General features: G+C 64.0%; 56 protein-coding genes (2 of these 56 running past the window's edge). 36 read left to right on the top strand and 20 right to left on the bottom strand.

From position 1 onward, the window contains the following. From UP10_RS06820 to UP10_RS06795, 6 genes are all read right to left on the bottom strand, one after another. Positions 1-597, bottom strand: partial view of a 2-hydroxyacid dehydrogenase gene (locus UP10_RS06820; protein WP_044586600.1) — the 5' portion only. Its footprint begins 339 nt before the window's first position; the window shows 597 of its 936 coding nt (coding positions 1-597); its start codon is at positions 595-597; the stop codon falls past the left edge of the window. Positions 598-600: 3 nt separating this feature from the next. After that, positions 601-2,220, bottom strand: a complete 1,620-nt coding sequence (locus tag UP10_RS06815) for an ABC transporter ATP-binding protein (protein ID WP_044586599.1) — start codon at positions 2,218-2,220, stop codon at positions 601-603. Positions 2,221-2,223: 3 nt separating this feature from the next. Continuing rightward, on the bottom strand, positions 2,224-3,063 hold the full coding sequence (locus tag UP10_RS06810; RefSeq protein ID WP_044540594.1) for an ABC transporter permease: 840 nt from the start codon (positions 3,061-3,063) through the stop codon (positions 2,224-2,226). Beyond that, entirely contained in the window at positions 3,060-4,031 is a 972-nt protein-coding gene (locus tag UP10_RS06805) for an ABC transporter permease (RefSeq protein ID WP_044586598.1), read from the bottom strand. The genes UP10_RS06810 and UP10_RS06805 overlap by 4 nt, the downstream gene beginning before the upstream one ends. Positions 4,032-4,104: 73 nt before the next feature. Further along, the gene (locus UP10_RS06800) at positions 4,105-5,655 is read right to left on the bottom strand and encodes an ABC transporter substrate-binding protein (RefSeq protein WP_044586597.1); all 1,551 of its coding nucleotides are present in this window, start codon (positions 5,653-5,655) and stop codon (positions 4,105-4,107) included. A gap of 42 nt (positions 5,656-5,697) precedes the next feature. Beyond that, positions 5,698-6,471, bottom strand: a complete 774-nt coding sequence (locus tag UP10_RS06795) for a class II aldolase/adducin family protein (RefSeq protein ID WP_044586596.1) — start codon at positions 6,469-6,471, stop codon at positions 5,698-5,700. A 148-nt stretch (positions 6,472-6,619) separates the two neighbouring features. Here UP10_RS06795 and UP10_RS06790 point away from each other — a divergent pair, with 148 nt between their 5' ends. From UP10_RS06790 to UP10_RS06745, 10 genes are all read left to right on the top strand, one after another. Beyond that, entirely contained in the window at positions 6,620-7,324 is a 705-nt protein-coding gene (locus UP10_RS06790) for a GntR family transcriptional regulator (protein ID WP_044586595.1), read from the top strand. Positions 7,325-7,391: 67 nt separating this feature from the next. Next, positions 7,392-8,417, top strand: coding sequence for a histone deacetylase family protein (locus tag UP10_RS06785; protein WP_044586594.1), 1,026 nt, complete (start codon positions 7,392-7,394; stop codon positions 8,415-8,417). 172 nt (positions 8,418-8,589) lie between these two features. Next, a complete protein-coding gene (gene ytfQ, locus UP10_RS06780) occupies positions 8,590-9,555 on the top strand; it encodes a galactofuranose ABC transporter, galactofuranose-binding protein YtfQ (RefSeq protein WP_044586675.1) in 966 nt (321 codons plus the stop codon). A gap of 158 nt (positions 9,556-9,713) precedes the next feature. Continuing rightward, the gene (locus UP10_RS06775) at positions 9,714-11,252 is read left to right on the top strand and encodes a sugar ABC transporter ATP-binding protein (RefSeq protein WP_044586593.1); all 1,539 of its coding nucleotides are present in this window, start codon (positions 9,714-9,716) and stop codon (positions 11,250-11,252) included. A gap of 1 nt (position 11,253) precedes the next feature. Next, positions 11,254-12,237 (top strand): ABC transporter permease, encoded by a 984-nt coding sequence (locus UP10_RS06770; protein WP_044586592.1) that lies wholly within the window; start codon positions 11,254-11,256, stop codon positions 12,235-12,237. Continuing rightward, complete coding sequence (gene yjfF / locus UP10_RS06765; protein WP_044540585.1) at positions 12,234-13,217, top strand: galactofuranose ABC transporter, permease protein YjfF; 984 nt, start codon at positions 12,234-12,236, stop codon at positions 13,215-13,217. Before UP10_RS06770 ends, yjfF begins: the two co-directional genes overlap by 4 nt. Then, on the top strand, positions 13,214-13,993 hold the full coding sequence (locus tag UP10_RS06760) for a FadR/GntR family transcriptional regulator (RefSeq protein ID WP_044586591.1): 780 nt from the start codon (positions 13,214-13,216) through the stop codon (positions 13,991-13,993). Before yjfF ends, UP10_RS06760 begins: the two co-directional genes overlap by 4 nt. Positions 13,994-14,002: 9 nt before the next feature. Beyond that, positions 14,003-14,932 carry a Gfo/Idh/MocA family protein gene (locus UP10_RS06755; protein ID WP_044586590.1) on the top strand — a complete coding sequence of 310 codons (930 nt, stop codon included), beginning with the start codon at positions 14,003-14,005 and terminating at the stop codon, positions 14,930-14,932. A gap of 2 nt (positions 14,933-14,934) precedes the next feature. After that, positions 14,935-16,005, top strand: coding sequence for an aldose epimerase family protein (locus UP10_RS06750; protein ID WP_044586589.1), 1,071 nt, complete (start codon positions 14,935-14,937; stop codon positions 16,003-16,005). A 35-nt stretch (positions 16,006-16,040) separates the two neighbouring features. Then, complete coding sequence (locus UP10_RS06745) at positions 16,041-16,919, top strand: SMP-30/gluconolactonase/LRE family protein (protein WP_044586674.1); 879 nt, start codon at positions 16,041-16,043, stop codon at positions 16,917-16,919. 6 nt (positions 16,920-16,925) lie between these two features. Here the strand turns inward: UP10_RS06745 and UP10_RS06740 are convergent, their stop codons facing one another. Then, a complete protein-coding gene (locus UP10_RS06740) occupies positions 16,926-17,735 on the bottom strand; it encodes a transporter substrate-binding domain-containing protein (protein ID WP_245321680.1) in 810 nt (269 codons plus the stop codon). A gap of 66 nt (positions 17,736-17,801) precedes the next feature. Between UP10_RS06740 and UP10_RS06735 the strand changes: the two genes are divergently transcribed. The 8 genes from UP10_RS06735 (at position 17,802) to UP10_RS06700 (ending at position 25,148) form a co-directional block, all read left to right on the top strand. Then, a complete protein-coding gene (locus tag UP10_RS06735) occupies positions 17,802-18,506 on the top strand; it encodes a TetR/AcrR family transcriptional regulator (RefSeq protein ID WP_044586587.1) in 705 nt (234 codons plus the stop codon). Between the two features lie 38 nt (positions 18,507-18,544). Beyond that, positions 18,545-19,414, top strand: a complete 870-nt coding sequence (locus UP10_RS06730) for an ABC transporter substrate-binding protein (RefSeq protein WP_044586586.1) — start codon at positions 18,545-18,547, stop codon at positions 19,412-19,414. Beyond that, complete coding sequence (locus tag UP10_RS06725) at positions 19,414-20,358, top strand: NAD(P)-dependent oxidoreductase (RefSeq protein WP_082077003.1); 945 nt, start codon at positions 19,414-19,416, stop codon at positions 20,356-20,358. Before UP10_RS06730 ends, UP10_RS06725 begins: the two co-directional genes overlap by 1 nt. A gap of 134 nt (positions 20,359-20,492) precedes the next feature. Then, a complete protein-coding gene (plsY, locus tag UP10_RS06720; protein WP_044586585.1) occupies positions 20,493-21,179 on the top strand; it encodes a glycerol-3-phosphate 1-O-acyltransferase PlsY in 687 nt (228 codons plus the stop codon). Positions 21,180-21,379: 200 nt separating this feature from the next. Continuing rightward, positions 21,380-22,162: an SDR family NAD(P)-dependent oxidoreductase gene (locus tag UP10_RS06715; RefSeq protein WP_044586584.1), complete on the top strand. Its 783-nt coding sequence runs from the start codon at positions 21,380-21,382 to the stop codon at positions 22,160-22,162. A 228-nt stretch (positions 22,163-22,390) separates the two neighbouring features. Beyond that, positions 22,391-23,155 (top strand): type 2 periplasmic-binding domain-containing protein, encoded by a 765-nt coding sequence (locus UP10_RS06710; RefSeq protein WP_082077002.1) that lies wholly within the window; start codon positions 22,391-22,393, stop codon positions 23,153-23,155. Positions 23,156-23,579: 424 nt separating this feature from the next. Further along, on the top strand, positions 23,580-24,113 hold the full coding sequence (locus tag UP10_RS06705; RefSeq protein ID WP_044586582.1) for a VOC family protein: 534 nt from the start codon (positions 23,580-23,582) through the stop codon (positions 24,111-24,113). Positions 24,114-24,155: 42 nt separating this feature from the next. Continuing rightward, positions 24,156-25,148 (top strand): aldo/keto reductase, encoded by a 993-nt coding sequence (locus UP10_RS06700; RefSeq protein WP_044586581.1) that lies wholly within the window; start codon positions 24,156-24,158, stop codon positions 25,146-25,148. A 681-nt stretch (positions 25,149-25,829) separates the two neighbouring features. Here the strand turns inward: UP10_RS06700 and UP10_RS06695 are convergent. From UP10_RS06695 to UP10_RS06680, 4 genes are all read right to left on the bottom strand, one after another. Beyond that, a complete protein-coding gene (locus tag UP10_RS06695; RefSeq protein ID WP_044586580.1) occupies positions 25,830-26,642 on the bottom strand; it encodes an enoyl-CoA hydratase in 813 nt (270 codons plus the stop codon). A gap of 169 nt (positions 26,643-26,811) precedes the next feature. Then, on the bottom strand, positions 26,812-27,525 hold the full coding sequence (locus tag UP10_RS06690; RefSeq protein ID WP_044586579.1) for a hypothetical protein: 714 nt from the start codon (positions 27,523-27,525) through the stop codon (positions 26,812-26,814). A gap of 130 nt (positions 27,526-27,655) precedes the next feature. Next, positions 27,656-28,147, bottom strand: coding sequence for a DUF3237 domain-containing protein (locus UP10_RS06685; RefSeq protein WP_044586578.1), 492 nt, complete (start codon positions 28,145-28,147; stop codon positions 27,656-27,658). An 18-nt stretch (positions 28,148-28,165) separates the two neighbouring features. After that, positions 28,166-28,639 carry an ester cyclase gene (locus UP10_RS06680; RefSeq protein ID WP_245321679.1) on the bottom strand — a complete coding sequence of 158 codons (474 nt, stop codon included), beginning with the start codon at positions 28,637-28,639 and terminating at the stop codon, positions 28,166-28,168. 89 nt (positions 28,640-28,728) lie between these two features. On the opposite strand from UP10_RS06680, the gene UP10_RS06675 reads away from it, so the two are divergent. The 7 genes from UP10_RS06675 (at position 28,729) to UP10_RS06645 (ending at position 36,594) form a co-directional block, all read left to right on the top strand. Next, positions 28,729-29,340, top strand: coding sequence for a TetR/AcrR family transcriptional regulator (locus UP10_RS06675; protein ID WP_044586577.1), 612 nt, complete (start codon positions 28,729-28,731; stop codon positions 29,338-29,340). Between the two features lie 7 nt (positions 29,341-29,347). Further along, on the top strand, positions 29,348-29,758 hold the full coding sequence (locus tag UP10_RS06670; protein WP_044586576.1) for a DOPA 4,5-dioxygenase family protein: 411 nt from the start codon (positions 29,348-29,350) through the stop codon (positions 29,756-29,758). Between the two features lie 127 nt (positions 29,759-29,885). Further along, complete coding sequence (locus UP10_RS06665; RefSeq protein ID WP_044586575.1) at positions 29,886-32,267, top strand: EAL domain-containing protein; 2,382 nt, start codon at positions 29,886-29,888, stop codon at positions 32,265-32,267. A gap of 272 nt (positions 32,268-32,539) precedes the next feature. Beyond that, positions 32,540-33,490 carry a DUF2778 domain-containing protein gene (locus tag UP10_RS06660; RefSeq protein WP_245321678.1) on the top strand — a complete coding sequence of 317 codons (951 nt, stop codon included), beginning with the start codon at positions 32,540-32,542 and terminating at the stop codon, positions 33,488-33,490. A gap of 293 nt (positions 33,491-33,783) precedes the next feature. Then, entirely contained in the window at positions 33,784-34,845 is a 1,062-nt protein-coding gene (locus UP10_RS06655; RefSeq protein ID WP_044586670.1) for an aromatic ring-hydroxylating dioxygenase subunit alpha, read from the top strand. A gap of 3 nt (positions 34,846-34,848) precedes the next feature. Continuing rightward, complete coding sequence (locus UP10_RS06650; protein ID WP_044586574.1) at positions 34,849-35,601, top strand: GntR family transcriptional regulator; 753 nt, start codon at positions 34,849-34,851, stop codon at positions 35,599-35,601. Between the two features lie 12 nt (positions 35,602-35,613). Then, entirely contained in the window at positions 35,614-36,594 is a 981-nt protein-coding gene (locus tag UP10_RS06645; RefSeq protein ID WP_044586573.1) for a PDR/VanB family oxidoreductase, read from the top strand. 16 nt (positions 36,595-36,610) lie between these two features. Here the strand turns inward: UP10_RS06645 and UP10_RS06640 are convergent, their stop codons facing one another. Then, a complete protein-coding gene (locus UP10_RS06640; RefSeq protein ID WP_044586572.1) occupies positions 36,611-38,557 on the bottom strand; it encodes a putative bifunctional diguanylate cyclase/phosphodiesterase in 1,947 nt (648 codons plus the stop codon). Between the two features lie 262 nt (positions 38,558-38,819). Between UP10_RS06640 and UP10_RS06635 the strand changes: the two genes are divergently transcribed. The 3 genes from UP10_RS06635 to UP10_RS06625 are packed head-to-tail and all read left to right on the top strand — an operon-like array spanning position 38,820 to position 43,076. After that, positions 38,820-39,815, top strand: coding sequence for a VOC family protein (locus UP10_RS06635; protein WP_044586571.1), 996 nt, complete (start codon positions 38,820-38,822; stop codon positions 39,813-39,815). 1 nt (position 39,816) lies between these two features. Next, entirely contained in the window at positions 39,817-41,406 is a 1,590-nt protein-coding gene (gene mhpA / locus UP10_RS06630; protein ID WP_044586570.1) for a bifunctional 3-(3-hydroxy-phenyl)propionate/3-hydroxycinnamic acid hydroxylase MhpA, read from the top strand. A gap of 59 nt (positions 41,407-41,465) precedes the next feature. Continuing rightward, a complete protein-coding gene (locus tag UP10_RS06625; RefSeq protein ID WP_044586569.1) occupies positions 41,466-43,076 on the top strand; it encodes a GMC family oxidoreductase in 1,611 nt (536 codons plus the stop codon). Positions 43,077-43,182: 106 nt separating this feature from the next. On the opposite strand, the gene hemE is transcribed toward UP10_RS06625, so the two are convergent. Beyond that, positions 43,183-44,229: a uroporphyrinogen decarboxylase gene (gene hemE / locus UP10_RS06620; RefSeq protein WP_044586568.1), complete on the bottom strand. Its 1,047-nt coding sequence runs from the start codon at positions 44,227-44,229 to the stop codon at positions 43,183-43,185. A 120-nt stretch (positions 44,230-44,349) separates the two neighbouring features. Here hemE and UP10_RS46325 point away from each other — a divergent pair, with 120 nt between their 5' ends. After that, entirely contained in the window at positions 44,350-44,484 is a 135-nt protein-coding gene (locus UP10_RS46325) for a hypothetical protein (protein ID WP_283807627.1), read from the top strand. A gap of 54 nt (positions 44,485-44,538) precedes the next feature. Here the strand turns inward: UP10_RS46325 and UP10_RS06615 are convergent, their stop codons facing one another. The 3 genes from UP10_RS06615 to UP10_RS06605 are packed head-to-tail and all read right to left on the bottom strand — an operon-like array spanning position 44,539 to position 46,947. Continuing rightward, complete coding sequence (locus UP10_RS06615) at positions 44,539-44,829, bottom strand: PilZ domain-containing protein (protein WP_245321677.1); 291 nt, start codon at positions 44,827-44,829, stop codon at positions 44,539-44,541. Between the two features lie 32 nt (positions 44,830-44,861). After that, a complete protein-coding gene (locus tag UP10_RS06610; RefSeq protein WP_044586567.1) occupies positions 44,862-46,532 on the bottom strand; it encodes a pilus assembly protein TadG-related protein in 1,671 nt (556 codons plus the stop codon). Between the two features lies 1 nt (position 46,533). Continuing rightward, a complete protein-coding gene (locus tag UP10_RS06605) occupies positions 46,534-46,947 on the bottom strand; it encodes a TadE/TadG family type IV pilus assembly protein (protein ID WP_044586566.1) in 414 nt (137 codons plus the stop codon). 364 nt (positions 46,948-47,311) lie between these two features. Between UP10_RS06605 and UP10_RS06600 the strand changes: the two genes are divergently transcribed. Next, positions 47,312-48,199, top strand: coding sequence for a LysR family transcriptional regulator (locus UP10_RS06600; protein ID WP_245302151.1), 888 nt, complete (start codon positions 47,312-47,314; stop codon positions 48,197-48,199). A 29-nt stretch (positions 48,200-48,228) separates the two neighbouring features. Here the strand turns inward: UP10_RS06600 and UP10_RS06595 are convergent, their stop codons facing one another. Then, positions 48,229-48,444, bottom strand: a complete 216-nt coding sequence (locus tag UP10_RS06595) for a SlyX family protein (RefSeq protein WP_044586565.1) — start codon at positions 48,442-48,444, stop codon at positions 48,229-48,231. Further along, the gene (trhO, locus tag UP10_RS06590) at positions 48,437-49,195 is read right to left on the bottom strand and encodes an oxygen-dependent tRNA uridine(34) hydroxylase TrhO (RefSeq protein ID WP_044586564.1); all 759 of its coding nucleotides are present in this window, start codon (positions 49,193-49,195) and stop codon (positions 48,437-48,439) included. Before trhO ends, UP10_RS06595 begins: the two co-directional genes overlap by 8 nt. 167 nt (positions 49,196-49,362) lie before the next feature. Here trhO and ggt point away from each other — a divergent pair, with 167 nt between their 5' ends. From ggt to UP10_RS06570, 4 genes are all read left to right on the top strand, one after another. Then, positions 49,363-50,949, top strand: coding sequence for a gamma-glutamyltransferase (ggt, locus tag UP10_RS06585; protein ID WP_044586563.1), 1,587 nt, complete (start codon positions 49,363-49,365; stop codon positions 50,947-50,949). A gap of 129 nt (positions 50,950-51,078) precedes the next feature. Continuing rightward, positions 51,079-52,287: an NAD(P)/FAD-dependent oxidoreductase gene (locus UP10_RS06580; protein WP_502692171.1), complete on the top strand. Its 1,209-nt coding sequence runs from the start codon at positions 51,079-51,081 to the stop codon at positions 52,285-52,287. A gap of 63 nt (positions 52,288-52,350) precedes the next feature. Then, entirely contained in the window at positions 52,351-52,809 is a 459-nt protein-coding gene (locus UP10_RS06575; RefSeq protein ID WP_082077000.1) for an FKBP-type peptidyl-prolyl cis-trans isomerase, read from the top strand. A gap of 28 nt (positions 52,810-52,837) precedes the next feature. Then, positions 52,838-53,827, top strand: a complete 990-nt coding sequence (locus tag UP10_RS06570) for a D-2-hydroxyacid dehydrogenase family protein (RefSeq protein WP_044586560.1) — start codon at positions 52,838-52,840, stop codon at positions 53,825-53,827. A gap of 68 nt (positions 53,828-53,895) precedes the next feature. On the opposite strand, the gene UP10_RS06565 is transcribed toward UP10_RS06570, so the two are convergent. Next, positions 53,896-54,111 (bottom strand): CsbD family protein, encoded by a 216-nt coding sequence (locus UP10_RS06565; RefSeq protein WP_044586559.1) that lies wholly within the window; start codon positions 54,109-54,111, stop codon positions 53,896-53,898. Between the two features lie 142 nt (positions 54,112-54,253). On the opposite strand from UP10_RS06565, the gene UP10_RS06560 reads away from it, so the two are divergent. Then, the gene (locus UP10_RS06560; RefSeq protein ID WP_044586558.1) at positions 54,254-54,775 is read left to right on the top strand and encodes a cupin domain-containing protein; all 522 of its coding nucleotides are present in this window, start codon (positions 54,254-54,256) and stop codon (positions 54,773-54,775) included. 54 nt (positions 54,776-54,829) lie between these two features. Next, positions 54,830-55,567: an enoyl-CoA hydratase/isomerase family protein gene (locus UP10_RS06555; protein WP_044586557.1), complete on the top strand. Its 738-nt coding sequence runs from the start codon at positions 54,830-54,832 to the stop codon at positions 55,565-55,567. A gap of 143 nt (positions 55,568-55,710) precedes the next feature. On the opposite strand, the gene UP10_RS06550 is transcribed toward UP10_RS06555, so the two are convergent. Then, on the bottom strand, positions 55,711-56,805 hold the 3' portion of the coding sequence (locus tag UP10_RS06550) for an amidohydrolase family protein (protein WP_044586556.1). The gene runs 432 nt beyond the window's last position; the window shows 1,095 of its 1,527 coding nt (coding positions 433-1,527); its start codon lies off the right edge, out of view — the gene reads right to left on this strand; its stop codon occupies positions 55,711-55,713.

Here is a 56,805-nt window from a genome sequence, read left to right as displayed (position 1 = left end):
CAGCGGCAGCAGGTTCACCAGCACCTCGCCCTCGCCAACCATTGCGGCAAGACCGGCCGGGCCGTGGAAGCTGTGGCTCGCCGATGAATCTGGCTTGGCGGTCCGGCTCCAGCTCATCACGGGAAAACCGAGCTGGGCGAGATCCGCGGCGACCCGCTGGCCGATCCCGCCGCTGCCGAGAATGCCGACCGGGACATCCCTCGCGCGCCGTTGGTCGCCGCGTCGCCAGATCCGGTCACGTTGTTGGCCGCGGAACGCGGCAAAGCCGCGCTGATGGCCGATCACGTGCCATACGATGAAGCCGGACATCATCTGCGCCTGTCCGGGGTCGATCACGCGCACCACGTCGACATCAGGCGGCAGGCTCGGGCAGGCCATGATGTTGTCGACGCCGGCCGCGATCGAGCAGACCGCCTGCAAATTGGGATAGCGTTCAAACGCATCATCCGGAGGATGCCAGGCCAGTGCGAGCCGGACATCCTCGGCCGTCGCGTCGGCGGTATGATCCACCAACTCAATGCGAGGTGCGGAGCGCGCGAACTCCGCGCCGAAATAGCCGCGCAGATCGAGGTTCTTGCTGACAAGCACGCAACGCATCGCTCACGCCGCCCGCGAAGAGGAAATCTGGCCCGGAACGGCGGCGAGCAGCTCACTTGTATAGGCGTGCTCGGGGGCGGCGAACAGCGCGGCCGTCGGCTTCAGCTCGACGATCGCGCCACGCTGCATCACCGCGATCCGGTCGCAGATTTGCGCCGCGACGCGCAGATCGTGGGTGATGAACAGCATCGACAGGCCGAGCCGCGCCTTCAGATCTTCCAGCAGATTGAGCACCTGCGCCTGCACGGAGACGTCGAGCGCGGAAACGGCTTCGTCGGCGACGATGATTTCGGGCTCCATCGCAAGCGCGCGCGCAATCCCGATGCGCTGGCGCTGGCCGCCGGAGAATTCGTGCGGATAACGTTCCATCGCACTGGCATTGAGGCCGACCAGGCCGAGCAGCTCGCCGGCGCGCTGCCGCGCCAATTGCGGATCGGTGCCGTGGGCGATCGGCCCGTCGGCGATGATGTTGCCGACCTTGCGGCGCGGATTGAGCGAGGCGAACGGATCCTGGAAGATCATCTGGATCCGGCTGCGCTCCTTGCGCAGCGCGCGGCCGGCGATGCGGGTGAAATCAGTGTCGCCGAGGCGCACCGTGCCCCTATCAGGTTCGATCAGGCGCATCACGAGCCGCGCCACCGAGGATTTTCCTGAGCCGGATTCGCCGACCAGGCCGAGCGTCTCGCCCTTGAGGATGTCGAAATTGACTTCGTTGGCGGCGCGCACGCGACGCTCTGGCTGGAACCAGCCGCCGCCGGAAACATAGGTCTTGTCGAGTCCGACCACCTCGACCGCCTTGGCGCGGTCCACCAGCGGTGCGCGCGGCGGCGGCTGCATCGACGGCACGGCCGCGAGCAGCGCACGGGTGTAGGGATGTTGCGGACGGCGCAGCACGTCGTCGGCCGCGCCCTGTTCGACCACCTTGCCGTGCTGGAGCACGACGACGCGGTCGGCGATGTCGGAGACGACGCCGAAATCGTGGGTGATGAACATGACAGCCATGTTGCGGCGGCGTTGCAGGTCGCGGATCAGTTCGAGGATCTGCGCCTGCGTGGTGACGTCGAGCGCGGTGGTCGGCTCGTCCGCCACGAGCACGGCCGGCTCCAGCGCGAGGGCCATCGCGATCATTGCGCGCTGGCGCTGGCCGCCGGATAATTGATGCGGATAGGCGCGCATCGCACGTTCCGGATCGGGCAGGTTGACCTCGCGCAGCAGCTGGAGCGCCTTCTGCTTGCGTGCCTTTGGCGTCAAGAGATTGTGCGCCTCGAACATTTCGGCGATCTGCTCGCCGATCCGCATCAGCGGATTGAGCGCAGTCATCGGTTCCTGGAACACCATCGCGATATGGCGGCCGCGCAGCGCGAGCCAACCGGCGTTATCGAGGGTGAGCAGGTTCTGGTCGTTATAGGCGATCTCGCCGGCCTCGCGGATGATGGTGTCGGGCAACAACCCCATCAACGCATGCGCGCACATCGATTTGCCGGAGCCGGATTCACCGACCACGCAAAGGATCTTGCCAGGCACAAGCTCGAACGAGACGTCGTCGACGGCATAAGGGCGGTCGGCGCCCGGCGGCAGCGCGAGCTTGAGGTTCTTGATGGAAACGACTGGTGCGGCGGACATGCGTCAGCGCCCCTCCTTGTTGAGGCGCGGATTGAGCGCGTCGTTGAGGCCTTCGCCGATCAGGTTCAGCGCCAGCACCGAGAGCAGGATCGCGATGCCGGGGAAGACCGTGATCCACCAGGCCTGACGGATCACGGTGCGGCCGGCGCCGACCATGTAGCCCCAGGACATCAGGTTCGGATCGCCGAGGCCGAGAAACGACAGCGAGGATTCCAAGAGGATCGCGGTCGCGACCATCAGCGACGCCAGCACGATCACCGGCGAGAGTGCGTTCGGCAAAATCTCGCGCCAGATGATCCAGCTGTGGCTCTGTCCGGTGACGATGGCGGCCTGGACATATTCGCGGGTGCGCAGCGACAGCACCTCGCCGCGCACCAGACGCGCAACCGGCGGCCAGCTGACGATCGCGATCGCCAGCACGATCGAGACGATCGAGGGCTGCAGGATTGCGACCAGCACGATTGCGAGCGCGAAGCTCGGCACGGTCTGGAAGAACTCCGTGAAGCGCATGAGGGCGTCGCCGATCTTGCCGCCGAAATAGCCGGCGGCGGCGCCGACGGGAATGCCGACCGCGAGCGCGGCCATCGTCGAGACCAGGCCGACCAGCAGCGAGACACGGGCGCCATAGATGATGCCGGCGAGCACGTCACGGCCGAGCGCGTCGGTGCCGAGCGGCACCCGCGACAGCGTGAACGGCGGCAGGAACGGCCGCTGCACCATGCGCCAGGGCGAAGTCGGAAACAGCATCGGGCCGAACAGCGCAATCGCGACCGCGAGCAGCAGGATCACCAGCCCGATCACGCCGCCGGGATTGCGCAGCATGGTTCGCCAGAATTTGCTCATGCCGCGAACTCGATGCGTGGATCGACCGAGCGGTAGATCAGGTCGGTGATCAGGTTGAAGGCCAGCACCATCGCCGAGCAGACCACGAACACGCCGAGCAGCAGATTGTAGTCGCGCTGCAACAGCGCCTCATACATCAGCCGGCCGATGCCGGGCCAGGCAAACACAGTCTCGGTCAGCACGGCGCCGCCGACCAGCGTGCCGGCCTGGAGGCCTGCCAGCGTCACGACCGGCAGCAGCGCGTTGCGCAGCACATGGCGGCGCTGGATCACGGCGTTGCGCAGGCCCTTGGCGCGCGCGGTCTTGACGAAGTCGTGCCGCTGCACCTCGAGCATCGAGGCGCGGGTCATGCGGGCATAGGTTGCCATGAAGAACAGGCCGATCGTCGTCGCCGGCAGGATCAGATGGGCGCCGACGTCGAGCAGATGAGCGAAACCAGTGTAGTTGGCGCCGACGGTTTCGTAGCCGAAGCTCGGCAGCCAATCCATTTGGACCGAGAACAGGAGGATCGCCATCAGCGCCACCCAGAACAGCGGTGTGGCGTAGAAGATCAGCGCCAACACCGTGATCGCGGTATCGGCCCAGGTACCGGCGAAGCGCGCGGCGAGCGTCCCGAACAGGACGCCGAACAAGAGTGAAATGACGAAGGCCGTGCCGGTCAGCAGCAGCGTCGCCGGCAGCCGCTCAGCGATCAGCTTGCCGACCGGCATCTGCTGGCGGAACGAGAAGCCGAGATCGAGCGTCACGATGCCCTTGACGTAGCGATAGAGCTGCACCGGCAGTGGCTGGTCGAGCCCGAACTTTTCGCGCAACTGCTCGACGAAGATCTTGTCGCTGGCGCCGGCCTCGCCTGCCATCACCATCGCCGGATCGCCCGGCGCCATGCGGATCAGGAAGAAGTTGAGGACGACGATCGCGAGCAGAACAACAACGGCCTTTGCAAGTCTCTGGGCTATGAATGAGAGCATCGGTCACTTCGTTGCGTTCGAGAGGAAACAAAGAGGCCGCGGCGTTCCGGGACGCCGCGGCCTGGTGATATCTTTACTTGTCGAGCCAGGCGTCGCGGAAGCCGTCGTTGACGCCGATCGCGGTCGTGATCAGGTTCTTGACGTTGCAGCGGGTGATGGTCGGGAACTGCAGTTCGAGCTGCCAGGCCACCGGCACGTCGTCGGTCAGGATCTTCTGCGCCTTGACGTAGATCTCCTCGCGCTTGGAGTCGGGATAAGCGGTGGCGCCGTCGGCGAACAGCTGATCGATCTCGGGATTCGAATAGCCCTCGACATTGTTGAACGGCGAGCCCTTGGAAATCTGGCTCGAGATGTAGTTGCGGCCGACGCCGAGCGCGGGATCGCCGTACTGATAGAGATAGGTGAAGGCGATGTCGTAGTCCCAGTCGGCGACCTTCTGGTTCCAGCCGGGGACGTCGGTTGCGATCATCTCGACATTGACGCCGACGTCCTGCAGGTTCTGCTTCACGGCTTCCGCCCAGCGCTGCCAGGTCTCGCCGTAAGGCAGCGGCAGCATGCGGAGCTTCTCGCCGTTATAGCCGGCCTCCTTCAAGAGCGCCTTGGCCTTGATCGGATCGTAGTCGTAGGCGGTGACCTTGTCGGTGTAGTATTTGATCGTGGAGGCTGATGGGCCGGTCGCGACCTTGGCGAGGCCGTTCCAGATCACGTCCTTGGCGAAGTTGCGGTCGATCGCGTACATCAGCGCCTGACGGAATTTCTTGTTCGCGGTCGGACCGGAGCGGTTGTTGAGCCACAGCCAGGAATGCGGGCTGAAGAACTCCCAGCCGGCGCCGGTGACGCAGACATTCTTGAGTTTCGACAGACGCGGCACGTCGAAATTCTCGACCGAACCGCCCGGCAGCACGTCGACCTTGCCGGTCTCGAACGCCACCGCGCGCGCCGCGGCGTCGGGGATCACGTGCCAGTAGATCTCGTCGAGATGGGGCAAGCCCTTGATGTAGTAGTTCGGGTTCTTGACCAGGCGGATGAACGAGCCCTTCTGCCATTCCTTGAACATGAAGGGGCCGGTACCAACGGGCGTGTTGTTGGCCGGATTGGTCTTGAAGTCGGTGCCTTCGTAGATGTGCTTGGGGATCATCGGCAGCGAGCCGACCTCGAAAATACCGAGGAACGGACCGAACGGCTGCTTCAGCGTGAACACCACCGTGGAATCATCGGGCGTCTCGACCTTGTCGAGCATGGCGAGGTTGCCGCGGGCACGCGGATGGGTCTGCTTCAGGAATTCGATCGAGAACGCGACGTCGGCCGACGTGAACGGCTTGTTGTCGTGCCAGGTGACGCCCTTGCGCAGCTTGAACGTGTAGGTTTTGCCGTCCTCGCTGACGCTCCAGCTCTCAGCGAGGCCGGGCAGCGGCTCCAGCTTCGGCGAGTAGCGCAGCAGGCCTTCATAGATGTTGCCGGCCACCATCTGGGTCGGACCGTTCTGCACCAGGCCGACCATCAGGCTGGGCGGCTCGGGCTGGATCACCGCGTTGACGACGCCGCCGGATTTCGGCTCCTGCGCAAATGCGGCGGTGCTCAACGCAGTCGCCATCACAAGACCAAGCAATACTCGTTTCAACATATCCACTCTCTCTTGTTCGCTTCGCCCGGCCGCGGCCGATAGCTAATTCATGAAGTCGGGATCGGTGCGCTCCAGCTTGCGCTTGAAGGCCGCCCACTCGGTGTCGGGCACGCCGTTGGTCTCGATGCTGTCGTAGAAGGTGGCGTATTGGCCGGCGGTCTTGTGCGCGACGGCGTCGGACAGCGGCGCGATCTCGGCGCCGGCGGACTGGATCGCGAGCTGGGCGCGGCAGGAGCGCTCCAGATTGTGCATCAGCTTGAACGCCTCGGCGACCGAGCGGCCGCAGGTCAGCATGCCGTGATTGCGCAGCACCATCACGAATTTGTCGCCGAGATCGGCGACCAGGCGCTCACGTTCGTCGAGATCGAGCGCGATGCCCTCATAGTCGTGATAGGCGAGGCAGCCGGTGAACTGCATCGACCATTGATTGAGCGGCAGCAGGCCCTGCTTCTGGCAGGACACCGCGACGCCGGCCACCGTGTGGGTGTGCAGCACGCAGGCGACGTCGGGCCGCGCGGCGTGCACCGCGCTGTGGATGGTGAAGCCGGCCGGATTGATGCCGAGCCCGAGCCGATCTTCGATGACATTGCCGTCGAGATCGACGGTGACGAGGTTCGACGCCGTCACCTCCTCGAAGCGCATGCCGTAGGGATTGATCAGAAAGCGGTCATGGCTGCCCGGCAGCCGCACCGAGATGTGGGTGTAGATGCTGTCATCGAGGCCAAGCCGGTGGATCAGCCGATAGGCCGCGGCGAGATCGATGCGGAATTGTTCGTTCTGGTCCTTCACGGCCTCGGGCCGCACATGCGTCGTCATCGTTGCTGCTAGTCCCTGTCCACGGGCTGTTCCCGTTGCGTTGCAATACCCGCGCCACTAAACTGTCGACAATCTAACAATTGATCAAGTCTAAACTGTCGACAATCGGCGATTAAATAATGTACATGGGTCGAAACGGACCCTTTTGATGCGCACAATGTCCCCTCCGGTCGGCTTGCCGGCCCTCAATGAGACCGACCTGGTCGGGCAGGTCGCCCGCCGTCTGACCGAAGCGATCGTGCAGGGGCGGCTGCCGCCGGGATCGAAGGTCGTCGAAGCAGGGATCGCGCGCGAGCTCGGCGTCAGCCGGGCGCCGGTGCGCGAGGCGGCGCGGCTGCTGGAACAACAGGGGCTGCTCGTCGCCCATCCGCGCCGTGGCTTCTTCGTCCGCGAGTTTGCCGCCGACGATATCGACGAGATCTACGATCTTCGTTTGTGCGTCGAGCGGCACGCCGCGGTGCTCGCCGCGCGCAACCTCACGCCGGAGACGCGCGACACGCTGCGCCGGCAGATCGAGGTGCTGCACGAGATGGCCGACCTCGACGATCCGGCGCGGCAGGTCGAGGAGGACTACCGCTTTCACCGCCTGATCTGCGAGATCGCGGGCAACAAGCGCATGCTGCGGCTGTTCGACGATCTCGCCTCCGAGCTGCGGATGCTGATCGGCCTGATCGGCCGCCTCTACGACGATCCGCACGAGATCGCGCGCACCCATGAGCCGGTGCTCGCAGCGATCGAAGCCGGCCATCCCGAACGCATCGTCGCGCATGTCGACTATCACATCGGCCATGCAAGGCGCGAGGTCGGCCGGCTGGTGCGGGACATTGCGCCATGGCCGGCGGCCGCGAAATAGGCGCGCGAGGTCGCGCAGCCGCGGTGCCGGCAATCAATCCCTTCATTCCATCGATAGGAGCACTCCAGTGAAAGCCGTCTACAGCGAAAAGCACCGCAGCCATGATCCGCAATTCTTCCTGGTGCGCGGCGTGGTCCAGCGCACCACCGAACAGCCCGAGCGCGCCGATCGTCTGCTGGCGGGATTGCAGGCCGGCAAGCACACGCTGGTTGAGCCGACCGCATTCGGGCAGGGGCCGCGCGCCCGCGTGCACAGCCCGGAATATCTGAGCTTTTTGGCTGACGCTTGGGATGAATGGTCCGCGCTCGGCAATGCCGGTCCGGAGATGATCGCGAACATGCATCCGGTGCGTAACGCGGGCACCTATCCGACCCACATCGTCGGCAAGCTCGGCTGGCACACCATCGACACCTCATGCCCGATCGGGCCGGGTACCTGGGCGGCCGCGTGCTCTGCGACCGATGTCGCGACGACTGCGGCGCAGATGGTCATGGATGGCGAGGACGCGGTCTATGCGCTGTGCCGTCCGCCCGGCCATCACGCCTATCGCGATCTCGCCAGCGGCTTCTGTTTCCTCAACAACAGCGCAATCGCCACCGCGCATTTGCGCTTGAAGCACGAGCGCGTCGCGATCCTCGACGTCGACGTGCATCACGGCAACGGCACGCAAGGCATCTTTTACGAGCGGCCCGACGTGCTGACGGTCTCGATCCACGCCGACCCGACCTTCTTCAACCCGTTTGTCTGGGGCTATGCGCATGAGCGCGGCGCGGGCCAGGGGCTCGGCGCCAACCTCAATATTCCCTTGGCCAAGGGCACCGGCGACGACGGCTACATCGAGGCGCTCGCGAAGGCTGCGAAGACCATTCGTGCGTTCGCGCCGGGTGCGCTCGTCGTCGCCCTCGGCCTCGACGCCTCCGAGCACGATCCGCTTGCGGGCCTTGCGGTCACCACCGACGGCTTCCGCCGCATCGGCGAGGCGATTGCGCGGATCGGCTTGCCGACCGTGCTGGTGCAGGAGGGCGGCTACCTCTCCGACATCCTTGGCGCCAATCTGACGGCCGTGCTCGGCGGGTTCGAGGCCAAGCGGTAGTGCGTCAGGTCTCCAACCAGTCGTCGTTGAAAAGTAAGATTATATGACTAGAAAAGGCCGCTGAGTTATGAAACGGTACCGGTGCCGCCGGCATCAATGCACGGCAGCGGTGCCCAAACACCGATAGATTGTGATTTGGGCGCCTCCTGACATAACAGAGGGGATGCGTCTGATGGTTTTGAAACGAATCCTGGCGGGTCTCGCCTTGGCGAGTGCGCCGTTCATCGCGCCGGCTACGGCGGCCCAGCTCACGGTCGGCTTTTCGCAGATCGGTTCGGAATCCGGATGGCGGGCGGCGGAGACCACCGTCTCCAAGGGCGAAGCCGCCAAGCGCTCGGTCAATCTGAAGATCGCCGATGCGCAGCAGAAGCAGGAGAACCAGATCAAGGCGATCCGCTCCTTTGTCGCCCAGGGCGTCGACGCGATCTTCCTCGCACCGGTTGTCTCGACCGGCTGGGACGCCGTGCTGAAGGAGGCCAAGGAGGCCAAGATCCCGGTCATCCTGCTCGATCGCGACATCGATCCGTCGGGCAAGGACCTCTATCTGACTGCGGTCACCTCGGACAGCGTGCATGAGGGCGAGGTCGCAGGCGACTGGCTCGCCAAGACGGTCGGCGACAAGCAGTGCAGCATCGTCGAATTGCAGGGCACCGTCGGCGCCAGCGTCGCGGCCAACCGCAAGAAGGGTTTTGACACCGCGATCGCCAAGCACGCCAATCTGAAGATCGTGCGCAGCCAGACCGGCGACTTCACCCGCGCCAAGGGCAAGGAAGTGATGGAGAGCTTCATCAAGGCCGAAGGCGGCGGCAAGACGATCTGCGCCGTCTACGCGCATAATGACGACATGATGGTCGGTGCGATCCAGGCGATGAAGGAAGCCGGCCTGAAGCCGGGCAAGGACATCCTCACCGTCTCGATCGACGCCGTGCCCGACATCTTCAAGGCGATGGTCGCCGGCGAAGCCAACGCCACCGTCGAGCTGACGCCGAACATGGCCGGCCCCGCGCTCGACGCGCTGACTGCCTACAAGGACAAGGGCACCACGCCGCCGAAATGGATCCAGACCGAGTCCAAGCTCTATACGGCGGCCGACGATCCGCAGAAGGCCTATGACGGTAAGAAGGGCCTCGGTTATTGAGCGCGAGACCTTATCCGCTGCTTCTCCTGCCTTCCGTCATCGGCCATTGCGCCGGATGGCGGAAGGTAGCCGCGGGCCTGAAAATCTGATCCGATCTGCAAACCGCAATCACGCGTTCGTCGCTATCAGCGGCGGACGCGTCGGGACGTAGTGCGTCGATGCAACAAGCTGGCGAAGGTAGGCAACCGCTTCTGGAGGTGCGTGGGCTCAGCAAGAGCTTTGGCGTACTGCGCGCGCTCGACCAGGTGGACTTCACGCTGCATGCCGGTGAGATCCATGCGCTGCTCGGCGAGAACGGCGCCGGCAAGTCGACCCTGATCAAGGTGATCACGGGCGTGCTGTCGCGCGACGCCGGTACGATCAGGCTCGACGGCGGCGAGATCGCGCCACGCTCAGTCAAGGAAGCGCTCGCGGAGGGGATCGCCACCGTCTATCAGGAGGTCAATTTGCTGCCGAACCTGTCGGTGGCGCAGAACCTCTATCTCGGACGGCAGCCGACCCGGTTTGGCATCGTGCGCGACGGCGAGATGCGGCGCCGCGCCGCTGCGCTGCTCGCCGGCTACGATCTGCATATCGACGTCGGCGCGCCGCTCGGACATTACTCGGTCGCCATCCAGCATGTCGTCGCGATCGCGCGCGCGGTCGACCTGTCGGCGCGGGTGCTGATCCTTGACGAGCCGACCGCAAGCCTCGATCGCCACGAGGTCGATATGCTGTTCCGCACCATGCGCGCGCTCGCCGCGCGCGGCATCGGCATCCTGTTCGTCACCCACTTCCTCGACCAGGTCTATGACATTTCCGACCGCATCACCGTGCTGCGCAATGGCCGGCTGATCGGCGAACGCATGACCGCGTCGCTGCCGCGGCTCGAACTGATCCAGATGATGCTGGGTCGCGAATTGAGCGAAACGACCGGCGAGCGCGTCGCGCACGATCGTTCGGCCAGCACGCCCTGTGCGACCTTCACGAATTACGGCAAGCGCGGCAGCATCGCGCCGTTCGATCTCGACCTGCGCCATGGCGAGGTGGTCGGGCTCGCCGGCCTGCTCGGTTCCGGCCGCACCGAAACCGCGCGGCTGGTGTTCGGCGCGGACCGCGCCGACAGCGGCAACGCTGCGGTCGAAGGCAAACCGGTGCGGCTGCATTCGCCGCGCGACGCGGTGCGCCACGGCTTCGGCTATTGCCCGGAAGAGCGCAAGACCGACGGCATCATCGCCGAACTCACCGTGCGCGAGAACATCGTGCTGGCGCTGCAGGCAAAGCGCGGCATCACGCGGCCATTGTCGCGCCGCGAGCAGGACGAGATCGCCGCCCGTTTCGTCAAGCTGCTCGACATCCGTCCGCCGGATCCGGAGAGGCCGATCGGGCTGTTGTCGGGCGGCAATCAGCAGAAGGTGCTGCTGGCGCGCTGGCTTGCCACCGAGCCGCGCCTGCTGGTGCTCGACGAACCCACGCGCGGCATCGACGTCGGCGCGCATGCGGAAATTATCCGTCTGATTCGCGAACTCTGCGACCGCGGCCTGGCATTGCTCGTGATCTCCTCGGAGCTCGACGAGATCGTCGCCTATTCCGATCGCGTCGTGGTGCTGCGCGACCGCGCCCATGTCGGTGCGTTGCAGGACGACGGGATCGACGTGTCGTCGATCCTCGCCGCGATCGCGGCCGACGGCTCCGCGCCCGCCGCGGCGGAGGCCTGAGATGGCATTTCAGCTGCCACGCCGGGGCCTCGCGCAAATTCTCGCACTTATCGTGATCCTGCTGATCGATCGCATGGTCTCGTCGCAGTTCTTCGACCTGCGGCTGCAGGACGGACGATTGTTCGGCAGCCTGATCGATGTGTTCAACCGCGGCGCACCGGTCGCGCTGCTTGCGCTCGGCATGGTGCTTGTCATCGCGACCCGCGGCATCGATCTCTCGGTCGGCGCGGTGATGGCGATATCAGGCGCGATCGCGGCGAGCCTCGCCGACAGTCATGCCTGGCCGGTCGCGGTCGCCGTTGCGCTCGGGGCGGGATTGCTGTGCGGCCTCTGGAACGGATTTCTGGTCGCGGTGCTCGGTATCCAGCCGATCGTCGCAACGCTGATCCTGATGGTGGCCGGCCGCGGTGTCGCGCAGCTCATCACCGAGGGGCGGATCGTGACGTTCACCTCGCCCGACCTCGCATGGTTCGGCACCGGCTCCGCGCTCGGCATTCCCGCGCCGGTTCTGATCGTCGCGGGCACGCTGCTCGTCACCGGCCTCGTCGTGCGCGGTTCGGCGCTCGGGCTCCTGATCGAGGCGGCCGGCGGCAATGCGCGGGCCAGCGAGCTTTCCGGCGTCGGCATCCGCCTGATGATCGTCGCCGTCTATGTCTGGTGCAGCCTTTGCGCGGCGCTGGCCGGCGTCATCGCGGCCGCCGACATCATGGGCGCCGATGCCAACAATGCCGGGCTCTGGCTCGAACTCGATGCCATCCTCGCGGTCGTGATCGGCGGCACCTCGCTGTTCGGCGGGCGCTTCAGCCTGGTCCTCGCCGTCTGCGGTGCGCTGATCATCCAGGCGATGAACACCGGCATTCTGCTGTCCGGCTATCCGCCGGAGTTCAACCTCGTGGTCAAGGCGGCCGTGGTGCTGGTCGTGCTGCTGCTGCAATCGCCGCGGCTGTCCGGCCTGGTTGCCAACTTCCGAAAGGCGCGCGCATGAGCCGGCTGTCGCCCGTCATGATCACGGCGCTGGTCTTCGTCGCCGGCTTTGCGATCTGCTCGCTGCAATTTCCGAATTTCGCGTCGACCCGTGTCGTCGCCAATCTCCTGACCGACAACGCCTTCCTCGGCATCGTTGCGATCGGCATGACTTTTGTCATTATTTCCGGCGGCATCGACCTGTCGGTCGGATCGGTGATCGGATTCACCACCGTGTTCGTCGCGCTGTCGATCGAGCGGCTCGGCCTGCCGCCGCTGCTCGCATTCGCGATCCTGCTCGTGCTATGCGCGGCCTTTGGAGCAGCGATGGGCGCGGTGATCCATTTCTTCGACATGCCGCCCTTCATCGTCACGCTGGCCGGGATGTTCGTCGCGCGCGGCACCAGCTTCCTGATGTCGACGGAATCGACGCCAATCACCGCGCCGCTCTATACGGCCGTGTCGGATTTCGGGATTGCGCTGCCCGGCGGCGGTCGGCTGACGGCGATCGCGCTGATCATGCTGGCCGTGGTCGCGGCCGGCAGCGTGCTGCTGCATTTCACCCGCTTCGGTGCCAATGTCTTTGCAATGGGCGGCAATCGCTCCGCGACCGCGCTGATGGGCGTCGCCATTGGTTCGATGACGGTGCGCATCTACATGCTGTCCAGTGTCCTCGCTGGAATCGCCGGAATCGTGTTCTCCTTTTACACGGCCGCCGGCTATTCGCTGTCGGCGGTCGGTGTCGAGCTCGACACCATTGCCGCGGTCGTCATCGGCGGGACGCTGCTGTCCGGCGGCCAGGGGTCGGCGATTGGCACCTTCCTCGGTGTGTTGATCCAGGGCCTGATTCAGAGCTACATCAATTTCGACGGGACTTTGTCGAGCTGGTGGACCAAGATCGCGACCGGCATCCTGCTGTTCGCGTTCATCGCCTTGCAGCAGGCCATGGTGCGGCTTGCCGGCCGGTCCCGCACCATCAGGGCAGGAGAGGTGAAGGCATGAGCACCGGCTTGGTGGTGATTCCGACCCGGCGTGCGCATTCCAACCACGCCGCGGTCGCGCGCGGCATCGGCATCGATATCATCGCAGGCCGTTACGCCGAGGGCACCCGGCTGCCAGGCGATGCCGAACTGACCGCGATATTCGGCGTCTCACGTCCTGTATTGCGGGAAAGCATCAAGACGCTGGTGGCGAAAGGATTGCTCACCACCAAGGCGAGGGTCGGGACCGTCGTGCGCGGTCGCAACGCCTGGAACATGTTCGATGCCGATGTGCTGGCCTGGCATCTCGACGTCGGCATCGACAAGCAGTTCCTCGGCGATCTCGCCGAGATCCGCCTTGCGATCGAACCGCGCACGGCGGCGTTGGCTGCCTTGCGCCGTACCGAGGCCGACATCGCCGAGCTACGCCGCTGCATCGAGATCATGCGGCGCGAGCCCTCCACCTCCGATGCCTTCACGGACGGCGATCTGGCGTTGCATATCGCGGTCGCCAATGCGTCCGGCAATCCGTTCATGCGCGCCGTCGACGGCGTGATCGAGGCCGCGCTGCGTGCATCCTTTGTCGTCAGCGCACCGGTCGATCCGGCCGACCGCGAGCTGGTGTTGAGCTGGCACCAGCGCATCGTCGATGCAATCGCCGACGGCAACGCCGAAGACGCCGCGGCGGCCATGACCGCGGCCATCTTCCATGGCATTCGCCGCCACGGCGCAGCGATCGTCGATCCCGCTTTGTACGAATCCACGACCGCTGCCGCCGCTGTCACCTCCGAAACCTGAGGAAACGCCATGAGCGAGGTGCTTCGCATCGCCATTGTCGGTTTCGGCGAGATCGCGCGCCGGCAGCACGTGCCGGCGATCGCGAACACGGCGGGCGCGGCCCTGGTCGCGGTGGTCGATCCCGCCAAATCGCCGGCGGACCTGCCGCATTTCCGCGATCTGGAGGAGCTGTTGCGCAACGGTCCCGAAATCGATGCCGTCGCGCTGTGCACACCGCCGCAGGTGCGTCGCGCGCAGGCGACGACGGCGCTTGCCGCGGGCAAGCATGTGCTGCTGGAAAAGCCGCCAGGCGCGACCGTCGCCGAGCTCACGCCGCTGATCGCAGCCGCGCAGCAGGCGGGCCGGACATTGTTTGCGACCTGGCATTCGCGTTATGCGCCCGCGGTCGAGCCTATCAAGCATTTGCTCGCCCTCCGCAAGATCCTCAAGGTGACGATCATCTGGAAGGAAGACGTCCGCGTCTGGCATCCCGGCCAGGCCTGGATCTTCGAAGCCGGCGGCTTCGGCGTGTTCGATCCCGGCATCAACGCGCTGTCGATCCTGACCCATATTTTGCCACGGCCGGTGTTTGTCCGGCGCGCGGAGCTGGCGTTTCCGTCCAATCGGGATGCGCCGATTGCCGCCGAGCTCGAATTCTCCGATTGTAACGGCCTGCCGGTTCATGCCGAGTTCGATTTCCGCCAGACCGGCCCGCAGAGCTGGGACATCCTGATCGAGACCGATGCGGGTCCTGTCGCTCTGTCGAAAGGCGGAGCGCAATTGCGCGATGGCGATAGGCTGATCGTCGACAGCGCCAAGGAGGAATACCCCGCACTCTATCGCCGGTTCCTCGCGCTGGCGTCGGAAGGCAAGTCCGACGTCGACCTGGCGCCCTTGCAGCTCGTGGCGGATAGTTTCATGCTGGGGCGACGGCGTGCCGTCGAGCCATTTGAGGACTGACCATGACATCGGCCACGATCGAACGCGCACCCTTTGGCAGATTGCCCGATGGTTCGGTGGTCGAGCGCGTGGCGCTGCGCAGCGGCAACGGCTTCGAAGCCGTCGTGATTCCGTTCGGCGCCGCGCTGCAATCGCTGATGACGCCCGATCGTGACGGGCACTGCGACGACATCGTGCTCGGCCATGACGATTTCGACGGCTATCTGGCGCAGCGCAAATTCTTCGGCGCGACCATCGGCCGCTATGCCAACCGGATCGCCGGCGGGCGCTTCGTGCTCGATGGCGCGGCAATTGCGCTCGAGGCCAACAACGGTCCCAACGCCTTGCATGGCGGCCCGCAGGGTTTCGATCGCCAGCTTTGGCGGATCGTCGACGTCAGCGACAGTCCGGGGCCGACGCTGGTGCTGGAGCGCGCAAGCCCGCATGGTGAAGAAGGCTATCCGGGCAATCTGGAGACGCGCGTAACCTATCGCGTCCGCAGCGCGACGGAGCTCTCGGTGACGTATGAGGCGACGACCGACCGCCCGACGATCCTCAATCTGACCAATCACAGCTTCTTCAATCTCGACGGCGCGCGCTCGGGCACGCAAATCCTCGACCACCGGCTGACGATCCCTTCGGATCGCTTTCTCGCCGTCGACGCCACGGCGATTCCACTGCCGGAGCCGCCGCGGCAGGTCGAGGGCACGCCGTTCGATTTCCGAAAACCCACGGCGATCGGTTCGCGTATCCGCATCAACGACGAGCAGCTGCGGCTCGGGCGCGGCTATGACCACAATTACTGTCTGGGGTCAGGGACCGGCCTTCGCCTCGCCGCGCGCCTCGAGGCGCCGCGTAGCGGCCGTGTGATGGAGCTGTTCACCGATCAGCCGGGATTGCAGTTCTATTCCGGCAACTTCCTCGACGGCTCCACATCAGGCAAAGGCGGCCTTCTTTATCGCCAGTCGGACGCGCTGTGTCTCGAGCCGCACGCCTGGCCGGATACGCCGAATCGCCCCGACTTTCCGTCGGCGCGGCTCGATCCCGGACAGATCTATCGGCGCACCATCGTCTATCGCTTCTCGACATTGTGAGGATCGCAATGACCGACCGTGTTGCCGATGAAGTGTTGGAAGAGGTGCCGACATCGGTGCTGTCGAGCGAGCGCTGCCATCTCGGCGAGGGGCCGACCTATGACGCCGCGACCGATACCGCGTGGTGGTTCGATATCCGCGAGCGTCGCCTGTTCGAGCATCGCTTTGCAGACGGACGCACCGTGATTCACGCGTTACCGAAAATGGCGAGTGCGCTGGCGCGGATCGACGGCGAGCGGCAACTCATCCTTATCGAGGATGGGTTCTATGTTCGGCATGTCGCCGATGGACGTCTCGAGCTGTTTGTTTCGCTGGAGTCCGACAATTCGGTGACGCGGTCCAACGACGCGCGGGTGCATCCGTCCGGCACGTTCTGGCTCGGTACCATGGGGCGACGCGCGGAGAAGGGCGCAGGCGCGATCTACGCACTGCACCGCGGCCGTATCACACGGCTCTATCCAGAGATCACCATCCCGAACGCGATCTGTTTCTCCCCCAACGGAGACATCGGCTACTTCGCCGACACCGGGAGGAACACGCTGTATCGCGTGCCGCTCGATCCATCGACCGGATTGCCGGTTGGAGACCCTGTTGTACTGATCAAACATCAAGGCGTCGGCGGCATCGACGGCGCGATCGTCGATGCGGATGGATTGATCTGGAACGCGCGCTGGGGCGGCGGCTGCATCGATATCTATGATCCCACCGGTCGCCGCCTGCGGTCGCTGCGCGTGCCGGCGAGCCAATCCAGTTGTCCGGCCTTTGTCGGCCGTGACTTCTCGCGCGTGCTGGTGACCTCGGCCTGGCAGGACATGGACGAGGCGCAGCGCGCCGCCGATCCCGAGCATGGCAAGACCTTCCTGCTCGACGCCGCGGCGCGCGGTCGCGCCGAGCCGGACGTCAGATTGTCCTAACAGATTCTACTGGTCGGCCTTCACCGCGCCGCGCAGTCCCGCCTCTTGCTGCGCCCTGGTCAGTAGTCCGTTGCTCTGCACGTCCTTCACGAAATCAGCGACTGACGGTAGCGCCTGCTCGCGGCCCTTCGGGATCGCGACCGCCATGTGCTCCAGTCCCCAACTGCCATTGAGGATGCGCGCACCCGGCAAGGCGTCCGACATCTCGAACAACGTTGGCTTGTTGGTCGCGTAGAGATCGATCTCGCCGAGGCCGAACATGGCGACGGCAGACGTGACGCTCTCGGCGGGAACGATTTTCGCGTTCGGAAACTTCGCGCCGAGCGTGCGTTCCGACGTGCCGCCCTTGGTGACGCCGATGCGGATGCCGGGCTGGTCGATCTCATCCGCGCTCATGATGGTGGAGTTGGGCGGCACCAGATAGCCGAGCTCGACCGCGACCAGGATGGGGCTGAAGCTGACATCATTGGCGCGGGCCGGCGTCGCGTTGGTGATGGTGAAATCGACCTCGGCATTCTTGATCGCGGCGATCACGTCGGCAATGCGCTGGAACGTGACATAGGCGACCGGCACGCCGAGCCGCTTCGCGAAGGCCTCGCCGAGGTCATGACTCAGGCCATGGGTTTGATGGGTGGCGGGGTCCGTCACCAGCGAGGTCGGGCTGCCCGGATAGACGCCGACACGCAGTTTTCCGGTCGGCGCCAGTAAGGTCGTCTCGTCACCGGCATGGGCCGAAGCCGCCGCGAGCGTCGCGATAATGCAGGCAAGGCCGAGCTTGCGAAGGCCCGTCGACATTATTTCAGAGAGCGCCATCATGTTGCTATCCGCCTCACGCCGCGCCGCTTGTTGACGTGACCTGATTTCTTGTACGATAGTACAAATATGGTTCGCAAGCCCGCCAACGTTGCCAGTGCACGCAAGCCGAACATGCGCGAGGCGATCCTCGCCGCGGCGGAGGAATTGTTCTCGACCCACGGGTTCACCGCCGTCTCGGTGCGCGACATCGCGCAGGCCGCCGGTGCCAATCCCGGCAGCGTGACCTATCATTTCGCGACCAAGGACGGCTTGCTGCTGGAAATCTATCGCCGCCATTGCGGTCCGATGAACCTGCGCCGCTCCGAGCTGCTGGCCGCCGCGAGACGGGTGCGCGACCTGCAGGACCGGTTGGAGGCGATCGTGCGCGCCTATGTGCTGCCGGCCTTTACGTCGGGCAGCGACCTCGCCGGCGGCGGGACGCGGTTCACGCGGCTGCGCGCGGTGATGTCGGCCGAGGGCAACGAGGTCGTGCGCCGGATCATCGCGCAGACCTTCGACGATACCAGCAACGCCTTCATCGATGCGATCTGCGAAAGCCTGCCGCACATCCCGCGCACCGATATCGTCTGGCGCGGTCATTTTTTGCTCGGTGCGCTCTACTACTCGCTGGTGACGCCGGAGCGCGTTTCGCGCCTGTCGCGCGGCAGCGCCGACGGCACCGATGCCGGCCACGCCATCGAACAGCTGGTGCGCGCAACCGTCGCCTCGATGCAGGCCGCGCCGCTCGATCAGGCGCCGCCCTCGCGGCGCAAGACGCCGGCCAAAACCTAAGGGCGAACGCTGACCTCTTGATTTTGGAGTTCGCTGATATGGACAAACTTCGGCTGCGTACCGTGCTCGGCAACCACCCGCATGTCGCGGCGGTGAAGACGGGTGCGCTGCGCTCGGACCTGTTCGATCTCGACTTCGTCGCGTTCGCGCCGACCAATGCCGCGTTCAAGCCGATGGTGCGTGAGCAGGCGTTCGATGTCTGCGAAATGGCCATCGTGACCTATCTGATGGCGAAAGCGCACGGCAAGCCGCTGGTGCTGTTGCCGGCGGTGATGATCGGCCGATTCCAGCATGGCTACGCGCTCCGGCGCGCCGACGGCGACGCGCTTGCCCCGACCGATCTCGAAGGCAAGCGGGTCGGCATCCGCTCGTTCACGACCACGACGGGCGCGTGGATGCGCGGCATCCTTGCCAACGACCACGGCGTCAATCTCGACAAGATCGATTGGGTCACCTTCGAGGACCCGCATGTCGCCGAATATGTCGATCGGACCGAACGCGCGCCTGTTGGCAAGACCATCATCCAGATGCTGAAGGACGGCGAGCTTGACGCGGTGTTGGGTGAGACCTCCAGCGATCCGGCGCTGCAGCCGCTATTCGCCGATCCGGCCGGCGAGGCGGCGCGCTGGTACAGCCGGCGTGGCGTTGTCCCCGTCAATCATCTGGTGGTGGTGACGGAGGCGCTCGCGGCATCGCGGCCGGACGTGGTGCGCGGCGTCTACGATCTCCTCAAACGCGGCAAGGCACACGCAGGTCCGCCCGGTACGCCGGACCTGCTGCCGTTCGGTGTCGAGGCGAACCGCAAGCAGCTCGCATTGGTCATCGACTATTGCGTCCAGCAGTCTCTGATTCCACGGCGCATCACAGTCGACGAGTTGTTCGACGACACAACACGGGATTTGAACTGATGACAATCTCCAACGATCCAATGCAATGGCAGGTCGGGCTGCTCGGCTATGGCGAGGTCGGCCGTATCCTCGCCGAAGATTTGCGCAAGCAGGGCATCAAGGTTGCCGCCTACGACATCAAGCTCGAGCGCGAGCAGGGAAGGCCGTTGCGTGAGCACGCCGATGGCATCGGGGTCGAGCTGATGCCATCGCATGCCGATCTCGCGGCGTGGGCGGATTTCATCGTCTCCGCGGTGACGGCGAGCCAGGCGGTGCCGGTGGCCGAAGCCTCTGCGTCCACCATCAAGAAGGAGACGTGGTTCCTCGACTTCAACTCGGCCTCACCCGGTGCCAAGCAGCGCGCCGCATCCATCATCGACGGCGCCGGTGGCCGCTACGTCGAGGGCGCCGTGATGACCTCGCTGCCGCCGTACCGGATCAAGGTGCCGCTATTGCTCGGTGGCCGCGGGGCACGCGAACTGGCGCCGCTTTTGGTTACGCTCGGCTTTGCGGCCAAGGTCGCGAGCGATGAGCTCGGTGTCTCGTCAGCTGTCAAGATGTGCCGCAGCATCATGATCAAGGGCCTGGAGGCCATGGTCATCGAGAGCTTCACCACCGCGCGGGCCTATGGCGTCGAGGATGCGGTGCTCGCCTCGCTCAAGGAGACCTTTCCGAGCATCGACTGGGAAAAGCAGGGCGCTTATTTTTTCCAGCGCGTCATCGCGCACGGACGGCGCCGCGCCGAGGAGGTGCGCGAGGTGGCGGAGACCGTGCGCGACACTGGGCTGGCGCCATGGTCCGCGTCGGGCACCGCCGAACGGCAGGCCTGGATCGCCGATCTCGCCGACGAGGGCGTGTTCGGCGTCAAGGGCACACCGGAGTTCGCCCGCAGCGCCGACTGGCGCACCGAAGCCGACCGTATCCTGGCGCGGCTCAACGCGGGATCATGCAAGGCGACAGCATGAGTGTCGTGTGACGGGCGTGGATTCATCAAGGAGCGACTCTGACTAGATTGGCGCAAGCGGGACGAAGGAGCCTGGTCAACGAAGCAGAGGACCAAATGATGATTGCCTGATATGAGAGCGTCGAGGAGAATTCCATGGTTTTCTGGATAGCGAGCGTGGTCGGGCTGGCAATCGCTTATCTCTTCGGTTCCACGCCCACGGGCTATCTGGCGGGGAAACTGCTCAAGGGCATTGATATCCGGGAGCATGGCTCCAAATCCACTGGGGCGACGAACGTGTTGCGCACCCTGGGCAAATGGCCTGCGTCGGTGGTGCTCCTGGTCGACATGTTGAAAGGTGTGGCGGCGATCGTCTTTGCCCGCTGGTTTTATCCTTGGCTCACCACGTTGCCGTCCGTCACGCCACCGACAGCGCTCGATCTTCAGACCTTGGCGCCGTGGGCGGTTTGCCTGGCCGGACTTGCCGTGTTGTTGGGGCATAGCCGTTCGATCTGGTTGAATTTTACGGGTGGGAAATCCGCTGCGACGGGGCTCGGCGTGTTGCTGGCGATATCCTGGCCAGCAGGTTTGGGCGCCGCAGCGGTCTTTGGCGTTGTGCTCGCCATTTTCCGCATTGTTTCCCTTGGCTCGATGCTGGCGGCGTTGACGGCGATCGTCGTGATCTGCTGCATGGAGCAGCCGTTGCCCTATCGGTTATTGGTGATTGCAGGAAGCGTTTACGTGATCGTGCGCCATCGTGCCAACGTTCAGAGGCTATTGGCCGGGACAGAGCCACGCCTCGGGCAAAGCAGCCTGGAATCGAAAACGGAATCGCAGATTTAGTTTTCTGGAACGCGGTTCAGAAGGGCAAGCGCAAGGAGCCATCGCGGGACGCCACCGCGAAGTGACGCCTTTCGCCGCAACACCTCACAGCGAATCCACTGCGTTCCCTGACGCCGCGTGATGGGCTATTGCTCGGTCCGTAATCTCGCGCCTGTCCTGCTCAGGCGATGGGCGCGAACTGAAATCCAGGAGGCACTTTCATGAAATTTTCCGGCAGGGTTATCGCCATCACGGGCGCAGCGCGCGGCATCGGCCGGGCCTGCGCCGAGCGCTTTCTCGCCGATGGTGCCAGGGTCGTGATCTCGGACGTCGACGGCGCGGCGCTGGCCAAGGCCGCGGGCGAACTCGGTCATCCCAATCATTTGCGCACCGTCGAAGCCGATGTCAGCAAGCGCGCCGATGTCGACCGGATCGTTGCCGTTGCGGTGAAGGAATTCGGCCGGCTCGACGTCATGGTCAACAATGCCGGCGTCGCGTGCAGCCGCGATTTCCTCGAGATATCGGAAGCCGAGTTCGACGACGTGATGGGGATCAACCTGAAGGGCGCGTTCTTCGGCGTCCAGGCCGCGGCCCGCCAGATGATCGCGCAAGGCGGTGGAGGCGTGATCGTCAACATGTCCTCGGTCAACGCGCTGCTCGCGATCCCCTCGCTTGCCACCTACGCGATGTCCAAGGGCGCGATGAAGCAACTCACCTCGGTGGCCGCGGTGGCGCTGGCGCCGCACGGCATCCGCGTCGTCGCGGTCGGGCCCGGCACGATCCTGACCGAGATGGTGGCAAATGCGATCTTCACGTCCGATGAGGCGCGGCGCAGCGTGCTGTCGCGGACGCCTGCCGGCCGCTGCGGCGAGCCGAGCGAGGTCGCCTCCGTCGTGGCGTTCCTCGCCGCCGATGATGCGTCCTACATCACCGGGCAGACGATCTATCCCGATGGCGGGCGGTTGATCCTCAACTACACCGTGCCGGTCAGCGAGAAGGGTTAGGGCGCGACAATTGCGAGATCGTGCCATGTCGGGATCGCTGCCGGACAAGGTAAAGTGCACTATCACCGTGTTGCCTCACACTGGCGAAAGTCCGGTGTTGAGGAAAGGCGGACGTCACCTACGCGTTCCGACTTCCGAGTTTGACCCAACTCGGATATCGGTACCTATGCAATCCTAATCGTCGGCTGATAGAGTTGTGCTGCTTGTTCCCTTCGGGAGAGTCGGCACATGGGACGGCTTTTTCTATTGATTGCTGCATTGCTGGCGGGGTTGCTGGGCACGGCGTTCGGGCAGACATCTCCCGCCTCGGAGATCGCTCCTGGCGGAAAGCTGCGCGTCGGCATGATTGCCATTGCAGTGCTCGGAGGTGTGGCCGAACCTGTCGCGGGATTCGTTGGACAGAAGCTGGGCGCGCACGTCGAACCGGTGATGTATGCGAACCCGGAAGCCTATCTCCAAAGTTTCGGCAAGGGTGAATGGGATATCGCCATCGGGCCACGCGTCCTTGCCCCCGCCGACAAGGCGGATTCAACGGGAAACCTTTGGGCCATCAGCCTCGTCTACGTCGCCGCGCCGGGAACAGACTTTCCCGATATCGCCTCCGTGGACAAGGCGGGCGTGAGGATTGGTACCATCCGCGGCGCTCCCTCCGACCGTGTGCTGACGCGGGAGATCAAGGCCGCCGAGATCGTCCGCATCCCTCTGAACCCGACCATTGCGGCTGACGCAGCCGACTTGCTGCGCTCCGGCAAAGTGGACGTCTTTGGCGCGGACTCCGGCGTCGGGTATCCTGCCGCCGAGGCCCTGACCGGGGCCAAGATCGTGCCGGGCGTCTTTGGGACGGTTCTCGTGGCGGCCGCGTTGCCGAAAGGCCGCTCTCCCGCGGCGCAGGCACTTCTCGCGACACTCTTCGACGAAGCAAGACAGGCCGGCGTGGTGCAGAAAGCCATCGACGCGAAGAGCCTCAAAGGTGTGAACGTCGTCACAAAATAGCAGGACACGACGAAGACCTTGGTTAAGCCCGCTGACCATCGGCGCGATCTGCTGTCGCGCCGCTTTCAGAGGCATAGCGGACAGCAGTCGTTTGTGAGGACGCGCCTTGGCCGGTAGATTCCTCGACCCGATCTCAGGCGCGCGGTGGCGTGCAAATGGCGCAGGAGAAAAGTAGGCCGGCAGGTAGACTTTCCGCGTATCGTCGGCGTCCCGGCGATCACAGTTTGTATATCGTTTCTTTGAATATACTACACTATTTTCAACCGCTTGATAGACGGTTGAATGACAATATTGAAATCGTTTCCAGAAGCCACTATAGGCGGTGATAACAACGAGGAAACACCGGGCGCTTGGCGACGGGCTAACCGCGACGAACTGCGCGACCGATGTTTCACCGACAAGAACGACGACCGGGGAACACCTCATGAGCCGCATCTTCGGCGCCGTCTGCCAGAACGGATACGTTGTGCGCGACATCCACGCTGCGATGAATCACTGGGTCAAGGTGATGGGCGTCGGCCCCTGGTACTACATCGACCGTGTCAAGACCGATTACTTCCGCCACCGCGGCAAGGACTCAAACGTGGAGATGAGCATCGCGCTGGCGAATTCAGGCGATCTGCAGATCGAGTTGATCCAGCAGCGCAACGACGCGCCCTCGATGTACAGGGAATTCCTCGCTGCAGGCCGTGAAGGCCTGCAGCATATGTCGTTCTGGACCAGGGATTACCAGACGCTCTACGACCGCGCGCTGTCGCTCGGTTACAAGGTCGGGCACGAGGGCCAGATCGGCGGTGAGCAGGGCCGCTTCGCCTATTTCGACACTGAAGCCCATCCCGGAACGATCATCGAGATTTCGGACATCAGCGGCAGCAAGGGGCGCTTCTTCGAGCGCATCCGGCAGGAAGCCCAGACCTGGAACGGCTCCGATCCGATCCGGGACGTCAAGAGCCGTTGAGGGTGAGAAACTCTGATCGCACTGTTGGGAGGCAAACGAGGCATGCACGATAGTTTCTTCCAGCGGCAACTCGGCCAGACCGGCGTCCAGACTGCCGCCATGGCGCTCGGCTGCTACTCCATGAGCAACGCCTATGGCGCGCGGTCCGACGATGAATCGAAAGCGGTGATCCGACGCGCGGTCGATCAGGGGATCAGCCTGATCGATACCGCCGATTACTATGGCTGGGGGCACAATGAGCAACTGGTTGCCGCCGCGCTGCACGGGCGCCGGGATGAGGTGCTGATCTCGTCGAAGTTCGGCTACATCAGGGCCGAGAAGGGGTTCGGCATCTCGGGCGATCCCGCCTATGTCGGCAAGGCCTGCGACGAGTCGCTGCGCCGCCTGGCGACCGATCATATCGATCTTTATTTCCAGCACCGGCTGGATCCGCAAGTTCCGATCGAAGACACCGTCGGCGCAATGGCGGAGCTCGTGCGGCAAGGCAAGGTCCGCTCGCTCGGTCTTTGCGAAGTCTCGGCAAAGACATTGCGGCGGGCCTGCGCGGTGCATCCGATCACGGCGGTGCAGGCCGAATATTCGCTCTGGACCCGCGACGTCGAGGCCGAGATGCTCGGCGTCTACGACGAACTCGGCGTCACGCTGATGGCGTTCTCGCCGCTCGGGCGCGGCATGCTGACGGGCAAGCTGCGCAGCCTCGATCAGCTCGGCCCGAAGGACGTGCGCCGGCATTTTCCGCGCTTCTCGCCGGAGAATTTTCCGAACAACGTCGCGCTGGTCGACCGGCTCGGCGCACTCGCAAACGAGCTCGGCTGCGACGTCGCGCAGCTCGCGCTGGCCTGGCTGCTCAACCGCAACCCGCGCATGATCGCGACCTGCGGCTGCGACACGCTGGCCTTCCTTGCCGAAAACCTGGGCGCGCTGGATATCCGCTTAAGCGATCAGAGGATCGCAGAGATCGCCGAGATGTTCGCGCCGGGCAACGTCAGCGGCGATCGTTACAATGCCGCGTTGATGCAGATGCTGGACAAGTAGCCGCGTGTTCGTTGTACGTGTGGCGCGGAAGAGCGATAGGTCCGCCGCCTTACTGACGCGCCCATACATCTGAGTTGCCCGACGGCGCAAGCCCTCCATACAAAAATATTTCGCTTTATCCGAAGTGCAACTCAGTGTATGAATCTCCCGTCCCACCCGATGAGAGGGGCGAGCGCACGTCACGAACGCGCGGTGGGATGCGGTGGACGCGAATTGCGCAACTGACGAGAGCGCATGACGCGGACGGCGATGTCGTGTGGTCCTGACGCTGCAATGCAGGCGGAAAGTTTTTGAGAAGCAAACGCTTCCCAGAGACAACGGTGGCAACAAAGCGCTCACCGGGGAGCACGAAGGAACCCGTAAAACCATCGCGCAGGGAAAGCCGGAGTTCCTCCGCTGAACCTGTATGCTCGTGTGCGCATCTACTCTACTTATGCACACGAGACCGCGGGTGCAGCGTGCGCCCGGCTTTCCCTGCGCCCTCTGTTTCGAGATGGAGGGTCGAACGAAATGCAAAGCTCGGGCAGATCATGTCGCGAGACTGCGGATGCACATCTCGCTGCCATCGCCCGCGAAAGCGGGCGACCCAGTACGCCGCGGGCCCATCGGCTCAATCACGACTGCCTCTAGAATACCGGATCGCCCGGACAAGCCGGGCGACGACACCTGTTTGACATCAGCCTACCTTCCCTTGAATTCCGGCTTGCGCTTGTCCATGAAGGCGCGGCGGCCTTCGCGGAAATCTTCGCTGTCCATGCAATCGATGCCGACCTGCTTGATCGCGGCCATGTCGCGGTCATCGGGATCCTTCAGCACTTGCGCGATGGTGATCTTGGCGGCCTTGATCGCCAGCGGCGCGTTGCCCGAGATGGTGCGTGCGATCTCCATGGTCGCATCCCACAATTCCGCGTCCGGCAGCACGCGATCGACCAGCCCGATCCGCAGCGCCTCAGTGGAATCGATCCGCATGCCCGTGTACATGATCAGCCGCGCCCAGGACGGGCCGACCAGCGAGACCAGATGGCGCAACCCGTCATAGCCATAGGCGATGCCGAGCTTGGCGGCGGGAATGCCGAACTGGCCGCTGGCGCCGGAGACGCGGATATCGGCCGCCATCGCAACCTGCATGCCACCGCCGAGGCAGAAGCCGCGGATGCAGGCAATGGTCGGCTTGGGGTAATCGGCAAACAAAGCGCGCTGGGCTGCGCTGCGCCGGGAATACTCCTCCGAGGCTTCCGCGTTGTGCCTGGTTTTCTCGAACTGGCTGATGTCGGCGCCCGACACAAACGCCTTGTCGCCGGCGCCCACGAGAATCACGACCCGGACCCCCGGATCGTCGCGCAGTGCGGTCAGCGCCTGGCCGAAGCCCTCCCACATCTCCAGCGACATCGCGTTGCGCTTGTCGGGGTTGTTGAAGGTGATTACGCCGACGCCGTCGACCACGCTTTGCAGGATCTTGCTGTCGGCGAGCGATGTGTGGGGAACGTTGAGCATGAGGGAGGTCCAGTCTGGTTCGGAAGCGAGGAGAGGGCCGCGATGACGAACCCAGAGGCCGGCTGTCCCGGCCCCCAGTTTGTGGTTCCAAGTCTAGCGAAAGCCGCCGGCAAGTCATCCCACCGGGAACGACGACCTGACGCGTCGCGCGCTTCTGTTGCGTCAGGGCCTAGCCCTTCGCGTCCAGCTCTTCCGGATCCTGTGCCGAGCGCACGCGGGAGATGTCGTCCGATGCTGCCGAAGCGCGCGCTGCCGCTATTGCGATCTCCCGCGCGAGGGTGGTGCACTCCGCCCACAGCAGAAAGAACACCAGCGGCGGCCGTTCGCGCGCCTCGAGCATCTGCCTGCAACGCTCAGTGGCGCCGTCGAGCGCCCACCATTGCCGGGCCACGACCATGACCTTGCGGAAGCTGCGCAAGGTGCCCGAGAATTGATGCGGATCGGCATCCGAGATCGCGACGCAATGGTTCAGCCAGTTCAGCGCGGCGTAGATCGCGATCCCGTAATCGTCGATCGCCGTTCCGGTGAAATCGATGACCGTGTTCTCGTGCGGGCTTTGCCGCAGGAAGGCATCGATCATCTCGGCCTGGCGGAGCGGATCGACCAGCAGCGTCGTGTCCTGCCGCGGCACCATTGGGATATAGCGCATCGCCTCGAGTCTTGTGTGCTGCCAGATCGCGCGGATATCGCCTTGTGCGTCGCCTGGCTTGCGCTTGCAGGCCGGATAGACCAATGCGCCATTGTCGACGAGGTCGAGATAGCGCGGCACCGCCTTGTCGAGTGCGGTGAGCAACGACATGGGATCAGCGAGGCCGCCGAAGCCGATGTCGGCGCCCTCGGCGGGTGCAGGGTCCTTGACGCGTGTCCAGCCAAAATTGGCCATGGGGGCGCCCCGATCTCAACCTGGCCGCTAGGCTAGATCGAAAATGCGGCAAATCAAATACGGCATTTGCGGGCGAGGGACGGGTTCGGTGCCAGCGCGTTGTGTTTCGGACAATCGCACTGGCGCCTGGTCAAACAATCTGCGCGACCTTGTAGGCGATGCCGCCTTCGACCAGGTAGCCGATTCCGGCACAGACGATGTCGTTGAGCCAGGCATATTGTTTGGCACCGGTCTCGAACAGCGGGTTGGTACGGAAATAATAGCTGTTGGGGTCGACCTGGTATCGCCCGAGCGGATCGGCGATATCAGCGCGCAGCTCCGGCGGCGTGACCCAGCGACCACCATAGGTCATGTGCAGCAGCGCGCCGTCATGCGTCTTCAGCACCAGCCGCACATCGAGCGACATCGTCCCATCAGAGCGAAACAAGGTCCAGTCGCCGCCCTCGGCAAGAACCTCGCCACGCAGCTTCGGTCCTTCGAAGGTGCCGCCGGCTGCGCCGAACAGCACGCGGCGGCCATACGGACCTTCGCCGATGTCCAGACGCGGCTTGAGGTCGACCACGATGTCGAAGAGATGCTCGGTCGTGATCGCGTTGAAATGTTTGATGCGTGGGTCGCTCATTATGGTTTCCAAACCTGTTTATTGCGCCGCTACGGGCGTGGTGCGTGCGTGTGGGAAGAGCCTTTCGCGCACCGCGTCGGTCGACAGGCCGGATTGGGCGCAGAGTTCGGACAGGTCGAAGATGAAGCGTTCGCCGGCAATCAGGCCGTCCTTGAAGGCAAACTGGATCACGACTGGCAATTCGGCACGCCTGCCGTTGGGCGGTGCGCCAAAACGGTCGCCGGTGATGGTCATGCGGGCGGTGCCCCAGCAGATCAGCGCGGCGCCGTTTCCGGCATGACCGTCGAGGGCGACGTCGTAGTCCGGAAACGACGTGAAGAACCGCATCAGCACCGCTTCGTTCTCGGCAAGGCCTTGCGCCCTTGTCCCAAAGGCCGGCGTTTCAAGCAACATGTCCGGATGAAACAGCTTCATCGCCGCCGGAAGGTCCTGACGGCTTTTGGCAATTGCGAGGGCTTGCGCGAGCGCGAACATCCGATCGGTGTCCATCATGGGTTCCATTCATTCGGTATGAATTTAACATACATTGTGTATGATACATACTACTCGTATCAAGCTGGGTCAACGTCTATGTTCGCCCGATGCGACAGGATGCGACCGAGCGAAGCCGCCGTGACGAGCACACCGAAGCCACGCGACAAGCATTGCTGTCGGCGGGGCGGGAGATCTTTGCGCGTGATGGATTCCAGGCCGCGAGCATGGAAGCGATTTCCCGGGCGGCGCGGGTGACAAGAGGCGCGTTCTACCATCACTTCGAAGACAAGAAGGCATTGTTCGACGCCGTTGTCGTTGCGATGCAGATCGAGGCGGCGGAGACGATTCAGGAACGCGCGAAGGCGCAGCGGAAGATCTGGGACCGCCTCACGACCGGCATCGACGCCTATCTGGATGTTTGCCTCGAGCCCTCCTACGGGCGCATCGTGATCCAGGAGGCCCCGGCGATCCTCGGCTATCAGCGGTATCGCGAGATCGAAGAAGCACATCCGATGGCGCTGCTCGGCGCGACGTTGAATGCGCTGAAACGCGAGGGCGAGATCGCATTTGATGATATGGGCCTGTTGACGCGGCTGCTCGACGCGATGATCTGCAAGGTGGCGATCATGCTGCCCGATGCCGATGACGCAAAGAAGCTGCGGAAGAGCGCGCACAAGCTGTTCGAGAGCTTGCTGGCTGGCCTGAGCCAGAAGGAGTGATAGCAAGATGACGGACACGCCACGGACGATCGGCGAGATCGCGAGCTTCCATGCCCATGTCTATTACGATCCCGCCACCAGCCGGGGCGAGGCGGAACGCCTGCGCAACTGGATCGGCGAACGCTTCCTGGTCACGCTCGGGCGCTGGCACGACGTCAAGGTCGGTCCGCACGATCAGGCGATGTACCAGGTGGCCTTTGCGACCGAGCTGTTTCCCGTGCTGGTGCCATGGCTGATGCTCAACCATGGCAGCCTGAGCATCCTGGTCCATCCCAACACGACGAACCCGCGCCGCGATCATCACGCCGATCCGCTGTGGATCGGGACGCCGCTTGCCGTGCATGCCGACAAGCTGCCCGAGGAGTCCGAGATGGAGCAGGCACCGGCACCGAACACGACGCCGACCCTGCGTCCTTAGGATCGTTAAAATTCACGGCAATTTCACCACAACCAAGTCGTTTCAAAATCATCGCGTTTTGCAACGTGGGGTTAAGTCGCCGTTCCTACGCTTTGCCCAACAAGATATCGGGTTGGGCGCATCGGGCATGTTCTTCTCGTTTCGAAGCTGGTCATTGTGGCGGGTGGTTGGACCGCTGATCGCGATCGTGCTGCTGCAGGCCAGCCTGTCGGCCGGCAGCCTTCAGGTGATGTCCGCGGTTCGGGCCTATGTGGCAGGCGAGAGCCTCTGGTCCAAGGGGCAGAAGGACGCCATCCACGACCTGCAGATCTATGTCAGCACCGGGGCGCCGGATTACCTGCGGAAGTTCGATGCCGCGATTGCGGTGCCGCTGGCCGATCGCGTCGCGCGGCTCGCCCTTGAGACGCCTGGCAACAACGATGCCGCGGCGCGCGCGGCCTTCGCCAAAGCAGGCAATCATGATGACGACATCGGCGGCCTGATCTGGCTGTTCAAGTATTTCCGCAAAATGCATCACGTCGCCGGCGCGGTGACGGCATGGCGGAATTCGGATCCGCTGCTCGATCAGCTGATCGATATCAGGAACGAGGCCGCAAACGACGTTGCGCTGCACGATCCGTCCGCTGCGACCATCAGGCACTGGGCCGAACGGATCAGCGTTGTCGACGCGGCGCTGAGCGTACTCGCCGTCGACTTCTCCGATCATCTGGGGCGGGCCTCGCGCCAGGTCTCCGCGCTGCTGCTGCTGCTCAATGTCGTGATCGCGGCGTGCCTCGCCGGCATCGTCCTGGTCCACACGCGGCGGATGCTGCTGCGGCGCTGGCTGGCCGAGACTGCGCTTGCCGAGGAGAAGGAGCGCGCCCAACTCACCCTGGCCTCGATCGGCGACGCCGTCATCGTGACGACGCCGGACGATTGCGTCAGCTACATGAATCCGGCCGCGCAGCGCCTGATCGCGGCAGGGCAAGATGTGACCGCCCGGCCGTTACAGTCGCTGTTCAGCATCACCGAACAGCCGGTGCAGGGGTCGTTCCGGACCACCGAGGCTGACGGTGAAAGCCAGCCGCGGCAGCGGCTTCTGCTGCGGCCCGATCAGTCCAGCGTCCCGGTCTCGGTGGTCGAGACTCCGATTACGCATGTTGGCGACTGGGCCGGCCGCGTCATGATCATCCACGACATGACGGCGGAGCGGCGGCTGGTCGAGGAGCTGGCATGGGCCGCGTCGCATGACGCCCTCACCGGGCTCGCCAACCGGCGGCAGTTCGAGTTCGAGCTTCACAAATCGATGTCGGGATCATCAGATACGGGCGCCGATCTGATGCTGATCGATCTCGACCAGTTCAAGATCATCAACGATACCTGCGGCCATATGGCCGGCGACCGGCTGCTGAAGCAAGTCGCCAAGCTGTTGGCGGGCGAGGTCGGTGGCAGCGGGTTGGTCGCGCGTCTCGGCGGCGACGAGTTCGGCGTCCTGCTGCGCGAGGGCAACGCGAGCGGACATGAAACCGCCTCCGATGTCGCGGAGCGGCTAAGGGCCGTCATCGAGCAGTCGAGCTTCGTTTATGAGAGCTCGGGCTTCCGGATCAGCGCGAGCATCGGTCTGGTCCGGCTGGACGATTGTGCCGGCGTGCAGGACGCGCTGCGGCTTGCCGACGTGGCCTGCTTCCTTGCCAAGGACAAGGGACGCAACCGCGTCCAGGAGCACCGTCTGTCGGACTCCGACATGACGCTGCGTGTCGCCGAGATGAACTGGGTGCAGCGCATCCGCAAGGGATTGGACGAAGAGCGCTTCTGTCTCTATGAGCAGGAAATCCGTCCCATAGGCGGTGCGTCGAAGGGCCAGGAGCGGCGCGAACTGCTGTTGCGTTTGCGCGACGAAAGCGGCGCGCTTGTGCCGCCCGGCAGCTTCCTGCCTGCCGCCGAGCGCTACGGCTTGATGCCGTTGATCGACCGCTGGGTGGTGCGCCGCGCCTTCGAGATCATCGCCGAGCGCAAGCACACCCTGCGCAAGGTCGCGGGCTACGCCATCAACCTCTCCGGCGCCACCATCGGCGACGGTGAGTTTGTCGACTTCGTCACCGAGCTGTTTGCGAAATATGACGTGCCGCCGACGATGGTGTGCTTCGAGATCACCGAGACCAGCGCGATCGCCAATCTGGATGACGCACAGACATTCATCGCGCGCCTGCGGGAGATCGGTTGCAGCTTCTCACTCGACGATTTCGGCACCGGCATGTCGTCGATTGCCTATCTGAAGCACCTGCCGGTCGATTTCATCAAGATCGACGGTTCGTTCGTGAAGGAGATCCTGCACAGCAAGGTCGATCGCGCGATGGTCGAGATGATCACCAAGACCGCGAAAATCATGCAGAAGCAGGTGGTCGCGGAGTTCGTCGAAAGCCTCGCCATCCTCGATGAGCTGCGCTTGATCGGGGTCGACTACGTCCAGGGCTACGCGATCGGCAAGCCGGTGCCGGTGCTCACCCTGCGGGAGGAGAAGATCGCCTGAGGCGGGAATTGTCCCGGATCGGGACGTTTTCCCGGCATTTCAGCCGCTTGGATACTGATTCTCCGGCATTTCCCACCCCCAAAGAGGCTAAAAAAAACCTACCCTGGCCCCTCCGGTCACGAATATGCCTTACTCGAATTCCCTGATATGATGAGCATTCGGTGAATCCCGCGTGGGCCGGAACAGGCCCCAGACCACCGACTTGGGGATGGATGGGTCAGAGAACGACGAAAGCTGCCGGGCGGGGGTTATTAAGCCGCGGCATCTCTTTGGTGGGCAGTACGGCATTTGCCGTCGGCGCGCTCGCCCTGTCGTCTGCCTTCGCCGCCTGGATGGTTGGCCTTGATCCCACCGCGTGGCTGCACGGACCGGCGCTTGCGAATACGAGCGCAGCGCTGACCTTCGACGATCGCTTCGGCTCCCGTTCCACGCTTAGCTCGGCTTCGCTCTATTATCCATCGCGCCGCGGTATCCGTTCGGACCGCGGCGATTTCCAATCCGAATTCGGTCACATCGAAGACGCACTGGCCGGCCAGTTGCGTGAGTCGCAGACCGATCTGCCGAGCCAGTCGGCCGCAGCTGCAGTTGCCGGGGTTCCGATGCCGCGAGCCCGGCCGGCCGAGGCCAATTTGCTCGCGCGGAACGATCAGTCGCCGCCGCCGGCGCCGGTGCAGCAGGCCGACAACCGGACGTTCCTGCAGAAGGTCGCCGACATGATGCCGGGCAAGCTGCAGCTGGCGTCGCTCGATCCGAATGGCGGGCTGCTGTCCGGCCCGAGCCCCGATCTCGGCGCGCTCGGCTATGACAGCACCACCGCGGTCTACGACATCACCGCGCGCGTCGTTTACATGCCCGACGGGACCAAGTTCGAGGCCCATTCCGGTCTCGGCAACCTGTTGGACGATCCGTCACATGTGAACGCCCGCAACGCCGGGGCGACGCCGCCCGGCGTCTACGAGATGAAGCCGCGCGAAAAGCTGTTCCACGGCGTGCCCGCGCTGCGCATGACGCCTGTCGACGGCAGCGATACGTTCGGACGCGTCGGTCTGCTCGTCCACAGCTACATGCTCGGTCCGAACGGTGACTCCAACGGCTGCATCTCGGTCAAGAATTACGACAGATTCCTGCAGGCCTATCGCAGCGGCATGATCAGGCGCATCGCCGTCGTGATCAGCGTCCAGGACACGCAGTCGGCCTCGACCCGTTCGCCGTCGAACTCGTAAATCCCTTTCCGTCAGAGCTTAATGCATCCCGTCGTGTCCAGCGCGGGAGGCGCCGTTGGCGCGTCGGAACGCGCGAGAGAACACCTCGCGTAGTGCGACCTCGCTGATGGAAGGGTTGGAAAATTGCGCATTGCGAAGCTGGTTTGAGGCTGCTGCGCAGCCGCGCCAGGAAACAATTATCAATTTTTGTATACACAAATGTTGGAAATGAGCATTTTTTCGAAATATTTGTGTTTGACAGGAAGTTATTGTATACATAGAGTATTCAAGAGTGCTCCTTGAGCGAGGATCCGATGTCAAAACCCTTCCCGATGAACGCCTGGTACGCGGCCGGTTGGGACGCCGACATCAAGCACGCGCTGTTGCCGCGCACGATCTGCGGCAAGCATGTCGTGATGTACCGGACGGTCGATGGCGAGGTGGTGGCGCTGGAGGATGCCTGCTGGCACCGCCTGGTGCCGCTGTCGAAGGGCCGGCTCGACGGCGACACTTTGGTCTGCGGCTATCACGGCCTGAAATACAATGCGCAGGGCCGCTGCACCTTCATGCCCTCGCAGGAGACCATCAATCCATCGGCCTGCGTGCGCGCCTATCCGGTGGTCGAGCGCCACCGCTTCGTCTGGCTCTGGATGGGCGATCCCGCGCTCGCCGATCCCGCGCTGGTGCCCGACATGCATTGGAATCACGATCCGGCCTGGGCCGGCGACGGCAAGACCATTCATGTGAAATGCGACTATCGCCTCGTGGTCGACAATCTGATGGACCTCACGCACGAGACCTTCGTGCACGGCTCCAGTATCGGCAATGAGGCGGTCGCCGAGGCGCCGTTCGACGTCGGCCATGGCGAAAAAACCGTGACGGTGACGCGCTGGATGAAGGGCATCGAGGCGCCGCCGTTCTGGGCCAAGCAATTGCAGAAGCCAGGCCCGGTCGACCGCTGGCAGATCATCCGCTTCGAGGCGCCGTGCACCGTCAATATCGACGTCGGCGTGGCGCCGGCGGGATCAGGTGCGCCGGAGGGTGACCGCTCGCAGGGCATCAACGGCTATGTGCTCAACACCATCACGCCGGAGACCGAAACGACCTGCCATTACTTCTGGGCGTTCGTCCGCAACCACCGCCTCACCGAGCAGCGCCTGACCACGGAAATCCGCGACGGCGTCGCCGGCATCTTCCACGAGGACGAGATCATCCTGGAGGCGCAGCAGCGCGCGATGGACGAGAATCCGGACCGCGTGTTCTACAACCTCAATATCGATGCCGGCGCGATGTGGGCGCGGCGGGTTATCGATCGCATGGTGGCCAAGGAAAACCCACCGCAGAATCCGCCGCAGCATTTGCAGGCCGCGGAGTAGGTCATGGCGGAACGCGAGACCGATCGTTCCGTGTCGCAGACCGTGCGGGCGCAACTCGCGTTGCGTGACCTGATCCTGTCGGGTGGGTTGCGCCCGGGCGAACGCATCTCGGAATTGCAGGCGGTGGAAACCATCGGCGTGTCGCGCACGCCGGTGCGGATGGCGCTGGTGCGGCTCGAGGAGGAGGGCCTGCTGGAGGCAATCCCCTCCGGCGGCTTCATGGTCAAGGCATTCTCCGAGCGCGATATTCTCGATTCGATCGAGTTGCGCGGCACGCTGGAAGGGCTTGCCGCACGCTTTGCCGCCGAGCGCGGCGTCTCCGCGCGCGATCTCGAGCCGTTGAAGGAGTGCCTCGGCGAGATCGACGGCCTGGTGCGTCAGGACCCGATTTCGGTGGAGGCGTTCTCGTCCTATGTCGCGCTGAATGCGCGCTTCCATGCGCTGCTCACGGAGCTGTCGCGCAGCCCGCCGCTGATCCGGCAGATCGACCGCGCTTCGGCGCTGCCGTTCGCTTCCCCAAGCGGCTTCGTGATGGCGCAATCGGCGCTACCTGAGGCGTACCAAATCCTGCTGATCGCACAGGATCATCATCGCATCGTGGTCGACGCCATCGAGAACCGCGAAGGCGCACGGGCCGAAGCGATCATGCGCGAGCATGCCCGGCTTGCCGCGCGTAATCTGCGGCTGGCACTGCGCAACCGCACCCATCTCGATCTGCTGCCTGCGCTGGCGCTGATCAGGTCGGTGGCCGACTGAGCGGAGAATTCTATGCGCTTCATCGAAACCTGGATGCCTGCAACGCTGGTCGCGACGCGCGACCTCACGCCCGGCATTCGCGAGTTCCTGTTGCAGCCGGACGGATTCGCAGCCGCGCCCTATGCCGTCGGCAGCCATATCCAGGTCGGCGTCATTGTCGATGGCCAACCCGAGACGCGCTCCTATTCGCTGGTCGGCGAGGTGGATCCGGAGGGCTATCGGATCGCTGTCCGCCGCGCGCCGGATTCGCGGGGCGGCTCGCGCTACATGTGGTCGCTTGAGCCGGGCGCCCGCCTCACCATCACGCGGCCGGCGTCGCTGGTCCAGCTCGACTGGACGCGCAAAGATTTTTGCCTGGTCGCGGGCGGCATCGGCATCACGCCGATCGTCGGCACCGCGCAGGCGCTCGCCCGCCGCGATGTCGACGTCACGCTGCACTACGCGGTGTGTTCGCGCGAGGACGCGGCCTATCTTGATGTGCTCGAGGCCTTGCTCGGCGATCGCCTCGTCGTCCATGCCGGCGACGAGGGCCGCAGACTCGATCTCGGCGCAGTATTCGCGGCACTGCCGCAGGATGCGATGGCATTGTTCTGCGGACCGATGCGGATGCTGGATGCGGCGCGGCACGCCTGGGAGGCGGCCGGGAAGCCCACCATCGACCTGCGCTACGAGACCTTTGGATCGAGCGGCTTGCTCCCGACCGAGGCGTTCCGCGTCCGCCTGAAGGACGAGGGCGTCGAGCTGGTGATTCCGCGGGAACGCTCGATGCTGGACGTGCTCAACGAGGCCGGATACGAGGTGATGAGCGATTGTCGCCGCGGCGAATGCGGCGTCTGCGCGCTCGACGTCGTCGCCATCGACGGCGAGATCGACCATCGCGATGTCTTCTTCAGCGACCACCAGAAGCGGGAGAGCAGCAAGATCTGCGCCTGCGTCTCGCGTGCCCGCGGCAGCATCACACTGGACACGCTGCACCGCGCCGACGCGATCTGACAGGTAGTCGCTCGCGCTACGCGGCGTGCACGGATCGCTGCAGGGTGGAGATCTCGTTGAGCGACATCGGCCGGCCGATCAGATAACCCTGAACCTCGTCGCAGCTGGTCTGGCGCAGATATTCGAGCTGCTCGGCGGTCTCGACGCCTTCGGCTACGACGCCGATGTTCAGGTCCTGCGCTAGCGCAATCACTGATTTGACGATCGCAGCGCAATCCGGCTGGGTCAGCATGTCCCGGATGAAGGATTGATCGATCTTGATGCGGCTGAACGGCAGCTTGCGCAGGTAGGTCAGTGAGGAGAACCCGGTGCCGAAATCGTCGAGCGCAACAGTCAGGCCGAGCTCGAGCAGCGCGTTCAGGATCGCGGGCGCCGATCCGTATTTCGAGATCAGCATCGATTCTGTGATTTCGATCTCGAGCCTGTTCGGCGAGACATTCGCCTCGGTCAACGCCTGCACGATGGTCTGCAGGATGCCCACGTTCTGGAATTGCACTGCTGAGACGTTCACCGCGATCCTGATATCGTCCGGCCAGCGCGACAGCGTCGCGCAAGCGCGGCGGATCACCCACTCGCCGAGCTGATGGATCAGCCCGCTTTCCTCGGCGATGGGAATGAAGACGGTCGGCGGGATCAGGCCACGCACCGGATGCTGCCAGCGCAGCAAGGCCTCGAAGCCGGTGATGCGGCCTTTGCGGAGATCCAGGAATGGCTGGTAGACGAGAAACAACTCGTCCGCCTCGATGGCGTGCTCGAGGTCGCCTTGCAGAGCCCTGCGGTCACGCGCCGATTTGTCGTCATCAGCCTCGAAGAAGCAGATGCTGCCGGGCCCGGATTTCTTCGCCCGATAGAGCGCGATGTCGACATGCTTGAGCAGGTCGTGGGGCGTGTTGCCGTCCCGCGGCGCCAGCACGATGCCGACACTGGTGGCACCTGATATCTCGTATCCGTCGATCAGGAACGGATCGGCAAAGGCCGCCACGAACTGCTCGGCGATCGCAAGCGCGTCTTCCGTCCTGGTCAGGTTGAACATGATCAGCGCGAATTCGTCGCCGCCGATGCGGGCGACATGCTCAGCCGCACGCGTGCAGCGCTGCAGCCTGGCCGCAACCTGGACCAGGAATTCGTCGCCGGCGGGATGGCCGAACCTGTCGTTCACCTCCTTGAAGCGATCGAGATCGAGCAGCAGCACGGCGAATTCCTCGCCGGACCGCGCCAGCCGTTTCAGCGCACCGTCGAGCGTCTCTTTGAAGGCAACACGGTTCGGCAGATGCGTCAGCGGATCCTGCCGCACTGTTCGTTCGGCGTCGTGCTGCGCGATGATGCGCCGCCTGAATTCGAGCGAGTTGACGAAGACGCCGCGCAGCAGCACGGCGCCATAGACCACGACCAGGACGGCCATCAGCAGATAGACGAAGTCGCCGTCCCTGCCGAGGCAGATCGCCGTGCCGAGGAAGATCGGCGCGGTGAACGCGATCGCGGCGATCGGGATGGTGGCGAAAGCGAACGCGCCGCCCGCGAGCATGCCGGCGCAGAGGCAGGTGATGACCAATTGTCCGCCGCTCGACGCGTCGGCGAAGAAGGCGACCGGGACGATGCCCCAGGTCGCACCGAGCGCTAGCGCATTGCGCACCAGCCGGTACATGGTTCGGCGCGATACGAATTCCGGTTTTGCGATGCGCCGCGACCCGCGCGCCTGCAGCCCGAAGAACGTTGCCGCGCTGATCACGGCAGCCGCCCAGATCAGGGCAAAGATCCAATCGGGCGACTGCCACAGCGCAACCGCGAGCACCAGGGCGTTGCAGGCATTGGCCAGCATGATGCCGACCGAATAGCCGAGCACGAGCGAGATCTGCTCGGCACGGATGTGACCTGCGAGGGCTTCATCCGTCGGTGGTGCGCCGAATGCCGCCAGGTCACCCGCGAACAGCTTCGCGGCATATGATCTCAGATACGTACGCATTACAACGCTGCTTGCGCGATTGGGCCCGGCGCCAGACCGCAGAATTCTCCGCAAACCTTTGACAAACTATGAACTATTCGAAGGCATCGAGCCACGGCAACGCCACCTTCGGGTTCCAATCCCGGGCATTGCTAACAAATCGATACAAATGCGCGGGGAGATGGCGCGCCCGGCAAAACCTGCCGTCCGCCACCTCGCTTGATCCCCCGCGTTTTTTCGCGAAGAGTCGCGTTCCCGCGACGGCAAACCAGAAGGTGCGCGTATGAACCTCCCGATGACCAACCACGATCCGGGATTTCGCATCACGCGGGCCAGCCATGTCGGCCTTGATGTCCGCGACCTCGCGGCGAGCCGGCGATTCTATGAAAGGGTGGTCGGCCTGATCCTGACCGCGGAGGAGGGCGATGCGCTCTATTTCCGCGGGGTTGAGGAGGCCTGTCATCACAGTCTTGTGTTGCGCAAGGGCAAGGACGCCACCTGTGCGCGCCTGGGCTTGCGGGTCTTTAGGGATGACGACCTCGATCGGTTGAAGGCCTTCTTCGAGGCGCATGGATGTCGGGCTGTGTGGGCCGAGGTGCCGCACCAGGGGCGCACGTTGCAGGCGATCGATCCGGCCGGCACGCCGCTTGAATTTTGCGCGACCATGCCGGTGGTGCCGCGGATGATCACCAAATTCACCCGTCACGCCGGTGGCTCGGCGTTGCGGCTCGATCACTATCAGGTGCTGACCCCCGACGTGGGCAAGGCTTGCGAATTCTACACGGCTGCGGGGTTTCGCCTCAGCGAATACATAGCGCCGGCCGGTACCTACGATCTGCGCGGCGTGTTCCTGCAGCGCAAGGGCAATCCGCACGACATCGTATTCTTCAATGGTGCCGGACCGCGGCTGCATCATTTCGCATTCCTCGCGCCCGAGGTGCATCATTTGCTGCAAGCCTGCGATCTCGCCGGCGAACTCGGCTATGGCGCATCGGTCGAACGCGGCCCGGGACGGCATGGGCCGGGCCATGCGATGTATGTCTATATGCGCGATCCCGATGGACATCGCGTCGAGCTGTTCAACACCCACTACCAGATCATGGATATCGAAAACGAGCCGGTCGGCTGGGACCCGAGCGACCATACGCTCTCGTTCCCCTGGGGCCTTCCCGCGCGGCAGGCCTGGTTTGAGGAGGCGACGCCGTTTGCCGATGTTGCGATCCGCGAGCCAGAGGTGAAGCCGAAGCCGCTGACGCTCGAGACCTATCTCGCGAAGTAGCATGTCCATGTCCGTCGAGAATTCCGTCTATGACGTGGCGATCGTCGGCCTCGGGCCAGTCGGCGCCATCTTCGCCAATCTGCTTGCGCGCGACGGGTTGAGCGTCGCAATCGTCGAGCGCGCCATTGATATCTACGACAAGCCGCGCGCGATCACGCTTGACCATGAGGCGCTGCGCGTATTCCAGGCGATTGGGCTCGGCGATGTCATGGAGCAGGCGATCGCTCCGCACAACGGCTCGCACTATCTCGGCGTCGACGGCGAGATCATCAAGATGTTCGACCCGATGCCGCCGCCGTTTCCGCTCGGCTGGACCCCGAACGTCACCTTTGTGCAGCCGGAGGCGGAGCAGGCGCTGCGCGACAAGCTCGCTGGTTCTGCGAATGCCGATGTCTTTCTCGCGGCTGCGGGCGTGTCGCTGCGGCAGGACGACGGCGTGGTGACCTTGATCGCGCGCCGTGAGTCTGGCGAAGACCTGACCATCCGTGCGCGCTATCTGGTCGGCTGCGACGGGGCCAACAGCTTTGTACGCAAGCAGCTTGGCATCGGCCTGGAAGATCTCGCCTTCGACGAGTGGTGGATGGTGGTGGATACGCTGACCAGCGAGCCCGCCAAGCGGCCGGCCAAGAGCTTTCAGTATTGCTGGCCGTCGCGCCCCGGGACCTTCGTGCCGGGCCCGCGCAATCTGCGGCGCTGGGAGATCAAGCTGTTGCCGGGCGAGGATCCCGAGGTAACCGGCGCGCCGGACAATGTCGTCAAGCTGCTCAAGGGCTTTACCGACATCTCCGACCTCACCATCTGGCGCTCGGCGGTCTATCGTTTCCACGCTTTGCTTGGGCAGCGCTGGCGTGAGCGCCGCGTGCTGTTGATGGGGGACGCTGTGCACCAGACGCCGCCCTTCCTCGGGCAGGGGCTTTGCGCCGGCATCCGCGACGCCGTGAACCTTGCCTGGAAGCTCAAGCTGGTGTTACGCGGCGACGCCGACGATGCGCTGCTCGACAGCTACGAGATCGAGCGCAAGCCGCATGTCTGCGCTGTCGTCGCCAGTGCCAAGGAATTCGGTACGATTATCGGCGAGCTCGACCCCGCTGCGGCCGCCGAACGAGACGCACGGTTGCGCGCCGATCTGAAGGACGGCAGGGCCGAGACGATCAGGCAGAAGTTCATCCCTGATCTTGTGTCTGGCCTCATTGCACAAGATGCGAAGCTCGCCGGGCGGCTGTTCGTTCAACCGCATGTGCGTGCGCCGAATGGGGGCGTCTGCCGCCTCGACGATCTGCTCAAGCCGGAATTCGCGATCGTGACGGCGGCAGCGGAGCCGATGGCCTGGCTGTCGGATGCGTCGCGTGCCGGGTGGCAGCGTCTGTCCGGCGAGCGCGTCGTCATCGCGACGTCAGGTGAGAGCACAGACGTCAATGGTATCCTGACCGTGGTCGAGCGTGACGGGCTGTTTGCCGACTGGATGCGGCAAAACGCCGTCGCCGCGGTGATCGTGCGGCCTGACCGCTATGTCTTTGCTGCTGCGGAAAGCGCCGACGAGCTCAATATGCTTGTCCAGCAACTGCTCCAGAACCTGAGCGCAGGGCGCTAGCCTTTTCAAAGCGCTCCTTTGTCTGTACCACCGGGAGAAAGACGTCCCGGGGGAAACCAGTGAACAATAAAGATGCGGCGGAATATGACTACATCATCGTCGGTGCCGGTTCGGCCGGTTGCGTGCTCGCCAATCGCCTGAGCGCCGACGGCAAGCATTCCGTGCTGCTGCTTGAGGCCGGGCCGAAGGACACCAACATCTGGATCCATGTCCCGCTCGGTTATGGAAAGCTGTTCAAGGAAAAATCCGTCAACTGGATGTACCAGACCGAGCCGGAGCCCGGCCTGAACGGGCGGCAAGTGTTCCAGCCGCGCGGAAAAGTGCTCGGCGGGTCCAGCTCGATCAACGGCCTGCTCTATGTCCGCGGCCAGCACGAGGACTACGACCGCTGGCGTCAGCGCGGCAATGCCGGCTGGGGCTATGATGACGTGCTGCCCTACTTCAGGAAGGCGGAAGATCAGCAGCGCGGCGCCGACAAATATCATGGCAGCGGCGGCCCACTGCCCGTGTCCGACTGGCGGCACCACGATCCGCTGTCGGAAGCCTTCGTTGTTGCGGCGGCCGAGGCCGGCATTCCGACCAATCCCGATTTCAATGGCGCGACCCAGGAGGGCGCGGGCTTCTTCCAGACCACGACACGGCGCGGCCGGCGCGCCTCTACGGCACGGTCCTATCTGCGCCCGGCGATCGCGCGTGGCCATCTGCAGGTCGAAACCTCGGCGCTGGCCCAGCGCATCCTGTTCGAGGGTCGGCGCGCTAGCGCGGTCGAATACCGGCAGGACGGCCGGCTGCGCACCGCAAAGGCGCGCAAGGAGATCCTGGTGTCTGGTGGCGCGTACAACTCGCCGCAATTGCTGCAGCTCTCCGGCGTCGGTCCCGCCGATCTGTTGAAGCAGCACGGCATCGAAATCGTGCTCGATGCGCCGGGTGTCGGCAACGACCTGCAGGATCACATGCAGGTACGTATCGTGACGCGCTGCGCGCAAAAGGTCACGCTCAACGACGTAGTCAACCACCCAATTCGCCGGGCCTTGGCTGGCATTCAGTACGCCGCGCTGCGCAAGGGGCCGCTGACGATCGCGGCCGGCACCTCGGGCGCGTTCTTTAAGACCAGCCCGCGGCTGGCCTCGCCCGATATCCAGATCCATTTCCTGCCGTTCTCGACCGACAAGATGGGCGAGAAGCTGCATCCCTTCCCGGGCTTCACGGCGTCGGTCTGCCAATTGCGCCCCGAGAGCCGCGGCTCGCTGAAGATCAGAAGCGCAGACCCGAGCATGCCGCCGGAAATCCGCATCAATTATCTGGCGACTGAGACCGATCGTCGCGCCTTCATCGACGGCATGCGCATCCTGCGCAAGATCCTGGCCGCGCCGGCGCTGAAGGCTTATGCCGTCGATGAAGTCGATCCCGGCGCCAAGGTGGTCAGCGATGACGATCTGCTCGAGTTCTGTCGCCGTACCGGCAGCACGGTCTATCACCCGACCTCGACCTGCCGGATGGGCAACGATCCGCTCGCGGTGGTCGATCAACGGCTCAAGGTGCGGGGCATTGAGGGGCTCCGCGTGGTCGATGCGTCGATCATGCCGGACTTGATGTCGGGCAATACCAACGCGCCGACGATCATGATCGCGGAAAAGGCGTCGGACATGATTCTGGAGGACGCGCGGTAGGGAGTGTGGTGCTGTAGCTTGGTAGCCCGGATGAAGCGAAGCGAAATCCGGGGCCGCTTGGAGCGAAGGTCCCCGGATTACGCTGCGCTCCATCCGGGCTACAGGTTTATCCCCGATACGCCCGCACCCGTCTCACCATCTGCTCGACATGGGCGATCGGCGTGTCCGGCTGGATGCCGTGGCCGAGATTGAAAATCAGCCGTCCTCTGCCGAAATTCTCCAGCACGTCGTCGACCGCGCGGTCGAGCGCCGCGCCGCCGGCGATCAGCGCCAGCGGATCGAGGTTGCCCTGGACGGCAACGCGCGTCTGCACGCGCTCGCGGATCATCGACGGTTCCGCCGCCCAATCGATCGACACCGCGTCGACGCCGGTCTGCTCGACATAGGCCGGCAGCAGCCCGCCGGCGCCGCGCGGAAAGCCGATGATCTTGGCGTCCGGCACCTGCTTACGCACGCCGGCGACGATGCGCTTGGCCGGCTCGACCGACCAGCGCGCGAATTCACGCGGCGGTAGCACCCCGGCCCAGGTGTCGAAGATCTGCAAACAATCCGCGCCGGCCTTGAGCTGGCCGACGAGATATTCGATCGAACTCTCCACCAGAACGTCGATTATTTTTGCGAACGCGTCCGGATGCCGATAGGCGAGCATGCGCGCCGGCGCCTGGTCCGGCGTGCCTTGTCCGGCCACCATGTAGGTCGCGACCGTCCACGGGGCGCCACAAAAGCCGATCAGCGCGATATGCGGCGCAAGCTCGCGGCGGACACGGCGCAGCGCCTCATAGACCGGCTCCAGCTTGCTAAAATCCGCGCGCGTGGCGAGCGTTGCGATCTGCTCGGGTGTTGCCAGCGGATCGAGCCGCGGACCCTCGCCGGCCTCGAAGCGCACCGAGCGGCCGAGCGCGTAGGGGATCACTAGGATGTCGGAGAAGATGATCGCGGCGTCGAAATTGAACCTGCGGATCGGTTGCAGCGTGACCTCAGCCGCATAGTCCGGCGTGAAACAAAGATCGAGAAAGCTGCCGGCCTTGGCGCGCAGCTCGCGATATTCCGGCAGATAGCGCCCGGCCTGCCGCATCATCCACAGCGGTGGAACGCTCTGCCGGGCGCCCGACAAGACGTCGATGAAAGGCTTCGTCGTGGAATCCTGGGGCAAGCGAAAGTTCCTGATCACAGTCGAAATTTGTTGCCCGTGATACACGCTGCATCGCAACAGGCCAAGTCGATTGTGGAACTCCGGCTCAAGCGGGCGCGTTGTGCTGGGATGGAGGACCACATGGCTGAGAAATTCAATCATGCGGCGAATGACTCGCCGCGCAGCGGGGGCTCGAAGACGACGGGGCCCGTGGTATGGGGCGTGATCGTGGCGGCGATCATTGCCACAGCGCTGTGGCTGGTACTGCACGCGTGATACCGCGGGGCGGGGCGGCCTCCCGGAAGGAGGCCACCCCGGGCCAGCCACGGCCTAAACCGGTCCTCGCTCGGGGCGCTGCATCCGATCGAACTCAAAGGTCACGCCGAGCCGGCGCTCGAGACGCCACACGACGACGCAGCGCCGACGGATCGGTTCGTTCTCGATTTCTAGGTCGAATGCGAACGGAATCGCCATGTCGCTTTCCACGGCGAGCCCCGCGCCGCCGGTCGAGATATTGAGCACGAGGCATCCGATACTGGTGTCGCGGAAGAAGATCGCGCCGCGCTTCATCAGAATGGTCCGATGACTGTCGGTCTTGTATTTCTTCAGGATCGTATTCACAGCAGTCTCCTACCCCCGTCGTGGTCGTTCCCCTAGTTCACCAGAACCGCCCCGTCGCACCGGATACCCAAGACCCAGACGTCGACCTGGCCCAGGCCGATGCCGAGCGTTGCAAGCAAGGATGCCAGCACCTGATCGATCGGGCTCGTCACACCGTTCAAGATGCCTGTGACCAACCCACCCAATCCCGGAATCGGAAGCCCGAGCGGACCGACATTGATGGTGAGCGAGAGGTCGCCCAGCAGGCTACCTGTCAACGATGAGAGAAAATTGGTCGTCGTCACCGTCTTCTTCACCCCCGATTGAATGTCGCTATAGCTGAAATTGACATTCGTCGGCGTGGTGTTGCCCATGCCGGCATGGGCGAGGGCGGCGACCGTTATAAGACCGAGATTGACTATCGTCGCTGGCGGCGGATTCGGCTTGGTCGTGAAGTTGGTCATGTCAGCGGGGGTGACGCCGCCGATCCATGCATCCACGATTCCCGGCGTCACGCCGACCGTGACCTGCGACGTGTTGATGTTCGGACGACCGCAAGACACCGCGTTGAGCGTCGCCGTACCTGAGGCGACCTCGACATAGATCGGCAGGTTGATGGTGGAGACCGGGCCGCTGCCGAGAACCTGAATCGAGACCAGCAGCCTAGTCTGGGCCGTGTGGACACTTACGCCCTGTTTGCCCATTTCGACCCAGCTCGATCCGACCGGCCGCTCGCCGACGGTCGCGAGCACGGACACATTGGCGATACCGGGCAAGCCGAGATTGACCGACGTCGCGATCTGATGACTACCGTTGGCGATCTGCGCCACTGCGGAAACAAGGTCGAAGACCGAAACACTGGCGCCGAGCTTCGGCTTCTGCCCCACCGTGAGGTCGGCAAAGGGGCCGACGTCGATGAGCGAACCGGGCGTGATCTTGGTCGTGACGCCGGTCATGGCCTGGGTGATCGTCGATAGCGCTGTCGTCGCGGAGTTCGCACCGTTGGTGGCCTGCTGGGTCGCCAGCGCGGCAGCGATGATGTCGGAGACCTTGACGTTGCCGGTCAGCAAGGTGTCATAGGTGACGCCGGTCAGGTTGATCCGCGTTGCCAGTGCTGACAGGAAATCCAGCGCGTCGATCTTTGCGCTGATCAGGGAGTTATAATCCATCACGGACAGGGACAGCGTCGTGCCGAGCATGCTGCCGAGCATCGCATTGACAAGCCCTCCGTTGAGCGAGAGCAGCCGCGACCCGATGGCGAAGGAGGCCATCGCGGTGGACGTCGCGGTGGCTGATGTCTGGATCGTATAGCTGTTCGAGCCGGTAAAATAGCGCGCGAAATAGAGCGGCGTCTTGGTGTTCAGCGTGACCTGCGCGGCGTTGGCGGTGCCGATCGCCGGGGTCACGAAACGGGATTGTGGCGCGACCGCGGGGTTCGCGGTGTATGTTCCGAGTTGGACGTTGACCAGCGCGCTGGCCGGATAGTTGTTCTGGGTCACCGTCGCGGTGGCGGCGTTGGTCGCGTTGGTCAGGTTGCTGGCGGCGACGATCGCGGCGAGGTCAGCCGTGCTCTGCGTCTTTCGCCGATCGGCAAAGATCGTACCGAGATCGACTGCAAGGCCCGCGCATCCAATGACGAGCGTCATCAGACCCGCACTCATGATCGCGAAGTTTCCCCGGTGATCGGCGCGGAAGCGCCGCAACAGCATCAGGATCGCGGCCATCTTAGAATCCTCCGTACTGGATCGCGGCCGAGCGGACGATGGTGCTCGGCGGAGCAGGAACGAACGGCAGGCTGTAGATGAAGTTGCCGGACGCATTGTAATTCACGGTCACGACGTAGACGTTTGCGTTCGCCGCCGAAGGCGCAGCGCTAACCGAGAGTTTGGCGGGGATCAGAAGAGGATAGGTCGACGCGTTTGCGGCGACGTAGCTCGTGGCGAGGCTGTTGCGTTCGGTGTCGGTCATTCCTGCGATCGATGAACGCGCCGCCTCGGCGGCGAGTTGCTGAACGCCATGCACCATCGCCAGATACGAACCGAAGACGACGATGCCGAATATGAAGGCGAGAAACAGCGGCAGCAGCAGTGCAAATTCGACGGCCGACGCGCCGCTTCGACAGCGAGAAAAACGGATCATGGCACACCTCGAAACGCAAACGGTGGCGCCACGTTGTGAGCCTTAGATTAAGGAAAACTATGAGATTCCTTCCGCGAATCAGGGCCGGTGATCCGCGCAAATGGACGCACCACGCGTTATGGGGGGCACGATACTTGATGGAGAGATCAAAAAATCTTATGCGGTGTCCGCAAAAATCCGGTGCGAGTCTGTAAATTCGGTCGTCCGATACCGTAGCACTACGTGGCAATGCACGTAACGATGCATATGAACATGCTCGCCGCAAATTGCGGCTAAACCAATGTGCAACCAAATGTTAGTATAGCTCGATCACATACTATCGAGTTCGTAATTGCGTCCCGTGCTGAGAATTGGAGCGCCCGCGATGCACAGACCACGTCAACATTTGAATATTCCGACCGAGATCGTTCGCACTGTTGTTGCCATCGCTGAAACGGGAAGCCTGTCGAAGGCCGGGGAGCGTCTCGGCCTGAGTCAGCCCGCGATAAGCTCGCAGGTGAAGCGCCTGCAAAGCCTGGTTGGTGGCGCACTGTTCGTGAGGACAGCGAACGGCACGACAACCACCGAGCTCGGCAAGGTCGCCGTGCAGCAAGCAAGGCGCATTCTTGAAGCGAATGACCAACTGCTTCGGCTCGGTGGCAACAATGAAGGACCGCAGCCGCTGAGGCTGGGGATCAGTACAATGCTCGCCGAGGAGTTTCTGAAGCTGCAGCCAGCCGAGGCACTCACGGATGTCATGGTTCATGCCGACATGTCGCCGGCCATCATCAGGGGGCTCATCGACGGCTACATCGACATCGCCTTCGTCTACAAAAATCCGTCACTCGACTCCGAAGACGAAGTCACTATAGCCAACGAGGTCGAAGAGCGTTCGGCGTGGGTGCGGTCACGGGATTTTGTTCTGCGGCCGGGGGCGCCGATCCCGATCCTGGCGTGGCCGGGCGACGACTGGATGATCCGTACGCTCACCAAGCACAATATCTCGTACAAGATCGTGTTCAGAAGCCCGAATCATCAGTTGCGACTCGAAGCTGCGCGGGCCGGATACGGCCTGACGGCGTGCCCCGAGCGAATGATTCCACCGTTCCTCGTTTCGGCGAAGGACTACTATCTTCCGGAATTGCCGGTCCAGAAGCGACTGCTGTGCGTGCGTCCAGGTCTCGAAGGAAGCCACGCGACGGCGCTGGTGCAGCGGTTGTCCAGCCTGTTCTTCAATGGCGCAAAACCGCTGCGCCAGGTGAGCAATTTGTAGCTGGCGTCGTCCCACGCAGGCGGCGCTGGTCAATAGTGCGGAGGGCGCTCGTTGGCGGGGCCCGGCGCATGCTGTTCGGCTTCCTGAAGCCGGTCGCGCAGTGCGGCGATCTGGCGGGTCAGCGCGTCGATCTGTTTCCACTGGGCCGTGATGGTCTGGCTCAGCGTCTCGATGGTCTCGTCCTGGTAAGTCAGCCGGACTTCCAGCGCATCGATCCGTTCGCTGAGCATTGCGGCATCATTCATGGCCGGCGCTTTCGCTGTCGCATCCGCGCGCGCGCAGGCCGTGCCCGAGCGCGACGCGTTCGTCGAACACAAAGCATTCGCCGCGCCAGCGGCTGTCCCGCTCCGGCGTCTCCTCGAGATATTTGAGAATGCCGCCCTTGAGGTGATAGACCTCGGCGAAACCGTGTGCGAGCAAATAGGCGCTGGCCTTCTCGCAGCGGATGCCGCCGGTGCAGAACATCGCGATCTTCCGGTGCTTCGTTGGATCGAGGTGGCGCGCCGCAAATTCCTTGAACTGCCCAAAGCTCACGATCCCGGGATCGACCGCACCCTCAAAGGTGCCCATGGCGACCTCGAATGCGTTGCGGGTGTCGAGCAGCAGCGTGTTGGGAGAGGCGATCAGCGTATTCCAGTCGGCGGCGTCGACATAGGTGCCGACCCGCCGTGTCGGGTCGACCGTGCCGTCACCGAGCGTCACGATCTCTTTCTTCAACCGCACCTTCAGCCGCTGGAATGGCATCTGCGCGGCTTCGGAGAATTTCAGCTCGAGATTGGCGAGGCGGCCGCCGAACAGCGGCCCGTGCTGCAGCTCCGCGACGAAGCCGTCGATGCCATCGGCCGTGCCGGCAATCGTGCCGTTGATGCCCTCAGGCGCGAGCAGCACGCTGCCCTTGAGGCCGAGCCCGGCGCACAGCATGCGCAGGGGCTGGCGAAGTGCGCGGAGATCCGGCAACGCAGTGAATTGGTAGAAGGCGGCGACCTTGAGGGGCATGGCGGGGGTTTATCAGGCCGCCAAGGCGCGCGAAACCCCGCAAAGCCATGCGTTATCGTGATAATTCATCTGGCATGCCAGGCATTGCCCTGCCGGGGATGAATGTGTCATGTACTTCGCGATCACTGGAATCTGCGCCCGAAAATCACTTAAGCGAGCACTCCGTTATGAGGAATTTCCATTTCGCCGGCCGTTCCACGGTCCATGCCCAGAACGCGATGGTGGCGACATCGCATCCGGAGGCGGCGCTGGTGGCCATCGAGGTCATGCGCGAGGGCGGCACCGCGGCTGATGCTGCGGTCGCAGCCTGCGCGCTGCTCGGCGTCATCGAACCGCAATCGACCGGCATCGGCGGCGACTGCTTCGCGCTGATCCAGCCCAAGGGCGAGGGCAAGATCGTCGCTTATAACGGGTCCGGCCGCGCGCCGATGGCCGCGACCGTCGACTGGTATCTCGAGCGTAATATCCACTCGGTGCCGCTGACATCGGCACATGCCGTCAGCATTCCCGGCGCAATCGATGCCTGGGATGTGATCCTGAAGGATCACGGCAAGTTCGGCTTCGACCGGCTGCTGCAGCCGGCGATCAAGGCCGCCGAAGAGGGCTATGTGGTTGCGCCGCGCATCGCCTTCGACTGGAAGAACCAGTTCGAGAAGCTGAAGAACGGCACCAACACCGAGCGCTATTTGTTGCCGCACGGCAAGCCGGCGGTGGCCGGTGACGTGATCCGCCAGCCCGAGCTCGGCAAGACCTTGCGTGTGATCGCGCAAAAGGGCCGCGATGCCTTCTACAGCGGCGAGATCGCGGCCGACATGGTGGACACGCTGCGCCGGATCGGTGGCCTGCACACGCTGGAGGATTTTGCCGCGCATTCGACCGAGACGACCTCGCCGATCGGCACGGTGTACAAGGGCCACGACGTCTGGCAGTGCCCGCCGAACGGTCCGGGCATCACCATGCTCGTCATGCTGAATATCCTGTCGCGTTTCGACCTGATCAAATTCAAGCCGCTCAGCGTCGAGCGCTTCCATCTCGAGGCGGAAGCCGCGCGCATCGCCTACATGATGCGCGAGCAGTATATCGGCGATCCCCAGCACGCGCATGTCGACGTCGCCGGCATCCTCGCGAAGGAGTTCGCCGACGAGCACATCAAGAACATCCGGATGGATGGGCTGCTCGACCTGCCGAATGTCGCGCCGCCGATGAATCCGTCGACGGTCTACATCACCGTGGTCGACAAGGAGCGCAACGTCTGCTCCTTCATCAATTCGATCGCGCATTCGTTCGGCTCGGCGATCGTGTCTGACAAGACCGGGGTCCTGCTGCAGAACCGCGCCGGCGGTTTCCGCATCCAGCCGGGACACCCCAACTGCATCGCGCCGGGCAAGCGCCCGCTGCACACCATCATTCCGTCGCTTGCGACCAAAAATGGGCGCGCCGTGATGCCGTTCGGAGTGATGGGCGGCCAGTATCAGCCGGTCGGCCAGACCCACGTGCTGACCAACATCCTCGACTATGGCTGCGACGTGCAGGAGGCGATCGATATGCCGCGCGGCCTGCATTACGAGGGCGCTTACCAGCTCGAGGACAGCGTGCCGGTCGAGATCGTCGAGGGTCTCAAGAAAATCGGACACAAGACCACCAGCGTGGTGGGGCCGCTCGGCGGCGGCCAGGCGATCTGGATCGATTGGGACAAGGGCACACTGACCGGCGGCTCCGATCCGCGCAAGGACGGCTGCGCGCTGGGTTATTGATCGGCGCGTCGCCTAGCAGCGACGGGTCGGCACGGAACAAGGCGTTGTCGCGGGGGTTGGTGCTGACAACCTTTCCCCGCGAGGCCCATCATCCGTATCCTCGATTCCGATGACACCGACCAGGCCGATCTGCACGGCGGCTCTTCGCCATGGTTTGCCGCCGCGAAGCAGCCGCAGCGTCCGCAGCTCAGCGAAAATCTGGCCTGCGATGTACTCATCATCGGCGCCGGCATCACCGGCTCGCTGGTTGCCGAACGCCTGACGCGTCAGGGGCTCGACGTCATTATCGTCGATCGCGAGCGGCCCGGCCGCGGCAGCACCGCGGCGAGCACCTCGATGCTGTTGTGGGAGATAGATCGTCCGCTGGTCGAGCTGACGGCGCTTTACGGCTTCGAGCGTGCGGCGCGCGCCTATCGGGCGAGCCTCGCCGCCGTGAGCGGCTTGATAGCGCTGGTTCGTGACCACAATCTTCCAGGCGAGATCAGGAAGAAGAACTCGCTTTATCTGGCGGCCGGCAGCTCCGCGGCCGAATTGCTCGACGAACATCGGCTTCGCCAGCGCGCCGGCCTGCCTGGCGACTTCCTCGATCACGGGCAACTGCTGGAGACCTACGGCATGTCGCGTGCCGGAGCGATCGTATCTTCAGGTGCGGCCGATGCCGATCCGCTCCAGTTGGCCCGCGGTCTGCTCCGGCTTGCGGCCGCGCGCGGTGCGCAGTTGTTCGATGCCGAGGCCGTCACATTCGATCCCGCAGGCGAGGCGGCCACGGTGGGATTTGAGGATGGTCGCGAGATTGCCGCGAAAGCCGTCGTGCTGGCGACCGGCTATGTGATGCCTGATATCGTCCACTCGAAGCTTCAGACGGTGTCATCGAGCTGGGCGATTGCAACGACGCCGCAGCCGCAGAATATCTGGAAGGATGGCGCGCTGATCTGGGAGGACGCGAGGGACTATCTCTATGCGCGAACGACGCCGGCCGGTCGCATGATCATCGGCGGCGAGGACAGCGAGGAGATCGTCGCACCCGATGCCCGCGACCGCCTGATGCCGGAGAAGTCGCGCCGGCTGGCGCAACGTCTCGCCGCGCTCTGGCCGATCGCAGTAACCGATATCGAGTATAGCTGGGCCGGCGTCTTCGACACCACCAGCGATGGGTTGCCGCTGATCGGTCCTGTCCCCGGGGCGAAGGGCGTCTATGCCGCGTATGGCTACGGCGGTAATGGCATCACGTTCAGCTATCTGGCCGCGCAACTGATCGGCGATCTCATCGCAGGCGGGTCCTCGCCCTTGCTAGATGATTTCGCGCTGGGCCGCGATAGCGGCATGGCCGGTCACTGAAAAACGGCTAGAGATTTGCTGTTCGCTGGGCTAGAGACGGCGATCCTTCACGAGAGGTACAAGATGCGATCTTCCCGACGCACGATTATCAGGACTGCGTTCGCCGGCCTTGCGGCGGCAGTCGCCACGCCCGTTGCCAGCCAGATGGCAGCGGCCCAAACCGCAGGAAAGCCCATGACCACAGCCTCAGGCCTTCAGATCACCGACAGCAAGGTCGGCACCGGCGCCTCGCCGAAGCCCGGCCAGACCTGCGTCATGCACTACACCGGCTGGCTTTACGAGAACGGCCAGAAGGGCAAGAAATTCGATTCCTCCGTCGACCGCAACGAGCCGTTCGAGTTTCCGATCGGCCAGGGCCATGTGATCAAGGGCTGGGACGAGGGCGTCTCCACCATGAAGGTCGGCGGCAAGCGCACGCTGATCATCCCGCCGAACCTCGGCTACGGTGCGCGCGGCGCCGGCGGCGTGATTCCGCCGAACGCGACGCTGATGTTCGACGTCGAACTGCTGGGCGTGAAATAGCCAGCATGCAGCAACGGGAGGCGCAGCGGTGAAGATTTCGATCCTCGACGATTATTTCGACACGCTGCGCACTCTCGATTGTTTCCACAAGCTCGACGGCTACGACGTTACGATCTGGAACGATCATGTCCAGGATGTCGATGTACTCGCCGAGCGGTTGCGCGACACGGAGGTGTTGGTACTGATCCGCGAGCGAACGCAGATCCGTACTCCGCTGCTGGAGCGCCTGCCAAAATTGAAGTTGATCAGTCAGCGCAGCGTCTATCCGCATATCGACATCGAGACCTGTACGCGGCTCGGCATCATCGTCTCGTCGGGCCAGCACGCCGATACGCCGTCCTACGCCACGGCCGAATTTACCTGGGGTCTCATTTTGGCGGCGACGCGCGCGATCCCGCAGCAGATGGCGGCGCTGAAGGCAGGCAAATGGCAGATCGGCGTCGGCCGCACGCTGCGCGGCAAGACGCTCGGCATCTACGGTTATGGCCGCATCGGCGCCGTGGTCGCGGGCTACAGCAGGGCTTTCGGCATGAACGTGCTGGTCTGGGCGCGCGAAGCGACGCTGGCGAAGGCACGTGCCGACGGTTACGAGACCGCCGGCAGCAAGGCGGATTTCTTCGCGCGATGCGACGTGCTGTCGCTGCATATGCGGCTGGTCGACGCTACCCGCGGCATCGTCAAGGCCGAAGACCTTGCGCGCATGAAAGAGACGGCGCTGATCGTCAACACCAGCCGCGCGCCGCTGATCGAGCCGAACGCGCTGGTCGATGCGCTGCGCGCAGGCCGCCCCGGCATGGCCGCGATCGACGTCTACGAGAAGGAGCCGCTACGCAACACGTCTGATCCGCTGCTCAATATGGACAATGTGGTTTGCACGCCGCATCTCGGTTACGTCTCGCGCGACGAGTATGAAATCCAGTTCACGGACATCTTCGATCAGATCGTCGCCTTTGCCGATGGCACGCCGACCAACGTCGTCAATCCGGACGTGTTGGCGAAGGCCCGCCCGCGCGGTTGACCAGCCGATAGGCACGAAAAAAGACCGGCCCATCGGGCCGGTCTTTCTCTCAATTCACAATTGGGCGATCAGAGGTTCTTGCTAGCCGCGTTCGCCGCCCGGTTGACGGCGTCCTTGGCGATCTCCTTGGCGTCGCCGACGGCCTTCTGGCCCTTGCCCTTGGCTTCCTGGATCGCGCCTTCGCCCTGCATCTCCTCGGAGCCGGTTGCCTCGCCGATCTTCTGCTTGGCCTTGCCCATTGCTTCGTTGGCTGTGCCCTTGATCTTGTCGGTGGTGCTGCTCATGATTTTCTCCTTCCGGAATGCGTTGAGTCGTCGGACAGGCAACGCGCTCGCACGATGAAATGTTCCTATTTTCCGCTCGCCTGCGCGCGCGCTTTTCGCTAGCGTTCTCCGCACGAAAACTTAACTGGCGAAGGCAGGAACAATGAGCGGTTCCCACGATCACCCCCACCCCCACGATCACGATCATCATCACGACGATGAGCGCTGGAAGCACGACGGCGTACGCGTCATTCCGGGCAACCAGCTCGATCCGAACGTGCCGTCGACGGCGGGCATGGACCGCAAGGCCGCGATCAATTTCGCCCGCGTCGGCGCGCAGAAATTGTGGGCCGGCACCGTCAGCATCAAGCCTGACGCCAAGACCGGCGCGCATCATCACGGCCATCTCGAAAGCATCATCTATGTCGTGAAGGGCAAGGCGCGGATGCGCTGGGGCGAGAAGCTACAGTTCACCGCCGAAGCCGGCCCCGGCGATTTCATCTTTGTGCCGCCCTACGTGCCGCACCAGGAAATCAACGCCAGCCGCGACGAGGTGCTGGAATGCGTGCTGGTGCGCTCCGACGGCGAGGCGGTCGCGATCAACCTCGACATCGAGCCGGTGGAGAAGCCGGAAAACGTGCTGTGGGTCGACCCGGTGCACCGGCATCCCGACGAGACAAAATAAAGGCGCGGCGCGGCCGCGACGAAAAAGAATAACGACAAGCCAGGGGAGGTCCGCATGACGCTCGTCCGTTACGAGAGCGCCGACCACATCGCGACCATTACGATGGCGCGCAGCGAAAAGCACAACGCGCTCAACAACGCGTTGTGTACGGAGTTGCGTGACGCGTGGTTGCGCTTTCGCGACAGCGACGATCGTGTCGCGGTGCTGGCTTCATCGGAGGAAAAGTATTTCTCGGTCGGCGCCGATGTCGCTGATCTTCCAGTCAACATGTGGCACGCGGTACCTGGTCTTGGTGTCGAGCTTGACAAGCCGGTGATATCAGCGACATCCGGCTGGGTCGTGGGTGGCGCCTTCGTGCTGGTCCAGATGGCCGATCTGTGCGTGGCGTCGGAGACGACGCGTTTCATCTATCCCGAGGGAAAGATCGGCACCACCGCGGGTGGCGTCTCATCGGTGATGGCGCGGATGCCGCACAAGATCGCGATGGAATTTCTGCTGGTCGGCGAGGAAATGTCGGCGGAGCGCGCCTTCCAGATAGGCTTCGTCAACCAGGTCGCGCCAAAAGGCCAGCACCTCGCGATGGCGCAGGAGATGGCCGCGAAAATCGCCGGCAATGCGCCGCTGGTGGTCCGCGCGCTGAAGAAGCTGGCGCGTGAGGCCATGCCGAAGGGACCTCTGGAAACCGTCGCCGACGTGCGGCGGCTGCTCGATGAAGTTAGGGACAGCGAAGATCTCAAGGAAGGCGTGAAGGCCTTCGCAGAGAAGCGGAAGCCGACGTTCACGGGGAACTAGCGGTAAGACGCAGCTCTCACCGCATTCGCCATTCCGGGGCTCGCGAAGCGAGAGCCCGGAATCCATCCCGCCACGCGATATGCGGTGAAATGGATTCCGGGCTCGACGCTGCGCGTCGCCCCGGAATGACGACGATGGGAGAGTCACACAAACACCGTGTGATCGATCGGCGTCGTCGGTACCACGTAGCCGTACCGCGTATTCGACGGCTCGGCGCCGGCCTTCTCATATTGCGCCTTCATCATCGCGAACCGATCGTCCTTCAGCTCCAGCATCGCGCGCTTCGGCTGGATGTTGTAGAGCCGCGCATTGTTGTCGCCGAAGATCGCGGTCTTGACCGGGCCGTCGGCTGGGCCGAGCGGCGCGTAGCCGAACTTCTTCTGCATCACCTCGGGAATTTCCAGCCGTCGCAGCCCCTCGATTTGCCATTGCGGCGCGCCGGTCCACAACGCGTCGGTGCCCCAGCAGACGTGATCGACGCCGAGCCCCTTGATCAGGGTACCCATCAGCGCGGCGCAGACATTAGGCTCGGCGACCAGCGTGGTCGCGAACAATTGCCCGACGTCGCCATAGACGTTATTGACGCCGTATTGCGCGGGGATGTCGGCGAGATCAGAGGTCCAGGCGATCCGGCCGGTGCGCTCGAATTCGGCGAGCGCCACCTTTGGATCGCCGCCGACATGGCGATAGGACGAGTGATAGATCACGAAGTTGAGCTGCGGCCAGTCCTTGGCGGCCTGGCCGACATCGGCGACGTCGGCGAAGCCGCGCAAATTCGGATACTGCTTCTCGATCCCGGGAGGGAACAGGCCCTTGTGGACGCAGACATTCTTGATGCCCGCCTTCACCATCTTCTCATAGCCCTTGTAGGTGACTTTCTCGTCGTCCAGCCGCCAGGGGTAGCGGCTGATCTCCTTGTGGGTATTATCGCCGATCGTGTAGCCCTTGCAGGATTCCGGATTCAGGGCGAGCGCGGCATCGAGCTTGTCAAGCCAGCCGGGCTGCCCTGGCGTGAAGATGGCGTGGCAGAACACGCGGCGCGAGCCGGCTTCGTCGTTCATCTTCTTGCGGGCGTCGGCCATCTGCTCGTTGGTCAGGAACCAGTCCTGCTCGATATCCGACGGCGCCGACGAGATCAGCGCGATCTTGGTGTCGCTGTCGAGAAACATCTCCTTCTTGTAGTTGTTGAACTTGAGGTCCTCGATGGTCTGCTCGTGGTCGTTGAGCTCCTTGTTCCA

This window comes from Bradyrhizobium sp. LTSPM299 (genome assembly GCF_000938235.1).
Classification (GTDB): Bacteria; Pseudomonadota; Alphaproteobacteria; order Rhizobiales; family Xanthobacteraceae; genus Bradyrhizobium.
The sequence above is the reverse complement of the archived record's forward strand: the minus strand, read 5'-3'. Positions and strand labels throughout refer to the sequence as shown.

Bases quoted from the DNA above. Each gene is read 5' to 3' on its own strand.
- UP10_RS06815 (WP_044586599.1), bottom strand. From the start codon at position 2,220: ATGTCCGCCGCACCAGTCGTTTCCATCAAGAACCTCAAGCTCGCGCTG.
- UP10_RS06810 (WP_044540594.1), bottom strand. From the start codon at position 3,063: ATGAGCAAATTCTGGCGAACCATGCTGCGCAATCCCGGCGGCGTGATC.
- UP10_RS06805 (WP_044586598.1), bottom strand. From the start codon at position 4,031: ATGCTCTCATTCATAGCCCAGAGACTTGCAAAGGCCGTTGTTGTTCTG.
- UP10_RS06800 (WP_044586597.1), bottom strand. From the start codon at position 5,655: ATGTTGAAACGAGTATTGCTTGGTCTTGTGATGGCGACTGCGTTGAGC.
- UP10_RS06795 (WP_044586596.1), bottom strand. From the start codon at position 6,471: ATGACGACGCATGTGCGGCCCGAGGCCGTGAAGGACCAGAACGAACAA.
- UP10_RS06790 (WP_044586595.1), top strand. From the start codon at position 6,620: ATGCGCACAATGTCCCCTCCGGTCGGCTTGCCGGCCCTCAATGAGACC.
- ytfQ (WP_044586675.1), top strand. From the start codon at position 8,590: ATGGTTTTGAAACGAATCCTGGCGGGTCTCGCCTTGGCGAGTGCGCCG.
- UP10_RS06775 (WP_044586593.1), top strand. From the start codon at position 9,714: ATGCAACAAGCTGGCGAAGGTAGGCAACCGCTTCTGGAGGTGCGTGGG.
- UP10_RS06770 (WP_044586592.1), top strand. From the start codon at position 11,254: ATGGCATTTCAGCTGCCACGCCGGGGCCTCGCGCAAATTCTCGCACTT.
- yjfF (WP_044540585.1), top strand. From the start codon at position 12,234: ATGAGCCGGCTGTCGCCCGTCATGATCACGGCGCTGGTCTTCGTCGCC.
- UP10_RS06760 (WP_044586591.1), top strand. From the start codon at position 13,214: ATGAGCACCGGCTTGGTGGTGATTCCGACCCGGCGTGCGCATTCCAAC.
- UP10_RS06755 (WP_044586590.1), top strand. From the start codon at position 14,003: ATGAGCGAGGTGCTTCGCATCGCCATTGTCGGTTTCGGCGAGATCGCG.
- UP10_RS06750 (WP_044586589.1), top strand. From the start codon at position 14,935: ATGACATCGGCCACGATCGAACGCGCACCCTTTGGCAGATTGCCCGAT.
- UP10_RS06740 (WP_245321680.1), bottom strand. From the start codon at position 17,735: ATGATGGCGCTCTCTGAAATAATGTCGACGGGCCTTCGCAAGCTCGGC.
- UP10_RS06735 (WP_044586587.1), top strand. From the start codon at position 17,802: ATGGTTCGCAAGCCCGCCAACGTTGCCAGTGCACGCAAGCCGAACATG.
- UP10_RS06730 (WP_044586586.1), top strand. From the start codon at position 18,545: ATGGACAAACTTCGGCTGCGTACCGTGCTCGGCAACCACCCGCATGTC.
- UP10_RS06725 (WP_082077003.1), top strand. From the start codon at position 19,414: ATGACAATCTCCAACGATCCAATGCAATGGCAGGTCGGGCTGCTCGGC.
- plsY (WP_044586585.1), top strand. From the start codon at position 20,493: ATGGTTTTCTGGATAGCGAGCGTGGTCGGGCTGGCAATCGCTTATCTC.
- UP10_RS06715 (WP_044586584.1), top strand. From the start codon at position 21,380: ATGAAATTTTCCGGCAGGGTTATCGCCATCACGGGCGCAGCGCGCGGC.
- UP10_RS06710 (WP_082077002.1), top strand. From the start codon at position 22,391: ATGGGACGGCTTTTTCTATTGATTGCTGCATTGCTGGCGGGGTTGCTG.
- UP10_RS06705 (WP_044586582.1), top strand. From the start codon at position 23,580: ATGAGCCGCATCTTCGGCGCCGTCTGCCAGAACGGATACGTTGTGCGC.
- UP10_RS06700 (WP_044586581.1), top strand. From the start codon at position 24,156: ATGCACGATAGTTTCTTCCAGCGGCAACTCGGCCAGACCGGCGTCCAG.
- UP10_RS06695 (WP_044586580.1), bottom strand. From the start codon at position 26,642: ATGCTCAACGTTCCCCACACATCGCTCGCCGACAGCAAGATCCTGCAA.
- UP10_RS06690 (WP_044586579.1), bottom strand. From the start codon at position 27,525: ATGGCCAATTTTGGCTGGACACGCGTCAAGGACCCTGCACCCGCCGAG.
- UP10_RS06685 (WP_044586578.1), bottom strand. From the start codon at position 28,147: ATGAGCGACCCACGCATCAAACATTTCAACGCGATCACGACCGAGCAT.
- UP10_RS06680 (WP_245321679.1), bottom strand. From the start codon at position 28,639: ATGATGGACACCGATCGGATGTTCGCGCTCGCGCAAGCCCTCGCAATT.
- UP10_RS06675 (WP_044586577.1), top strand. From the start codon at position 28,729: ATGCGACAGGATGCGACCGAGCGAAGCCGCCGTGACGAGCACACCGAA.
- UP10_RS06670 (WP_044586576.1), top strand. From the start codon at position 29,348: ATGACGGACACGCCACGGACGATCGGCGAGATCGCGAGCTTCCATGCC.
- UP10_RS06665 (WP_044586575.1), top strand. From the start codon at position 29,886: ATGTTCTTCTCGTTTCGAAGCTGGTCATTGTGGCGGGTGGTTGGACCG.
- UP10_RS06655 (WP_044586670.1), top strand. From the start codon at position 33,784: ATGTCAAAACCCTTCCCGATGAACGCCTGGTACGCGGCCGGTTGGGAC.
- UP10_RS06650 (WP_044586574.1), top strand. From the start codon at position 34,849: ATGGCGGAACGCGAGACCGATCGTTCCGTGTCGCAGACCGTGCGGGCG.
- UP10_RS06645 (WP_044586573.1), top strand. From the start codon at position 35,614: ATGCGCTTCATCGAAACCTGGATGCCTGCAACGCTGGTCGCGACGCGC.
- UP10_RS06640 (WP_044586572.1), bottom strand. From the start codon at position 38,557: ATGCGTACGTATCTGAGATCATATGCCGCGAAGCTGTTCGCGGGTGAC.
- UP10_RS06635 (WP_044586571.1), top strand. From the start codon at position 38,820: ATGAACCTCCCGATGACCAACCACGATCCGGGATTTCGCATCACGCGG.
- mhpA (WP_044586570.1), top strand. From the start codon at position 39,817: ATGTCCATGTCCGTCGAGAATTCCGTCTATGACGTGGCGATCGTCGGC.
- UP10_RS46325 (WP_283807627.1), top strand. From the start codon at position 44,350: ATGGCTGAGAAATTCAATCATGCGGCGAATGACTCGCCGCGCAGCGGG.
- UP10_RS06610 (WP_044586567.1), bottom strand. From the start codon at position 46,532: ATGGCCGCGATCCTGATGCTGTTGCGGCGCTTCCGCGCCGATCACCGG.
- UP10_RS06605 (WP_044586566.1), bottom strand. From the start codon at position 46,947: ATGATCCGTTTTTCTCGCTGTCGAAGCGGCGCGTCGGCCGTCGAATTT.
- UP10_RS06600 (WP_245302151.1), top strand. From the start codon at position 47,312: ATGCACAGACCACGTCAACATTTGAATATTCCGACCGAGATCGTTCGC.
- UP10_RS06595 (WP_044586565.1), bottom strand. From the start codon at position 48,444: ATGAATGATGCCGCAATGCTCAGCGAACGGATCGATGCGCTGGAAGTC.
- trhO (WP_044586564.1), bottom strand. From the start codon at position 49,195: ATGCCCCTCAAGGTCGCCGCCTTCTACCAATTCACTGCGTTGCCGGAT.
- ggt (WP_044586563.1), top strand. From the start codon at position 49,363: ATGAGGAATTTCCATTTCGCCGGCCGTTCCACGGTCCATGCCCAGAAC.
- UP10_RS06575 (WP_082077000.1), top strand. From the start codon at position 52,351: ATGCGATCTTCCCGACGCACGATTATCAGGACTGCGTTCGCCGGCCTT.
- UP10_RS06565 (WP_044586559.1), bottom strand. From the start codon at position 54,111: ATGAGCAGCACCACCGACAAGATCAAGGGCACAGCCAACGAAGCAATG.
- UP10_RS06560 (WP_044586558.1), top strand. From the start codon at position 54,254: ATGAGCGGTTCCCACGATCACCCCCACCCCCACGATCACGATCATCAT.
- UP10_RS06555 (WP_044586557.1), top strand. From the start codon at position 54,830: ATGACGCTCGTCCGTTACGAGAGCGCCGACCACATCGCGACCATTACG.